This window comes from Pseudomonas maioricensis, from assembly GCF_022790535.1.
Classification (GTDB): Bacteria; Pseudomonadota; Gammaproteobacteria; order Pseudomonadales; family Pseudomonadaceae; genus Aquipseudomonas; species Aquipseudomonas maioricensis.
Genome location: NZ_LOHG01000004.1, coordinates 269,326 through 326,996 on the forward strand (window position 1 = coordinate 269,326; position 57,671 = coordinate 326,996).

At 56.4% G+C, this 57,671-nt stretch carries 46 protein-coding genes and 2 pseudogenes (1 of these 48 running past the window's edge); 28 read left to right on the forward strand and 20 right to left on the reverse strand.

The features are described 5' to 3' along the window. Positions 1-276 precede the first annotated feature (276 nt). Both AUC61_RS08610 and rlmF read left to right on the forward strand, forming a co-directional pair. Positions 277-3,123 carry a valine--tRNA ligase gene (locus tag AUC61_RS08610; protein WP_243245524.1) on the forward strand — a complete coding sequence of 949 codons (2,847 nt, stop codon included), beginning with the start codon at positions 277-279 and terminating at the stop codon, positions 3,121-3,123. A 170-nt stretch (positions 3,124-3,293) separates the two neighbouring features. Then, positions 3,294-4,316, forward strand: a complete 1,023-nt coding sequence (rlmF, locus tag AUC61_RS08615) for a 23S rRNA (adenine(1618)-N(6))-methyltransferase RlmF (protein ID WP_243245525.1) — start codon at positions 3,294-3,296, stop codon at positions 4,314-4,316. Positions 4,317-4,505: 189 nt separating this feature from the next. On the opposite strand, the gene AUC61_RS08620 is transcribed toward rlmF, so the two are convergent. Continuing rightward, complete coding sequence (locus AUC61_RS08620; RefSeq protein ID WP_027900723.1) at positions 4,506-4,787, reverse strand: HU family DNA-binding protein; 282 nt, start codon at positions 4,785-4,787, stop codon at positions 4,506-4,508. A gap of 404 nt (positions 4,788-5,191) precedes the next feature. Between AUC61_RS08620 and yejK the strand changes: the two genes are divergently transcribed. Together yejK and AUC61_RS08630 are read left to right on the forward strand one after the other, a co-directional pair. Further along, on the forward strand, positions 5,192-6,193 hold the full coding sequence (gene yejK / locus AUC61_RS08625) for a nucleoid-associated protein YejK (protein WP_027900722.1): 1,002 nt from the start codon (positions 5,192-5,194) through the stop codon (positions 6,191-6,193). A gap of 12 nt (positions 6,194-6,205) precedes the next feature. After that, positions 6,206-6,556 (forward strand): glutaredoxin family protein, encoded by a 351-nt coding sequence (locus tag AUC61_RS08630; RefSeq protein ID WP_243245526.1) that lies wholly within the window; start codon positions 6,206-6,208, stop codon positions 6,554-6,556. A gap of 93 nt (positions 6,557-6,649) precedes the next feature. Here the strand turns inward: AUC61_RS08630 and AUC61_RS08635 are convergent, their stop codons facing one another. The 4 genes from AUC61_RS08635 to AUC61_RS08650 form a co-directional block, all read right to left on the reverse strand. Further along, on the reverse strand, positions 6,650-7,582 hold the full coding sequence (locus AUC61_RS08635; protein ID WP_243245527.1) for a glutathione S-transferase family protein: 933 nt from the start codon (positions 7,580-7,582) through the stop codon (positions 6,650-6,652). 316 nt (positions 7,583-7,898) lie between these two features. Then, positions 7,899-8,210, reverse strand: a complete 312-nt coding sequence (locus AUC61_RS08640; RefSeq protein WP_243245528.1) for a GIY-YIG nuclease family protein — start codon at positions 8,208-8,210, stop codon at positions 7,899-7,901. 43 nt (positions 8,211-8,253) lie between these two features. Beyond that, on the reverse strand, positions 8,254-8,739 hold the full coding sequence (locus tag AUC61_RS08645) for a nuclear transport factor 2 family protein (RefSeq protein WP_243245529.1): 486 nt from the start codon (positions 8,737-8,739) through the stop codon (positions 8,254-8,256). 86 nt (positions 8,740-8,825) lie between these two features. Then, the gene (locus tag AUC61_RS08650) at positions 8,826-10,055 is read right to left on the reverse strand and encodes a CynX/NimT family MFS transporter (RefSeq protein WP_243245530.1); all 1,230 of its coding nucleotides are present in this window, start codon (positions 10,053-10,055) and stop codon (positions 8,826-8,828) included. Between the two features lie 587 nt (positions 10,056-10,642). Between AUC61_RS08650 and AUC61_RS08655 the strand changes: the two are divergent. The 3 genes and pseudogenes from AUC61_RS08655 to AUC61_RS08665 all read left to right on the forward strand — a co-directional run. Next, a pseudogene (locus AUC61_RS08655) lies at positions 10,643-10,825 on the forward strand (DUF6124 family protein); the annotation flags it as partial. Between the two features lie 176 nt (positions 10,826-11,001). Next, entirely contained in the window at positions 11,002-11,484 is a 483-nt protein-coding gene (locus AUC61_RS08660; RefSeq protein WP_243245531.1) for an Hcp family type VI secretion system effector, read from the forward strand. Continuing rightward, positions 11,484-12,188 (forward strand): DUF4225 domain-containing protein, encoded by a 705-nt coding sequence (locus AUC61_RS08665; RefSeq protein WP_243245532.1) that lies wholly within the window; start codon positions 11,484-11,486, stop codon positions 12,186-12,188. Before AUC61_RS08660 ends, AUC61_RS08665 begins: the two co-directional genes overlap by 1 nt. A gap of 1,118 nt (positions 12,189-13,306) precedes the next feature. On the opposite strand, the gene AUC61_RS08670 is transcribed toward AUC61_RS08665, so the two are convergent. From AUC61_RS08670 to AUC61_RS08685, 4 genes are all read right to left on the reverse strand, one after another. Further along, the gene (locus AUC61_RS08670) at positions 13,307-14,071 is read right to left on the reverse strand and encodes an amino acid ABC transporter ATP-binding protein (RefSeq protein ID WP_027900712.1); all 765 of its coding nucleotides are present in this window, start codon (positions 14,069-14,071) and stop codon (positions 13,307-13,309) included. 10 nt (positions 14,072-14,081) lie between these two features. Continuing rightward, complete coding sequence (locus tag AUC61_RS08675) at positions 14,082-15,179, reverse strand: amino acid ABC transporter permease (protein ID WP_095101374.1); 1,098 nt, start codon at positions 15,177-15,179, stop codon at positions 14,082-14,084. A gap of 10 nt (positions 15,180-15,189) precedes the next feature. Continuing rightward, on the reverse strand, positions 15,190-16,371 hold the full coding sequence (locus AUC61_RS08680) for an amino acid ABC transporter permease (protein ID WP_027900710.1): 1,182 nt from the start codon (positions 16,369-16,371) through the stop codon (positions 15,190-15,192). 70 nt (positions 16,372-16,441) lie between these two features. After that, positions 16,442-17,470, reverse strand: coding sequence for an amino acid ABC transporter substrate-binding protein (locus tag AUC61_RS08685; RefSeq protein WP_027900709.1), 1,029 nt, complete (start codon positions 17,468-17,470; stop codon positions 16,442-16,444). A gap of 480 nt (positions 17,471-17,950) precedes the next feature. Between AUC61_RS08685 and AUC61_RS08690 the strand changes: the two genes are divergently transcribed. Together AUC61_RS08690 and rhlB are read left to right on the forward strand one after the other, a co-directional pair. Further along, positions 17,951-18,607: an alpha/beta hydrolase gene (locus AUC61_RS08690; protein WP_243245533.1), complete on the forward strand. Its 657-nt coding sequence runs from the start codon at positions 17,951-17,953 to the stop codon at positions 18,605-18,607. 490 nt (positions 18,608-19,097) lie between these two features. Beyond that, a pseudogene (gene rhlB, locus AUC61_RS08695) lies at positions 19,098-20,378 on the forward strand (ATP-dependent RNA helicase RhlB); the annotation flags it as partial. Between the two features lie 126 nt (positions 20,379-20,504). Here the strand turns inward: rhlB and moaE are convergent. The 5 genes from moaE to AUC61_RS08720 form a co-directional block, all read right to left on the reverse strand. Continuing rightward, positions 20,505-20,954: a molybdopterin synthase catalytic subunit MoaE gene (gene moaE, locus AUC61_RS08700; protein WP_243245535.1), complete on the reverse strand. Its 450-nt coding sequence runs from the start codon at positions 20,952-20,954 to the stop codon at positions 20,505-20,507. 2 nt (positions 20,955-20,956) lie between these two features. Continuing rightward, positions 20,957-21,202: a MoaD/ThiS family protein gene (locus tag AUC61_RS08705; protein ID WP_243245536.1), complete on the reverse strand. Its 246-nt coding sequence runs from the start codon at positions 21,200-21,202 to the stop codon at positions 20,957-20,959. Continuing rightward, on the reverse strand, positions 21,199-21,687 hold the full coding sequence (moaC, locus tag AUC61_RS08710; protein ID WP_243245537.1) for a cyclic pyranopterin monophosphate synthase MoaC: 489 nt from the start codon (positions 21,685-21,687) through the stop codon (positions 21,199-21,201). The genes AUC61_RS08705 and moaC overlap by 4 nt, the downstream gene beginning before the upstream one ends. Positions 21,688-21,864: 177 nt before the next feature. Further along, positions 21,865-23,259 (reverse strand): PhoH family protein, encoded by a 1,395-nt coding sequence (locus AUC61_RS08715; protein ID WP_122666088.1) that lies wholly within the window; start codon positions 23,257-23,259, stop codon positions 21,865-21,867. Between the two features lie 331 nt (positions 23,260-23,590). Then, positions 23,591-24,727: a polysaccharide deacetylase family protein gene (locus AUC61_RS08720; protein WP_243245538.1), complete on the reverse strand. Its 1,137-nt coding sequence runs from the start codon at positions 24,725-24,727 to the stop codon at positions 23,591-23,593. Positions 24,728-25,048: 321 nt separating this feature from the next. Between AUC61_RS08720 and yaaA the strand changes: the two genes are divergently transcribed. The 15 genes from yaaA (at position 25,049) to AUC61_RS08795 (ending at position 46,869) form a co-directional block, all read left to right on the forward strand. Next, the gene (gene yaaA / locus AUC61_RS08725) at positions 25,049-25,828 is read left to right on the forward strand and encodes a peroxide stress protein YaaA (RefSeq protein ID WP_243245539.1); all 780 of its coding nucleotides are present in this window, start codon (positions 25,049-25,051) and stop codon (positions 25,826-25,828) included. An 814-nt stretch (positions 25,829-26,642) separates the two neighbouring features. Further along, positions 26,643-27,959 (forward strand): nucleotide sugar dehydrogenase, encoded by a 1,317-nt coding sequence (locus AUC61_RS08730; RefSeq protein ID WP_243245540.1) that lies wholly within the window; start codon positions 26,643-26,645, stop codon positions 27,957-27,959. A 106-nt stretch (positions 27,960-28,065) separates the two neighbouring features. Further along, a complete protein-coding gene (gene alg8, locus AUC61_RS08735; protein WP_243245541.1) occupies positions 28,066-29,547 on the forward strand; it encodes a mannuronan synthase in 1,482 nt (493 codons plus the stop codon). A gap of 41 nt (positions 29,548-29,588) precedes the next feature. Beyond that, positions 29,589-30,761, forward strand: a complete 1,173-nt coding sequence (locus AUC61_RS08740) for an alginate biosynthesis protein Alg44 (RefSeq protein ID WP_122666092.1) — start codon at positions 29,589-29,591, stop codon at positions 30,759-30,761. A gap of 1 nt (position 30,762) precedes the next feature. Further along, positions 30,763-32,181, forward strand: a complete 1,419-nt coding sequence (gene algK, locus AUC61_RS08745; protein ID WP_243245542.1) for an alginate biosynthesis TPR repeat lipoprotein AlgK — start codon at positions 30,763-30,765, stop codon at positions 32,179-32,181. Continuing rightward, positions 32,178-33,659: an alginate export family protein gene (locus AUC61_RS08750; RefSeq protein WP_243245543.1), complete on the forward strand. Its 1,482-nt coding sequence runs from the start codon at positions 32,178-32,180 to the stop codon at positions 33,657-33,659. Before algK ends, AUC61_RS08750 begins: the two co-directional genes overlap by 4 nt. Positions 33,660-33,685: 26 nt before the next feature. Then, complete coding sequence (gene algG, locus AUC61_RS08755) at positions 33,686-35,302, forward strand: mannuronan 5-epimerase AlgG (protein ID WP_243245544.1); 1,617 nt, start codon at positions 33,686-33,688, stop codon at positions 35,300-35,302. Positions 35,303-35,315: 13 nt separating this feature from the next. Beyond that, the gene (locus tag AUC61_RS08760; RefSeq protein WP_243245545.1) at positions 35,316-36,755 is read left to right on the forward strand and encodes an alginate O-acetyltransferase AlgX-related protein; all 1,440 of its coding nucleotides are present in this window, start codon (positions 35,316-35,318) and stop codon (positions 36,753-36,755) included. 8 nt (positions 36,756-36,763) lie between these two features. Next, positions 36,764-37,885 carry a mannuronate-specific alginate lyase gene (locus tag AUC61_RS08765; RefSeq protein ID WP_243245546.1) on the forward strand — a complete coding sequence of 374 codons (1,122 nt, stop codon included), beginning with the start codon at positions 36,764-36,766 and terminating at the stop codon, positions 37,883-37,885. A 200-nt stretch (positions 37,886-38,085) separates the two neighbouring features. Next, complete coding sequence (locus tag AUC61_RS08770; RefSeq protein ID WP_243245547.1) at positions 38,086-39,663, forward strand: MBOAT family O-acyltransferase; 1,578 nt, start codon at positions 38,086-38,088, stop codon at positions 39,661-39,663. Positions 39,664-39,672: 9 nt separating this feature from the next. Further along, positions 39,673-40,860, forward strand: a complete 1,188-nt coding sequence (locus AUC61_RS08775; RefSeq protein WP_243245548.1) for an alginate O-acetyltransferase — start codon at positions 39,673-39,675, stop codon at positions 40,858-40,860. A gap of 14 nt (positions 40,861-40,874) precedes the next feature. Further along, on the forward strand, positions 40,875-41,543 hold the full coding sequence (locus tag AUC61_RS08780) for an alginate O-acetyltransferase AlgF (RefSeq protein WP_243245549.1): 669 nt from the start codon (positions 40,875-40,877) through the stop codon (positions 41,541-41,543). A gap of 117 nt (positions 41,544-41,660) precedes the next feature. Further along, positions 41,661-43,112, forward strand: a complete 1,452-nt coding sequence (locus tag AUC61_RS08785) for a mannose-1-phosphate guanylyltransferase/mannose-6-phosphate isomerase (protein WP_122666101.1) — start codon at positions 41,661-41,663, stop codon at positions 43,110-43,112. Between the two features lie 460 nt (positions 43,113-43,572). Continuing rightward, positions 43,573-45,450: a hypothetical protein gene (locus AUC61_RS08790; RefSeq protein WP_243245550.1), complete on the forward strand. Its 1,878-nt coding sequence runs from the start codon at positions 43,573-43,575 to the stop codon at positions 45,448-45,450. Between the two features lie 507 nt (positions 45,451-45,957). Continuing rightward, on the forward strand, positions 45,958-46,869 hold the full coding sequence (locus AUC61_RS08795) for a hypothetical protein (protein WP_243245551.1): 912 nt from the start codon (positions 45,958-45,960) through the stop codon (positions 46,867-46,869). 31 nt (positions 46,870-46,900) lie between these two features. Here AUC61_RS08795 and AUC61_RS08800 read toward each other — a convergent pair whose 3' ends face one another. After that, positions 46,901-47,488: a hypothetical protein gene (locus tag AUC61_RS08800; RefSeq protein WP_243245552.1), complete on the reverse strand. Its 588-nt coding sequence runs from the start codon at positions 47,486-47,488 to the stop codon at positions 46,901-46,903. A gap of 347 nt (positions 47,489-47,835) precedes the next feature. On the opposite strand from AUC61_RS08800, the gene AUC61_RS08805 reads away from it, so the two are divergent. Together AUC61_RS08805 and AUC61_RS08810 are read left to right on the forward strand one after the other, a co-directional pair. Further along, positions 47,836-48,300 carry a multidrug transporter gene (locus AUC61_RS08805; protein ID WP_243245553.1) on the forward strand — a complete coding sequence of 155 codons (465 nt, stop codon included), beginning with the start codon at positions 47,836-47,838 and terminating at the stop codon, positions 48,298-48,300. Between the two features lie 17 nt (positions 48,301-48,317). After that, positions 48,318-49,130 carry an SDR family oxidoreductase gene (locus AUC61_RS08810; protein WP_243245554.1) on the forward strand — a complete coding sequence of 271 codons (813 nt, stop codon included), beginning with the start codon at positions 48,318-48,320 and terminating at the stop codon, positions 49,128-49,130. A gap of 326 nt (positions 49,131-49,456) precedes the next feature. On the opposite strand, the gene AUC61_RS08815 is transcribed toward AUC61_RS08810, so the two are convergent. Further along, the gene (locus AUC61_RS08815; protein WP_243245555.1) at positions 49,457-49,669 is read right to left on the reverse strand and encodes a DUF6124 family protein; all 213 of its coding nucleotides are present in this window, start codon (positions 49,667-49,669) and stop codon (positions 49,457-49,459) included. A 488-nt stretch (positions 49,670-50,157) separates the two neighbouring features. On the opposite strand from AUC61_RS08815, the gene AUC61_RS08820 reads away from it, so the two are divergent. Further along, positions 50,158-52,218 (forward strand): hypothetical protein, encoded by a 2,061-nt coding sequence (locus AUC61_RS08820; protein ID WP_243245556.1) that lies wholly within the window; start codon positions 50,158-50,160, stop codon positions 52,216-52,218. Positions 52,219-52,393: 175 nt separating this feature from the next. Here AUC61_RS08820 and AUC61_RS08825 read toward each other — a convergent pair whose 3' ends face one another. The 4 genes from AUC61_RS08825 to AUC61_RS08840 form a co-directional block, all read right to left on the reverse strand. Further along, a complete protein-coding gene (locus AUC61_RS08825; RefSeq protein WP_243245557.1) occupies positions 52,394-53,266 on the reverse strand; it encodes an efflux RND transporter periplasmic adaptor subunit in 873 nt (290 codons plus the stop codon). A gap of 16 nt (positions 53,267-53,282) precedes the next feature. After that, positions 53,283-53,483: a DUF1656 domain-containing protein gene (locus AUC61_RS08830; protein ID WP_243245558.1), complete on the reverse strand. Its 201-nt coding sequence runs from the start codon at positions 53,481-53,483 to the stop codon at positions 53,283-53,285. Further along, positions 53,473-55,650, reverse strand: a complete 2,178-nt coding sequence (locus AUC61_RS08835) for an FUSC family protein (protein ID WP_243245668.1) — start codon at positions 55,648-55,650, stop codon at positions 53,473-53,475. Before AUC61_RS08835 ends, AUC61_RS08830 begins: the two co-directional genes overlap by 11 nt. Before the next feature lie 244 nt (positions 55,651-55,894). After that, positions 55,895-57,403, reverse strand: coding sequence for an efflux transporter outer membrane subunit (locus tag AUC61_RS08840; protein WP_243245559.1), 1,509 nt, complete (start codon positions 57,401-57,403; stop codon positions 55,895-55,897). A 182-nt stretch (positions 57,404-57,585) separates the two neighbouring features. Between AUC61_RS08840 and AUC61_RS08845 the strand changes: the two genes are divergently transcribed. Beyond that, on the forward strand, positions 57,586-57,671 hold the start of the coding sequence (locus AUC61_RS08845) for a LysR family transcriptional regulator (protein ID WP_122662158.1). It continues 862 nt past the right edge of the window; the window shows 86 of its 948 coding nt (coding positions 1-86); its start codon is at positions 57,586-57,588; its stop codon lies beyond the right edge, outside the window.

Below are 57,671 nucleotides of genomic sequence, written 5' to 3' on the forward strand. Positions count from 1 at the left end.
CCGAGCTTGCTCGCGATGAACGATGACGCGGTGTATCTGAGCCCTCGCTGCGCCTGCATCGCGAGCAAGCTCGGCTCCCACAGGTATCTACACAAGGCTTGCAGGTCAACATCGAATCCCCACAGTTTTTGGCAGTCCGATAGATTTTGCGCGAGCCTGTCCCACAGGGATATGCCTACCTCCTACAGCTAATCATCGCCCCGCTCTACGCCCAGCCGTTCATCCCCGCTATACTTGTCGGCTTTCCTGAATTACAGCAATAGGTTCCCGCCGCGCATGGACAAGACCTACCAGCCGCACGCTATTGAAACTTCCTGGTATCAAACCTGGGAATCCGAGAATTACTTCGCCCCGCAAGGTGCCGGTGACTCGTACACCATCATGATCCCGCCGCCGAACGTCACCGGCAGCCTGCACATGGGCCATGGTTTCAATAACGCGATCATGGACGCCTTGATCCGTTTCCGTCGCATGCAGGGTCGCAACACCCTGTGGCAGCCGGGCACGGACCACGCCGGTATCGCCACGCAAATGCTGGTAGAGCGTCAGATCGAAGCGCAGGGCCTGAACCGTCATGACCTGGGCCGCGATAAATTCCTCGAGAAAATCTGGGAATGGAAAGATCAGTCCGGCGGCAACATCAGCCGTCAGATCCGTCGCCTGGGCTCGTCCGTTGACTGGAGCCGTGAGCGCTTCACCATGGACGATGGTCTTTCTGACGCGGTCAAAGAAGCCTTCGTGCGCCTGCACGAAGACGGCCTGATCTATCGCGGCAAGCGTCTGGTCAACTGGGACACCAAACTGCACACCGCCATTTCCGACCTCGAAGTAGAGAACCACGACGAGAAAGGCTTCCTGTGGAACCTGCGTTATCCACTGGCTGACGGCGCGAAAACCGCTGACGGCCTGGACTACCTGATCGTTGCCACGACGCGCCCGGAAACTATGCTCGGTGATGCCGCCGTTGCCGTTAACCCGGAAGACGAGCGTTACAAGGCACTGATCGGCAAGTTCGTTGAGCTGCCACTGGTTGGCCGCCGCATCCCGATCATCGCGGATGAATACTGCGACCCTGAATTTGGCACCGGCTGCGTGAAAATCACCCCGGCCCACGATTTCAACGACTATGAAGTCGGCAAGCGTCACAACCTGCCGTTGTTGAACATCTTCGACAAGAACGCCAACGTGCTGGCCGCAGCGCAGGTGTTCAACCTCGACGGCACGCTGAACGAAAGCGTAGACGGCACCCTGCCTGCCGAATACGCAGGTCTAGACCGCTTCGAAGCACGCAAGCAAATCGTTGCTGCATTCGACGCCGCCGGCCTGCTGGTCAGCGTTGACGATCACGCCCTGAAAGTCCCGAAAGGCGACCGCTCCGGCACTATCATCGAGCCGTGGCTGACTGACCAGTGGTACGTGTCTACCAAGCCTTTGGCTGAACCGGCTATTGCTGCCGTAGAAGACGGCCGCATCGCCTTCGTGCCCAAGCAGTACGAAAACATGTACTTCTCCTGGATGCGTGACATCCAGGACTGGTGCATCAGCCGTCAGCTCTGGTGGGGCCACCGCATCCCGGCCTGGTACGACGAGTCCGGCAAGGTATACGTCGGTCGCGACGAAGCCGAAGTCCGTGCCAAGAACAACCTGGGCCCCGACGTTGCGCTGCAACAGGACAACGACGTACTCGACACCTGGTTCAGTTCGGGCCTGTGGACGTTCTCCACCCTCGGCTGGCCGGAAAAGACCAAGGCGCTGGAAACCTTCCACTCCACCGACGTACTGGTGACTGGCTTCGACATCATTTTCTTCTGGGTTGCCCGGATGATCATGCTCACCATGCACCTGGTGAAAGACGAAGACGGCACGCCGCAAGTACCGTTCAAGACGGTATATGTTCACGGTCTGGTCCGAGATGGCCAGGGCCAGAAGATGTCCAAGTCCAAGGGCAACGTCCTGGACCCGCTGGACATCATCGACGGCATTGAGCTGGAAGACCTGGTGCAGAAGCGCACCTCCGGCATGATGCAGCCGAAACTGGCGAAGAAGATTGAAAAGCAGACTCGCGACGAGTTTGCCGATGGCATCGCCAGCTACGGTACTGATGCCCTGCGCTTCACCTTCTGCTCGCTGGCGTCCACCGGCCGCGACATCAAGTTCGACATGGGCCGCGTTGAAGGCTATCGCAACTTCTGCAACAAGATCTGGAACGCGGCGCGCTACGTGCTGGATAAAGGCGAAGATTGCGGCCAGAACGGCGAAGAAGTCGAGTTGTCCCTGGCTGATCGCTGGATCATCTCGCAGCTGCAACGCACTGAAGCCGAAGTGACCCGTCAGCTGGATCAGTTCCGTTTCGACCTCGCGGCTCAGGCGCTGTACGAGTTCATCTGGAACCAGTATTGCGACTGGTACCTGGAACTCTCCAAGCCTGTGCTGTGGGACGAGAATGCCCCGGTTGAACGTCAGCGCGGTACTCGTCGTACGCTGGTTCGCGTGCTGGAAGTTGCGCTGCGTCTGGCGCATCCGTTCATGCCGTTCATCACCGAAGAAATCTGGCAGCGCCTTGCGCCGCTGGCGGGTGCAGAAGGCAAGACCATCATGCTGCAACCTTGGCCAGTGGCCAACGAAGCACGCATCGATCAAGCCGCTGAAGACGACATCGAATGGCTCAAGGGCCTGATGCTCGCCACCCGTAACATTCGTGGCGAAATGAACATTGGCCCTGGCAAGCCGCTGCAACTGTTCCTCAAGAACGTCAACGCCGAAGACTTGCGTCGCCTGCAGGAAAACGATTACCTACTGAAGAAACTAGCCAAGCTGGAATCCATCACCGTACTGGAAGCAGGCGCAGAAGCACCGCTGTCGGCCACCGGTCTGGTGGGTGAAATGGAAGTGCTGGTGCCGATGGCTGGCTTGATCGACAAAGATGCCGAACTGGCGCGTCTGGACAAGGAAATCCTGCGTCTGCAAGGCGAAGTGCAACGAGTGGGCGGCAAGCTGTCCAACGCTGCCTTCGTCGACAAGGCCCCGCCTGAAGTCATCGCCAAGGAACGCGCGAAGATGGCCGAAGCTGAACAGGCTCTGGGCAAACTGGCTGAGCAGCGTGCGCGGATTGCGAGTTTGTAAATAAAACAGTCAGCCAGCCTTCCACAAGGCTGGCTGATTTATTCAAACCCTGTAGGAGTGAGCTTGCTCGCGATAGCGGTCTGTCATTCACATGATTAGTGCCTGACAAACCGCTATCGCGAGCAAGCTCACTCCTACAGGGTTTTGCGTTTCAACGAGACCTCATCGGCATGACCATCCCGAATACTCCAAAACCACCCCGCAAAAAGCCCAAATCGGCGCAGCCAGGCAAACCTGCCGAGCCCCGTGAAAAAGCCACTTTGCACCCACGCAATCGCCATCAAGGCCATTACGACTTCCCCAAGCTGATCAAAAGCAGCCCGGAACTGGGTCAGTTTCTGATCACCAACCCGTATGGCAAGGAAAGCATCGACTTCGCCAACCCGGCCGCCGTGCGCGTGTTCAACCGTGCGCTGCTCAAGTCGTTTTATGGCATTGCCCACTGGGATATCCCGGCAGACTATCTATGCCCGCCGATTCCTGGTCGCGCTGACTATCTGCACTTCCTCGCCGACCTGCTGGCTGAGCGCAACGAAGGCGTAATTCCTCGCGGCGCTTTGATCAAGGCGCTGGACGTCGGCACCGGTGCAAACTGCGTGTATCCACTGATCGGGCACAGCGACTATGGTTGGCAGTTCCTCGGCTCTGACATTGACCCGACAGCCATTTCTGCCGCCACTGCAATCATCAAGTCCAACAACCTGAGCAAGGCCATCAGCCTGCGTCAGCAAAGTAATCGCAAACAGATCCTGCTGGACCTGCTCAGCAGCGATGAGCGTTTCGACGTAAGCCTTTGCAACCCGCCCTTCCACTCATCTCTGGAAGAAGCACAGCGCGGCAGTCAGCGTAAATGGCGGGCGTTGGGCAAGGCGGACCCGAAACGCAAACTGCCGGTGCTGAACTTCGGCGGGCAATCTCAGGAGTTGTGGTGTGAAGGCGGCGAAATCGGCTTCGTCACTCAACTGATCAAAGAAAGCACCCAAGCAGCGAAACAGGTGTTGTGGTTCAGCACGCTGGTTTCAAAGGCGTCGAACCTGCCGATGATTCAAAGCACACTGAAGAAAGTCGGCGTGTTTGAAAGCCAGGTGGTCGAGATGGGCCAGGGTCAGAAGCAAAGCCGATTCGTGGCGTGGACCTTCCATGACAAGGCCAGACAAGAGGCTTGGCGTCAGGAGCGTTGGGCGTTGAAATAAACAACCGCCACTCACCTGGGGAGCGAATTTATTCGCGAAGACGGCGTTACTCACGATAGATATGCATTGAATGTATCGACCTCTTCGCGAATAAATTCGCTCCCACAGGCCCCGTATTTTCAATAGACAGACACAAAAAAGCCGTGCCCGGTTAACCGGCGCACGGCTTTTTCAACAGCAAGCGTGTGCTTACTTGTTGATCGAGTCGTTCAGCACTTTAGCTGGTACGAACTTGATGACTTTCTTGGCAGCGATTTCGATGGCAGCGCCAGTCGAAGGGTTACGGCCAGTGCGAGCTGGACGCTCGGCAACTTTCAGCTTGCCGATGCCCGGCAGAGTGATTTCAGCGCCGTTTTCCAGTTGGTCGGCAACAATCTGGCCCAATTGCTCAAGAGCATTACGCGCGGTGGTTTTAGGCGCGTCGATAGCTTCTGCGATATCGGCGATCAATTGGTCTTTAGTCAGAGCCATGGTGGTGTTCCTTCCCTATCAAATTCATTTGGATTGCAGAGTGCAGCATCGGCCTGGGGTCAGATCATGAACCCGACCCTCCAGTAGCAGCCACGATTAATCGCGAAATGTAGATACTGAAACCGGGCATTGGTTCGGCCCGAACGCACACAAACTGCGGTGCTTGGCGCGCTATGCTGCGCAAGACGGGGCAAAACTAGCACAGAGCCGAGCAAATATCCGCACTAACCTACCCGTTTGGACAGGATTCTGCCGAATCAGCCAAAAAAAACCGTTCAAACACCACCATGAGAGCTAAAACCAAGGGGTGCAGCCGCGTTTCGCGTCCGGGTGCGTTACACTGACCGCCGTTAACCGAGCAGCGCCGCTCGTCAGTATCCCGCTCACAACCAGCCGAGAAATCCATGCCGATCCGTCATTGCATCGTCCACCTGATCGACAAGAAACCCGACGGTACGCCCGCAGTTCTCCACGCACGCGACTCCGAACTCGCTGAGTCCCAGGCCATCGAGAACATGCTGGCCGACCTCAACGAAAGCTATAACGCCAAACAAGGCAAGGCGTGGGGTTTTTTCCACGCTGAGTCAGGCGCGCATCCATTCAGCGGCTGGCTGAAGGAATACATGGACGGCGGCAAAGACTTCACGGCGTTCAGCCGGGTCGCAGTCGAACACCTGCAAAAGCTGATGGAAGAATCCAACCTGTCCGTGGGGGGGCACGTGTTGTTTGCCCACTACCAACAAGGCATGACGGATTATCTGGTCATCGCCCTGCTGCACCACAGCGAAGGCGTCGCCGTGAGTGAAACCCTGGACGTTACACCGTCTCGCCATCTGGACCTGGGCCAACTGCACCTGGCAGCGCGGATCAACGTGTCAGAGTGGCAGAACAACAAGATGTCCAAGCAGTACATCTCGTTCATCAAGGGCAAGAACGGCAAGAAAGTCTCGGAGTACTTCCGTGACTTCATTGGCTGCCAGGAAGGCGTTGACGGCCCTGGTGAAACCCGCACCTTGCTCAAAGCGTTCAGCGACTTCGTCGAGAGCGAAGACCTGCCTGAAGACTCTGCCCGCGAGAAAACCAAAACCCTGGTCGACTACGCCAGCAGCCAGAGCAAAATGGGTGAGCCCATGGGCCTGGAAGAACTCTCCGGCCTGATCGATGAAGAGCGCCCGCGTGCCTTCTACGACCACATCCGCAACAAGGATTACGGCCTGTCACCAGAGATCCCGGCCGATAAGCGCACTCTTAACCAGTTCCGTCGCTTCACCGGCCGCGCGGAAGGCCTGTCGATCAGCTTTGAAGCGCACCTGCTGGGCGACAAGATCGAATACGACGAAGCCGCTGGCACCCTGATCATCAAAGGCCTGCCAACGCAGCTCACTGATCAGCTCAAGCGTCGCTGAGGACACTCGATCATGCTGATAGGTATCCTGAAGAAGTTCGCCCTGATCATGCTCGTCGTCGTGGTTTATCAGAACTGGGGCAAGATCGAGCACTTCTTCAACCCCTCGGACGCCGTTACCGCGCAAACCCAGGCGCAAGCCCGGGTGGTGATGTACGCGACCGAGTGGTGCGGCTACTGCAAACAGACCCGACGTTTTCTCGACAGCAAAGGTATCCCGTTCAAGGAATACGACATCGAGAAGTCAGATGAGGGACGCAAGGCCTACGAAGCGCTGGGTGGCCGCGGCATCCCGTTGATTGATGTGAATGGCACGATTATTCGGGGGTTTAGTGAAGAGGCGATATTGGCGGCTTTGAAATAAACTCGACCGGTAGGAGCTGCCGCAGGCTGCGAATCACGGTATGTCAGACAGACCGCTTTCGCAGCCTTCGGCAGCTCCTACAGATAACGAATTTCAGTGCTTCTCGATCCGAAAACCAACCCGCGGGAAATGCACATGCACCACACCCGCCCGCTCGTCCTCACGACGCAGAATCAGCTCTTCGCGGCCACTGAACACCAACTCGCCTTCAACCGGATCAACCCCGTAATCAATCGCTGAAACGGTCACGTGATCTCCCGACTTGAAGCCATTGGGATCAGTGAACTGCTCATCCGGCAATGTGGCAGGCGTCGCGTTCAAGGCAATATCAACCGCATCAGCCGAACTCAACTCGCTCGGTGCGCCATGGCCAAAACCCAACACGCGCCCTAACCACGCCGCCACTTCAGGGTAATCATCGACAAACGGCGCAGTCACCGGGGTTTGCTTGAGGAACCACAGGGTATGGGCAACCGAAAAGTCAGCAATCGACGGCACGCCAAACAGGAAGTCGCCATTGCGCTCCAACTGCAACTCCAGGCGCGTCATCAGCGTTGGCCATTGATGCTTGGCCTGCTCGACGGGCAGGCGGGTTGCATTGCCACCTTGGAACAACGCAGCGCGATCAGCGACGAAGGCTTTCACCCCTTCAGGTGGCACCTTGGCGAAGCGCACAGCGAGCGACTCAGGCTGGAACACCAGGCTCACGGCGTGCATGAACATTACTGAGTCGGCCCACGCTGCAAAGCTGGCGACCGTGAACTCCTGCCCTTCCGGGAAGAACGCAGGTGAGGCTTTTTCCTGTTCCAGACGGCGGGCCATCAGCGCTGTGTCGCAATAGATATCCGCGCCGATCTGCAGCACCGGAGTTTTGCGGTAGCCGCCAGTCAACGCGGTCAGGTCGGGTTTTGGCATGATCGAAGGGATACTGACGGAGCGCCAGGACAGGCCTTTGAACCCCAGCATCAAACGGGCTTTTTCGGCGAAAAGCGAAGTGGGGTAATGGTGCAGGATGATGTCGGTCATGGCTGGCTTTCCAACAGAAGGTAAACCAGCAGCTTAACCGGGTATAAGCAACGAGCCTACCCGGCAGCCCTGATGGCAAATCATCACAGCGAGTGATCGAAGACGCAGGCTCTTGTAAGAGCTGCCGCAGGCTGCGAACAACCATGTGTCAGACAACCGCTGTCGTAACCTCCAACTGAAGTGCCTGAAAAGATATAAATCTGTAGGAGTGAGCTTGCTCGCGATAGCAGTGGGTCAGACACCCATTATTTATCTGATGCACTGCTATCGCGAGCAAGCTCACTCCTACAGATTACGTACGCCCGGAGAATTATGGTCAAGGCGCGGAGCAATACCCCGCCGCCAGACACTCCTTCGCACTCTTCCTCAGCTTCTTGATCAACCGCTCCTGACGCAACGCCTCGCCCTTGCTCACACACTGCTCAACATAAACAAGTGCCACTGCCGGGCTGGAATAGAAGTAGCGCGCGCCTTTGCCACTTTGATGAGCAGCGAAGCGACGTTGCGGATCGTCACTGATGCCGCAGTACAACGAGCCGTTTTCAGCACGCACCAGATACACGAACCAGGGTTTGCTAACCGCTGGTTCGGAGGGTTCGTTGAGAGGGGCGGATAGAGCTTCAGACATGACAGCAGATCAATGGCGCGAAAGACACGATTCTATCAGAGGCTCAACGTCCGGCCTGAAACGCCTTGAGGCCCTTCTGCGCCTGAGCTCGGATGGCGTTTTGCACGAAAGGCGTCCAGCCGAGCAACAGGCCTTTGGCTCCCAGCGCCTGTCGGGACCAGCGCCACAGGTCGAATTGATCATGATGCTCGGCGATCTTGCCGTCGCGAAACACGAAGCGCGCCTGGATATCGTTAACCACGGTGTTGCCCGTCTGACTGAACAGATAAGTAGCAACCCAATGTGCAGCGCCACTGCGCTCGTCAGCGCGCACGCCATCAAACGTCAGGGAGAAATCCTTGGCCCGTGACGTGAGCATGCGCCACATGTCGCTGGCCTGCTGGCCGCGCAGTTCGCCAAAGACAGGATCGCTGAACAGCACGTCATCTGTGTAGCAGGCGGCCATGGCTTCTGCGTCAAGGCGGTTGAAGGCCTCGTAGAAGCGGGTAATCAGCGCGTTATTGATCAGGCGTTTATCTTCGTCGCTCATGCATGCAGGTCCATTGGAGCAAAAGGTGCCTGCACGATAAGCGGCATTTGGCCGCTTTACTACAGACATTCACCGGGCAAATTCTGCTACTCAACTTTTTCGCTGGTCACATCGACAAACAACGCGCGCCCCGCGCCCATTCCCGCGATGACTGCACCCAGGCCCAGCACAGCAAATATCCAGCCGACGGCGTCCCAACTGCCGGTCATGTCATGCACGACACCTACGGCGAACGGCCCCATGGCCGCAATCGTGTAGCCGATGCCCTGAGCCATGCTCGACAGGTTGGAGGCCACATGCGAGTCACGCGAGCGCAGAACAATCAATGCCAACGCAAGGCTGAACGTGCCGCCCTGCCCCACTCCCAGCAGAATGCCCCACGCCCACAAACCTTCCAGCGGCGCATAAAGACAGCCGAAAAGACCGGTCAAGGTCAGGATCATCACCAACAGAATTGGCAAACGCTGATCCTTGCCGCGCGTGGCGAGCCATGGGACGCTCAACGCGCTGATGACCTGCACAATGATCGAACCTGACAGCAGCAGCCCCGCGTGTGTCGGCGACAGCCCGCGACCGATCAGGATCGAGGGCAGCCAGCCAAAAACAATGTACGACAGCGACGACTGCAACCCCATGTACAGCGTGACCTGCCACGCGAGGCGATCACGCAGCAGGCCTTTGACGCGATAGACCGCACGATTGCTGTCGTGCGCTTCGCGAGCCTGGGGAAACCAGACAATGGCGGCGATGACTGCAGGCACCAACCAGATACCAAGACCGATCGCCCAACTGTCATTGAAATACTGGCTGAGCGGCACTGTTGAGCCCGCCGCAATCGCCGCGCCCAGACACAACGCCATGGTGTAGACCCCCATCAGAGCGCCAGCTTGCCGAGGGAAGTCGCGCTTGACGATACCGGGCAACAAGACGCCGATAATGCCGATACTGGCACCGGCCACCAGGCTGCCGATGAACAGGCCGGGTTCGCCAAACAAGCTACGCAACGCCAGCCCGCCCGCGAGCGTCAGCAGAATCACCAGCACCACCCGCTCCGCACCAAAACGGCGCGCAAGCAATGGCGCAAGTGGCGCGAACAGCCCCAGACACAACACTGGCAACGTGGTCAGCAACCCGGCCTCGGCGGCGGACATGCCCAGGCTGTCAGACACATCATTAAGTAACGGCGCGATGCTTGAAAGCGCCGGGCGCAGGTTAAGCGCTACCAGCACCAGACCGAGCAAGAGCAGCCAGCGACTTTTAAGCAGTGAGGGTTGATCTTGCAGGGTCGTGCTCGCCGATGGCGCCTTGGTCGTCATTTCATTCTCGTGGGGGCAGGTGATGAAGCAGCGCAGAGCGCCAAAAAGGTGCATCGTGTTGGAGAACGCAGATGAATACAAGTTTTGCGGGGATTGAATACAGATGACAGGCAAGATGCGATCTGATTGTGGGAGCGGTGCTTGCCCGCGAAAAGGCTAGAAGCAATTCACTTTAGATCGCGTCCAGCCTTATCGCGGGCAAGCCCAGCTCCCACAGGTTTGCGCCACTGCAACATCATCAGCCCTGATCCTGCCCTCAAGGCACTTGCCGCAACACTTTTGCCAGACCCCATCCCTTCCACCTGCCAGACCTTTCCGAGAAACTTGTCCCTCACTTGCGCCTGTAAATCCGGCTCACTAGGCTGCGTCGGTCGCTGCACATCAGCGATCGGGTTTAGTAGCCCGGACCAATAGGCGCACAGGTGCTCACCGTTAAGGTGGCTGTGCGCAGGGCATCTTCGGGTGCGCCGGTTTCTCCTATTGTCCGGTCTACTAACCTGCTGCACAGCCGCCACCCTTCGTTTAGTAGCGAAGCGTGCTGGCTCCGTATCCAATAGGAGTTGTACATGCTTAACACCAACACCGATTCAGCCGCCAAAACCATGGCCCATGCCGCCGACCTGCTGCGTTGCGCAGCCGCCACTGCCTATGAGTCCGCCGATCACCTAACCGGCAGTAAACGCGACCTGGCGTTTTCGGTGGTGCACTTGATTGATATGGCGCGCGGGGCCGTGGAGAAATCCCTGCTCAAAACCGAGAATCCTTTGTAGGAGCTGCCGAAGGCTGCGAAAGCGTTATTTCAGACAAATCGATTTCGCAGCCTTCGGCAGCTCCTACAAGAATCCACAATCGCGCAACGCCCTTCGACAATCACAGAAACGCCCTACATAACCCCTGATCGCCCCTCCATAAAATGATCGTCCATTTATTTCAGGACGATCACGCCATGGCTCATCCCATTTACATGACCATCAAGGGCAAAGAACAGGGCGATATCTCCGCAGGCTGTTCGACCCAAGAGTCCATGGGTAACAAATGCCAGGAAGCACACCTGAACGAAATCATGGTGCTGTCCTACACGCATCAGATGGCCAACGTCGCCAACATCGACCGCGCCACGCACATGCCTGTCGTCATTACCAAGAACATCGACAAATCTTCCCCGCTGCTGGCTCAAGCCTTGGCGCAACGCGAGTCCATAACCTGCAAGATCGATTTCTACCGCACCACGCCCAACGGCAGTCAGGAAAAGTTCTATAGCGTCGAAATCCAGGACGCGGTCATCGAAAACCTGATCGTTCAAACGCCTCACGTCACCCTCGATAACGACGCCGAACCCGCCGAACAACTCGCCATTCGCTACGGCGACATCAGCTGGACCCACCACGCAGCAGGGACCAGTGGTTATAGCTACTGGGGTGAGTCTTGATGGCGGATCCCAAATCAAACACTTCAGAGACCAAGCAGCTTAAACAGGCCGCTGTTGCGCTGACGAATCACGCTTGCACGTTGAGCATGCAGCATATTCAGGACGGTATGTTGCGGCTGCAATTCAATCGGGAAGTGGCGTATTACGCGCAGGGGATTGTTAGGGATGTTGAGGGTGGCAAAAAAAGCATCCTGGAAGGATTAAAGGCATTCAGAGATAAACATACATTACTGACAAGCCACCAATGGACAGTCCTCTCTCAATCTGTAGGCCTTGTCGCCGGTGGGTTTCAATTCGCAGGTGGAGTCGCAATATGTACTGCATCAGGTGGACTTGCATGCGCGGGAGGTGCGTTCATGATTGCGCACGGCATGAATAACATCCACGAGAACACCGTTAACTTATGGGAGGGCAGTTCCGATACAGTGGGCGCAACCAGAATGGTGTACCGCAAGCTGGCTGAGGAACGGGGGTACGGAACAGCGGAAGGCGACATTGCTTATGGAGTAGCGGACATCGCAACGTCGCTATACGGTACTTTTAGGAAAACCCTCAAACCTGGCGCATGGCGACTCTATAGATATATAGAAACTGACTACATAAGGGCTTACAAAAGCACACCGAACTGGATTCTAGGCTTCGATGCTGCAGCCGGCGCTTTCACCACGAAAAGCATACATGACGAATTGAAAAAAAATGATTGAGTTCTCGTTATACCTCAGCTTCTTTGCCGTAAGCATAATGCTATTTTTACCTTCAATGTGGGCAAACCAAGCATCATCTGGCACCGACTTCACCATCACCTCATATCGCATATTTTTCACTTATAATATAGCCCTCATGATTATTAACATAGGAATTTCCAGAACAGGAAACATCCCTCTAACAAACATTGAAGATGCTCCATTTGTAGATTTTTTTTCGTTCATCATGGCGCTTGTTTACGGCTACATGATGGCGACACTGAGTAAGCCCACTCAATATACAGAACCCAAGCTTACGCTTTATGTAGCCCGTAATGGAACTCGGAAATCATTAACACTAAATATAGACCTTATAATGTACTACCTAAGAGTCTCAATTCTTGTTTTCGGCGGCGCATTATTCTACACAACGGTTTTTAATTATATTCTATCAGAGTTTATAACACTGAAGCCCGAGCATTGGAGGCTGATTGGGTACGTCACCTACCCCATTTGCGTCCTACTTGGCATTTGGGGCGTACGTATGCACCATAGAAAGCATGGTCGGACGCTGTAGACATATTTAAAAACTGGAAATGCAAAACTTGGACATGACTGAAGAAGTCAAAGATAATGAGTGACTTTTTATTCAACCTATTTTTCGTGATTGGCTGCCTGCTATTTTACTTACCGGCCTTATGGGCAAAATTTGCATTCAGTGGAGAAAACCACACACGGACAAAATCAGTTGCAGCGACACTATACGGCATATTTTTTTCCTATTTACATTGGCGCTTCCTCGAAACAGGGGCTTTGCCATTCCTGGGAGTATACGAGCGAGAGCCTATGGGATGGCTGTCGCTATTTATGATATTGGCACACGCTTACGCCCTACCTGGTGAAAATAGCGTCAGGTCCTGGATGAGGAAAAAGAAGACATGACTCTATGTCTAAAACAAAGCAACAGACCAATCAGACCGCTGAGAAGATCGGTGAGAACCTCAGAGGTGGGTGTTACCAGACAAACCGCCTCGCGAACAAGTTCGCTCCTACCTGTTGAACGGCAATTCCAGCCTTTCCTGCGCCCATAAAAAAACCCGAACTCAACGTCCGGGTTTTTCAGTCCATCACTCAACCAATCAATGCAGGATCTGGCTCAGGAACAGACGCGTACGGTCACTCTGTGGATTGTCGAAGAAGTCGTTCGGCGCAGCCTGTTCGACGATTTCGCCTTTGTCCATGAAGATCACGCGGTTGGCCACGGTGCGGGCGAAACCCATTTCGTGGGTTACGCAGAGCATGGTCATGCCTTCTTCAGCCAGGCCGACCATGGTGTCCAGCACCTCTTTCACCATTTCCGGGTCGAGTGCCGAGGTCGGCTCGTCGAACAGCATGATTTTCGGCTTCATGCACAGGGCACGGGCAATCGCCACACGCTGTTGCTGACCGCCGGAAAGCTGGCCCGGGAATTTATGCGCCTGCTCTGGAATGCGTACTCGTTCCAAGTAGTGCATGGCGATTTCTTCAGCCTTTTTCTTCGGCATCTTGCGCACCCACATCGGGGCCAGTGTGCAGTTCTGCAGAATGGTCAGATGCGGGAACAGGTTGAAGTGCTGGAACACCATGCCGACTTCACGGCGGATGGTTTCGATCTGCTTGAGGTCCGAAGTCAGCTCGGTGCCATCAACGATGATCTTGCCTTGCTGGTGCTCTTCCAGACGGTTCAGGCAACGAATGGTCGTGGATTTGCCCGAGCCCGACGGGCCGCACAACACGATACGCTCGCCCTGACGCACGTTCAGGTTGATGTCCTTGAGCACGTGGAACTGGCCGTACCATTTATGGACGCCTTCCATCCGGATCATGCCTTCGGCGCCCAGAGGCTTGGTGATAACTTCACTCATGTCAAAACTCCTAACGCTTGTGGCCTGTGTCCAGCTTACGTTCCAAGTGCATGGAATAGCGGGACATACCGAAACAGAAGATCCAGAACACCAGGGCTGCGAAGACATAGCCCTCGGTGGCCATACCCAACCACGACGGGTCGGCGGTGGCTTGCTTGACGCTGTTGAGCAGGTCGAACAGGCCGATAATGATCACCAGACTGGTGTCTTTGAACAGGGCAATGAAGGTGTTGACGATGCCGGGGATAACCATCTTCAACGCCTGCGGCAGAATCACCAGGCCCATGCTGCGCCAGTAACCGAGGCCCATGGCCGCGGCAGCTTCGTACTGACCTTTAGGGATTGCCTGCATGCCACCACGCACCACTTCGGCGATGTACGCCGACTGGAACAGGATCACGCCGATCAAGGCCCGCAGCAGTTTGTCGAAGTTCATCCCTTCCGGCATGAACAGCGGCAACATCACCGAGGACATGAACAGCACGGTGATCAACGGCACGCCGCGCCAGAACTCGATGAACGTCACACACACCACGCGCACTGCGGGCATGTTGGAACGACGACCAAGCGCCAGCAAAATACCTAATGGCAATGCACCGGCGATACCGACGGTGGCAATCACCAGCGTCAGCATCAGACCGCCCCACTGGCTGGTAGCCACGTGGGTCAGACCAAACGCGTCGCCGCTCAGCAGGTAGAAAGCAACAATCGGGTAAATGATCAGGAAGCCAATCGCGTAAATCGCTTTACGTGGGAACTTCGAGATAAACAGCGGTGCCGCACCGACGATGGCCAGAATGGCGGTCAGGTCCACCCTCCAGCGCAGTTCGGTCGGGAAGTAGCCGTACATGAACTGGCCAAAACGCTGTTGGATAAATACCCAGCAGGCGCCTTCCTTGGTGCAGTCAGCCCGTGTGGTACCGATCCAGTTGGCGTCCAGCAATGCCCAACTGAGAATCGGCGGCACCACCAGGTAAATCAGGTACAGCGAGAACAAGGTCAGCAGCGTGTTGATCCAGCTGGAGAACAGGTTCTGCCGCATCCACGCCACGGGCCCGAACACTTTGCCCGGTGGTGGCATATCAGGTTTGAAAGTATGAGTCGTCATGCGCGTTTCCTCACCGCTCGATCAGCGCAATGCGCTTGTTGTACCAGTTCATCAGCAGGGAAATGCTGATACTGATCGCCAGGTACACACTCATGGTGATGGCAATTACTTCGATGGCCTGACCGGTCTGGTTAAGCACGGTACCGGCGAACAGCGAAACCATTTCCGGATAACCAATAGCGGCCGCCAGCGAGGAGTTCTTCGCCAGGTTCAGGTATTGGCTGGTCAACGGCGGAATGATCACGCGCAGTGCTTGCGGGATGATGACCTTGCGCAGCGTCGGCCCGGGGCGCAGGCCCAACGAGCGAGCGGCCTCAGTCTGACCATGGCTGACCGACTTGATACCCGAACGCACGATTTCCGCGATGAACGCGGCGGTGTAGACCGTCAGGGCCAGCGTCAGAGAGATCAGCTCAGGGATCAGTACCCAGCCGCCAACAAAGTTGAAGCCTTTGAGCTCTGGCACTTCCCAATGCACCGGGGCACCGAAAATCAGCATGCTCAGAGCCGGAATACCCAGAAACAGCGCCAGACCAGCCCAGAACTTGTGGAACGGTTCGCCGGTCGCTTCAAAGCGCTTGTTGGCCCAACGGGTCATCGCCACGATAGCGACGATAGCCACAATGATGCTGGTCACGAATGGCCAGGCACCTTCGGCGGCAACAGCGCTCGGCATGTTCAAACCACGGCTGCTGATAAAGAACATGTCGAAGTAACCGTGTGCTTGTCTCGGACCCGGCAGCGTCAGGAACACAGCGGTGTACCAGAACAGGATCTGCAACAACGGCGGGATGTTACGGAAGACTTCCACGTAGACGGTTGCCAGCTTGCTGATCATCCAGTTCGGTGACAAGCGTGCAACGCCGATGATGAAGCCCAGGATCGTGGCCAGGAAAATACCGATGACCGACACCAGCAGCGTATTAAGCAAGCCGATGACAAACACACGGGCATAGCTGTCCGCTTCCGTGTAATCGATCAAATGCTGCGCAATGCCAAACCCGGCACTGCGTTCAAGAAATCCAAAACCCGAGGTAATACCACGGTGCTGGAGGTTGGTCTGGGTGTTGTCGAACATGAACCAGCCCAACGAGACCACTGCCAATACGGTGATGATCTGAAATAACCACGCGCGCACTTTTGGGTCGCTCAAAGAGAGCTTTTGCTTGGGTGCGACGATTTGCTTTTCCATGAAGTGCCCCAGGAAAAATGAAACAAAACGGCGCCCGACAGCCGGTGAAGGCTGGCGGGCGCCGGGTCAATCAACGAATTGGTGGAGCGTACTGGATGCCGCCGGCATTCCACAGAGCGTTCTGGCCGCGCTTGATTTTCAGCGGGGTGGATTCGCCCAGGTTGCGTTCAAACACTTCGCCGTAGTTACCGACTTGTTTAACGATCTGTACTACCCAGTCTTTCGGCAGTTTCAGGTCGGCACCGTAAGCGCCATCAGCACCCAGCATACGGGCAACGTCAGGGTTCTTGGTGGACTTGGCTTCAGCTTCAACGTTTTTCGAAGTCACTTTGGCTTCTTCGGCGTTGAGCATTGCGAACAGGGTCCATTTCACAATGGAGAACCACTCTTCGTCGCCTTTACGCACGACTGGGCCCAGAGGCTCTTTGGAGATAACTTCTGGCAGAACCACGTAGTCAGCCGGGCTGGCCAGTTTGCTGCGCTGTGCGTACAGCTGCGACTGGTCGGAGGTCAGCACGTCGCAACGGCCGCCTTCCAGGGACTTGGCGCTTTCGTCAGAGGTGTCGAAAGTGATCGGGGTGTATTTCAGACCGTTCGAACGGAAGTAGTCGGACACGTTAAGCTCGGTGGTAGTACCAGCCTGGATACAGATGGTCGCGCCATCCAGTTCCTTGGCGGACTTGACGCCCAGCTTGTTGTTTACCAGGAAGCCGATGCCGTCGTAGTAAGTCACACCAGCGAATACCAGACCCATGCCCGAATCGCGGGAGCTGGTCCAGGTGGTGTTACGCGACAGAATGTCGATCTCGCCCGATTGCAGCGCGGTGAAACGCTCTTTGGCGTTCAGTTGGCTGAATTTTACTTTGGTGGCGTCACCGAAAACGGCAGCAGCAACAGCGCGGCAGACGTCGGCGTCGATACCGGTGATCTTACCGGTAGCATCAGGAACGGAGAAACCTGGCAAACCGTCGCTCACACCGCACTGTACGAAGCCTTTCTTCTGAATGGCGTCCAGTGTTGCGCCCGCCTGAGCGAAACTGCTAACACCGAGTGCTGCTGCAGCGGCTACTACGGCCAGGGTGGATTTCAACATCTTCATTCAAACCTCCAGTTTTGCTCTTTGTTGTTTAGGCGCTTCAATCCCGTCGCACCCTTGTGAGGCATTGACGACCCGTGCTGGCTTATTTTTGGGTCATCCGACTTTGAGCCAAATCATCAGCCGTGCGTGAGGTCATCTCATCGCTCGCACTCATGATCTTAGACGGCCCACAGGATTCAAGCCCCATGATGTTCCTGAACCAATCCGGTACAGGATGAACCGTGCCGTGAATCCTGATGCATGGACTCCGTGCTTGACCCCGTTGACTATCGGTAATAGCACAATAGTGTTACCGATAGAGGTAAGCGCTTCACTCCCCGGTTTTTCATAGCAAACGCCGTACCAGCATGGTGGCGATGTCGAATTAGCGACAGGTCAAGAGAAAAACTTGTAACCTTGCGACATCTTCTTTCATTTTTAACAACGCGCGCACCGCATTAACGCACTGCAAAAGAGCGAGCGCACCCGGATAGAGCACTCATGACCAACCCTCTGATTCTCGAACCTGTTAACACTTCAGACGCATGCGTCATCTGGCTGCATGGCCTGGGCGCAGATCGCTATGACTTCATGCCGGTGGCTGAAACGCTTCAGGAATCGCTGCTGAGTACGCGGTTCATCCTGCCCCAGGCGCCGACCCAGGCTGTGACCATCAACGGCGGCTATGAGATGCCGAGCTGGTACGACATCAGGGCTATGAGCCCCGCCCGCGCTATCGATCACGATCAACTGGAGGTTTCGGCGCAGACCGTTCTGGACCTCATCGAAGGGCAGCGCAACAGCGGAATCGACCCGGCGCGAATCTTCCTCGCCGGCTTTTCTCAAGGTGGCGCGGTGGTACTGCATACCGCTTTCAAACGCTGGCAAGGTCCATTGGGTGGAGTACTCGCCCTTTCTACTTATGCACCTACATTCGGCGAGCAACTGCAACTTTCGGACAGTCAGAGACGCATCCCGGTGTATTGCTTGCATGGCACTTTCGACAATGTCGTGCAGAAATCCATGGGACTGGCCGCGTATGAGTGTTTAAAAGCGCAAGGCGTAACCGTGACATGGCAGGAATACCCAATGGAGCACCAAGTGTTACCGGAGGAAATTTCTGACATCCGCGCCTGGCTGATCGACAAGCTCAGCTGATTGGGAGCTTGCAGGACCGGCAAACACAGCCCCGCCAGGAGCGCACGAGCACCGCGACGCCGCGATAACGGTGTATCAGAAGGGACGCCATCGCTGCCTCGCGGTGCTCGTGAGCTCCTACAGAAAAGCATTCCAATCTGCACCAGTAACGCCGCACTAACTTGCTAAAGCCATTCCTACGGAATTTGGGCATATGTAGCCCGTTTGGCATGACACTACGCCGCGCCCGATTCTTGCTTTACACTGCTCGGCGTACATTCCTTAATCAATTGACGAGATGACCGTGCTCAAAGCACTTAAAAAGATGTTCGGAAAAAGCGAGGCTGAGCCGCTCGCCGCTGGCCCTGTTACTCCTTCCCCTGCCCCGCAAAGCAAGACTGAAGGCCACTCAAGGGATCGTAGCGCTGCAGCCACAGCACCTGCCCGCACCCGCGCAGACGTTAAAGAGCCGAGTGCACAGGCTGAAACGGCGGATCAGGCCGTTGCTGCCAAACCCAAGCCTGAGCGTCCACGTCGCGAACGTGCGCCCAAGCCGGTCGTTACTCCCTGGAAACTGGAAGATTTCGTCGTCGAACCTCAGGAAGGCAAAACACGCTTCCACGATTTCGCCCTCGCCCCGGAACTGATGCACGCGATTCAAGACCTTGGCTTCCCTTATTGCACGCCGATTCAGGCGCAGGTACTGGGTTTCACGCTCAAAGGGCAGGACGCCATCGGCCGTGCGCAGACCGGTACCGGAAAGACCGCAGCGTTCCTGATCTCGATCATCTCGCAACTGACCCAGACACCGCCGCCCAAAGAGCGCTACATGGGCGAGCCTCGCGCACTGATCATCGCCCCGACCCGGGAACTGGTCGTGCAAATCGCCAAAGATGCTGCGGACCTGACCAAGTACACCGACCTGAACGTTATGACGTTTGTGGGCGGGATGGACTTCGACAAGCAGCTCAAGCAGCTTGAAGCGCGTCATTGCGACATTCTGGTCGCCACTCCTGGCCGTCTGCTGGACTTCAACCAGCGCGGCGAAGTGCACCTGGACATGGTCGAAGTGATGGTTCTGGACGAAGCCGACCGCATGCTCGACATGGGCTTCATCCCGCAGGTGCGCTCGATCATTCGTCAGACGCCACACAAAGGCGAACGGCAGACCCTGCTGTTTTCCGCGACCTTTACTGACGACGTGATGAACCTCGCCAAGCAATGGACAACCGAACCGGCCATCGTTGAAATCGAAGCCGAGAACGTCGCCAGCGAGAACGTCGAGCAGCACATTTACGCGGTCGCCGGTGCTGACAAATACAAGCTGCTTTACAACCTGGTCACTGATAACGGCTGGGAGCGCGTGATGGTCTTTGCCAACCGCAAGGACGAAGTGCGTCGCATCGAAGAACGCCTGGTACGTGATGGCGTGAACGCCGCGCAACTGTCAGGCGATGTGCCGCAACACAAACGCATCAAGACGCTGGAAGGCTTCCGCGAAGGCAAGATTCGCGTACTGGTCGCCACGGATGTCGCCGGTCGCGGGATTCACATCGACGGTATCAGTCATGTGATCAACTTCACCCTGCCAGAAGTGCCGGATGACTACGTGCATCGCATCGGGCGTACGGGCCGGGCGGGCGCAGCAGGCGTGTCGATCAGCTTCGCCGGTGAAGACGACTCTTATCAATTGCCCGCGATTGAAGAGAAACTGGGTCGCAAGATCAGCTGCGAAACACCGCCGACCGAGTTGTTGCGGGCAGTGGTGCGTAAGCCAGCACAGCCGGTTTAACAGCCTTGGCTGGACCTGTAGGAGTGAGCTTGCTCGCGATAGCGGTACATCTGCCAAGACTTTGTTGACTGATACACCGCTATCGCGAGCAAGCTCACTCCTACAGTTATTATTTCGGCTTCAGACTTACTTCCAACGCCCCGCCGCTGCTTTATCACTCTCCCGCCCCTCGACCCACTTCGGCCCTTCTGACGTGTTTTCCTTCTTCCAGAACGGCGCACGGGTCTTGAGGTAGTCCATGACAAAATCACAGGCTTCGAAAGCGGCCTGACGATGCGCGCTGGCAACGCCGACAAACACGATCGGCTCACCCGGTTCCAGCGCGCCAACCCGATGCAGCACCTCCAGCCTCAGCAATGGCCAGCGCTGCTCAGCTTCAAGCACAATCTTGCCCAAGGCTTTTTCAGTCATACCGGGATAGTGCTCCAGGAACATGCCTGAGACTTCCCGCCCTTCGTTGAAGTCCCGCATGTAGCCCACAAAACTGACCACCGCGCCAATGCCAACGTTAGCTGCATGCAGAGCGTTGACTTCAAAGCCTGGATCGAACCGCTCTGACTGAACCCGAATAGCCATGATCAGCCCCCGGTCACGGTTGGGAAAAAGGCTACTTCATCACCGGCCTGCAGGGGTTCGTCCAACTGACATAACTCCTGATTGCGAGCGCACATCAGGTTCTGCTCGGCCAATACCTGCCAAACCCCATCGCGCTCAAGCAAGTGCAGGCGCAGCGCATCAATACTGGCGAACTCGCCGTCGACCTGCTCGCTGTCGATACCCAGGGTTTCCCGGTAACGGGCGAAATACTGGACGGTGATGCTCATGACACCTCCGATGCCGTGTCGTCGGCAATGAAGTGGCCGCTTTTTCCGCCAAGCTTTTCCAGCAAACGCACATTCTCGATGACCATGCCGCGGTCAACCGCCTTGCACATGTCATAGATGGTCAACGCGGCAACGCTGGCAGCGGTCAGCGCCTCCATTTCCACACCGGTCTGCCCGGCCAGCTTGCAGCGGGCGACGATGCGCACCGCGTCTTCACCTTCGGCGCTGAGTTCCACCTTGATGCTGGTCAGCATCAACGGGTGGCACAGCGGGATCAGATCACTGGTCTTCTTCGCCGCCTGAATACCGGCGATGCGCGCCACGGCGAAGACATCCCCTTTGGGATGCCCACCGCTGACGATCATTTGCAGGGTGTCGGGCAGCATACGGATTAATGCTTCGGCCACCGCCTCACGGGACGTCACGGCTTTATCAGTGACGTCGACCATATTGGCGCGACCTTGGGAATCGAGATGAGTGAGCACAGCGTTACTCCTGAACAGGAGCGGGGATTGTAAACCTAAACAAAGCAACCGACAGGGCATGAAACAATTGTGGGAGCGGATTCATCCGCGAAGAGGCTATCCCAACCGACACATTTATGTGCCTGAAACGGCCTCTTCGCGAATGAATTCGCTCCCACGGGTGGGGATCTTCAATGCTTACAAGTGCGACTCCGCATATTCGGCCAGGATTGAGCGTGGCACGCCTTGCAGGGAGATGTGCACGCCGTTCGGGAAGTCTTTGAAGCGCTCCGTCAGGTAGGTCAGCCCCGAGCTGGTGGCCGACAGGTAAGGAGTATCGATCTGTGCAAGGTTGCCCAGACAGACCACTTTTGAACCAGCGCCCGCACGGGTGATGATGGTTTTCATCTGGTGCGGGGTCAGGTTCTGACATTCATCGATCAAAATCAGGCTTTGCTGGAAGCTGCGACCCCGTATGTAGTTGAGGGATTTGAACTGCAACGGCACTTTGCTGAGGATGTAATCGACGCTGCCATGGGTGTTCTCGTCATCCATATGCAGCGCTTCAAGGTTGTCGGTAATGGCGCCTAGCCAAGGCTCCATTTTTTCCGCTTCAGTGCCCGGCAGGAAGCCGATTTCCTGGTCAAGACCCTGCACACTCCGCGTGGCGATGATGCGCCGATAACGCTTGCTGACCATGGTCTGCTCAATCGCAGCGGCCAGCGCCAGAATGGTTTTACCTGAACCGGCTGCGCCAGACAGGTTGACCAAATGGATATCCGGGTCAAGCAAGGCAAACAATGCCAACCCCTGATAGATATCGCGCGGCTTGAGCCCCCAGGCCTCCTGATGCAGCAATGGCTCCTGATGCATGTCCAGAATCATCAGTTCGTCGGCCTTGACGCCTTTGACCCAGCCGACAAAACCCTGCTCGTCGATGATGAACTCGTTGATATGAACAGCGGGCAGTTGCTCAGCAAGCTGCACGCGGTGCCAGGTACGGCCGTGATCCTGACGGGTGTCGACCTTGCTGACCCGGTCCCAGAATGAGCCAGTCACGTTGTGGTAACCACGGGACAGCATCGACACGTCGTCGACCAGTTGGTCGGTGCTGTAGTCTTCGGCAGCAATACCACAGGCTCGCGCCTTGAGCCGCATGTTGATGTCTTTGGTGACCAGCACAAGACGCAAGTCCTTGTCGCGCGCATGCAGGTCGATCAACTGGTTGATGATGATGTTGTCGTTCAGGTGTTCAGGCAGAAGGCTGTTGGGCTCCTCGCGCTTGCTCATCATGATCGACAGAAAGCCTTTGAACACGCCGGTGCCACGGTCGATCGGTACGCCCTTCTCGACTTCTTCAGGCGTAGCTTCGCCCAGAGTCTTGTCAATAAGGCGGATGGCTTGACGGCATTCGGCAGCAACCGAATGTTTACCGGCTTTGAGCTTGTCCAGCTCTTCCAGCACGGTCATGGGGATGGCGACGCGGTGTTCTTCGAAGTTCAGCAGGGCATTTGGATCGTGAATCAGTACGTTGGTATCGAGCACGTAAAGGATTGGCTGGTTAGAAGAAGGGGTGCGTCCGTGATCATCCATACTCGCTCACCTTTATAAAAGCCAGGCGACGCAGATTACTCAAACTGCGCCACGAAAAGGCCGCCGGGCTCTCTCCTTAAGGCAGGAGAGAATTGCTCAAGGTGGAGTCTTGGAGGACGCCACCTGTGTTGCAGGTTTCGGCGGTCTGATAGTGGTAATACCGCAAAACCCATGACAGAAAAAAGCTCTTTGACACTTTTTTGAAGTTTATTTCACAGTATGACGAATAGCCCTTGGCGACCTGCGCCAGCCCGTTTACAGTCGGAAGTCCGCCCCACCCGAAATCCTCCGAAAATTCGCACACCGCCTGCTCTGAAATCAACGCAATCCCTTATTCTGCGGGCCTTTCAGGGATATTGTGACAATCATCCCAAATCAACTCGCTTTGCGCGGTGCTTGCCATCAACAACGGTACTGCTGACTGCACCCGGGCACTGGCGTCATGAAACACCACTGTCCCGCGCCGCCACAGCAACATCAGGCTCACCACCCGGTCGGTGATTTGCTCGGACGTCAGGCGGCCGTTGCTGTCTTGTGCGTCGATGTTCCACAACGACACCCGCAGATTCTGATCACGGAAGAACTGCCCGCTGTCAGCGCGGCGATGGCCATACGGCGGACGAAACAGCGGGATGAAGTTGTCGGGTAACAACTGCTGAGTCAGCGCCTCGCTGCGCAATACAGAGCTTTGCCATTCCAGCCACTGGCTATGGGAGCGATACTCCCAGCCCTGAATGCCCACACACTGCAGACGGTACAAAGACTGCAAGGCGGTGCCCGCAGTGGCGGCCAGACGGTCTTGCAGGTTTTTGCCCAACACAAAGAACGTCGCGTTCATTTTTTGCTGGCGCATGAAATCAGCCAGCCAGTCGGTGCCGCCGTCAGCGCCGGTGGGACCACTTTCGAAATTAAGCTGGAAAGTACGATCCGGCATGTTATCGCCGCTCAGCTCATCAGAGTTATAAAGGGCGATTTCACTGCTGGTCTGCGGGAAGAGTGCTGCCAGGTACATCAGCTCATTGAGATAGCGCTCATTAAAGGCCGCGCTCGGCGCAGCCCAGTTGGCGTAGAACGAGTCGCCAGCGATAGTGAACTCTTCAGCCCGCTGACGCAGTTGATCCATGTCTTCGACCAGCACGCAGAAAGACGCATCCTGAGCGCAGCTCTGCTGAGCATTCTGGTAGCCCTCCAGCAGGCGATTCCAGAGACGCTGCCGCAGCAGGTTCAATGACGGCACATTGATGTATCTGAGCCCAAGGCGGCGCTTGAGGGTCTCCTCATCCAGCTGCTCGCTGAGCCAAAGCTCATGGGCGAAGCCGAGGATCTGCGCGCGTGAAGCCACATCGAACAGGCCGGGGGATTCCAGCCGTTCCGGCCAGAGGCTACGGTCAATAGTCGCCACCGGCGGCAACGCCGCATTGGCCTGCACCCAGAACAGACACGCGCAAACTGCTAGAAACTTACGCAACACCAATCGCTCCCTGAACATGAACCCGGATTAGCGCCGCACTATAGCTGATATGAGTAGAGTGGCTGATATCCAGGCCGATACAAATGCGTCCGCGTGCCCCTGAAACGGCGCAGCCCGGTAGGCGAACCTGTTCGCGAGGCGGTGTGCCTGAAGAACCGCGCCAGCCCTCTCGCCAACAAATTGCCTCCCACCTGAACCGGGCGACGCGGCGCCCTACAACCTTGCGCCTCATTTCAAATCACACACCTATCACCGTCATAGCTGGAGTCAGGCTCCAACAATCCCTAGAATCCCCCAACGATTAAAGGAGACAACCCTATGCTGATGGTGATTTCCCCGGCAAAAACACTTGATTTCGACACCCCGCCGACGACCGAGCGCTTCACCCAGCCACAGTACCTGGACCATTCCCAGGAACTGATCCAGATACTGCGTGAATTGACGCCTGCGCAGATCGGCGAGCTGATGCACCTCTCGGACAAGCTCTCAGGCCTGAATGCCGCCCGCTTCGGCAGCTGGACACCCGCATTTACTCCCGAGAACGCCAAGCAGGCCTTGCTGGCGTTTAAAGGCGACGTTTATACCGGTCTGCAAGCGGAAACCCTCAGCGACGCCGAACTCAGCTATGCCCAGGACCATCTGCGTATGCTGTCCGGGCTTTACGGCTTGCTGCGCCCGCTGGACTTGATGCAGCCCTATCGGCTGGAAATGGGCACCAAACTGGTGAACGCCCGAGGCAAGGATCTGTATGCGTTCTGGGGCACGCGTATCAGTGAATGGCTGAACGAGGCGCTCGCGGAACAAGGCGACGACCTGCTGCTGAACCTGGCGTCCAACGAGTATTTCTCAGCGGTTAAACGCTCGGCGTTGAACGCACGCATCATCGATACCGATTTCAAGGACCTGAAAAACGGCCAATACAAGATCATCAGCTTCTACGCCAAGAAGGCTCGCGGCATGATGAGCCGCTTTGTGATCTCGGAAAAAATCAACACGCCGGATGCACTTAAACAGTTCGATGTCGGTGGCTACCGCTACAGCAGCGAACAGTCCACGGCGACCAAATTAGTGTTCCTGCGCGATACTCCCGACGCATAAAACGGTCCTGCCAGGCGTGAATCCCCTCCTGATCGCGCCTTTTCTCCCCCTTGCACCATCGTGCAATTTGCGATTTGCCAACTTACTGTCGTCAGGTTTATGACGCATTTTTTTAGTTGGCGATTTTCTCAAAAAATTAACAAATTTTTTGCGTACTAGCCTTTGGCTTTTCACTGGTAGTGGCACTGTCACACCCACTTAACGGGAGCGCTTGAGAACTAAGGGCTTCAGAGCAGGTGACATCAATGTGCAACTACGCGATCAGGACGCGTAAAAAAAGAAATTCTCAAAAAGAGGACGAGTGGCCCGGAACTTATCCCGAAACCAGACGCTCCTACATCCCGTAACAATTCTCGTCATCCTTGTGAGAGATCACTTACAAGCGACGTAGAAAATCCGGAAGTTGCCGTTTAATACACTGACCTTAGGATCAGCGGCGGTAGAGACTCAGGAGATTGAATCACCGCTATACGCCTTAGTCGTTTGGCAAAGCACTGTTCAAGTGCATAGCGCAATAATGAGGCATGGCAGCCGAGGCTCTGGCCCGGGCCTGTCAGCCACAAGCTTGCGATAGCACCAAAGGAGTGGTTTACCACATCCCAGAGCAAGGCCCTGAGGCTGTTACAGCCAGGTTACTTGCCGTTCAAGACTCAGCAGTATTTGAGATTGCCTTAGTTACTTCTGGCACTCACCTTTTTTAAATATGCCTGCGCTTGTTGTGAGACTTCTTCAAGTCACACTTTCGAGTGCGCGATAACTGCTGGCCAAAATTAATATCCAGCCAACTTATGGCGTGTAAATCGAGGAGAGTACGATGCGTATCAGCATCTTTGGTTTGGGTTATGTCGGTGCAGTCTGTGCCGGTTGCCTTTCAGCGCGGGGTCATGACGTTGTTGGTGTGGATATCTCTGCTGCCAAGATCGACCTTATCAATAACGGCAAATCGCCAATCGTAGAACCTGGTCTGGGCGAGCTCCTGGACAAGGGCATTCGTACCGGCAAGCTGCGCGGCACCACGGATTTCTCCGAGGCCATCCGCGCCACTGACGTGTCGATGATTTGCGTCGGTACACCGAGCAAGAAGAACGGCGACCTGGAACTCGATTTCATCGAATCCGTTTGCCGCGAAATCGGCTTCGTACTGCGTGAAAAAGACACTCGCCACACTATCGTTGTGCGCAGCACGGTTCTGCCAGGCACTGTTGCCAACGTAGTGATCCCTATCCTCGAAGACTGCTCCGGCAAGAAAGCCGGTGTCGACTTCGGCGTTGCAGTGAACCCTGAGTTCCTGCGCGAAAGCACTGCGATCAAAGATTACGATCACCCGCCAATGACCGTTATCGGCGAGTTCGATAAAGCCTCCGGCGACGTGCTGCAAGCCCTGTACGAAGAACTCGACGCACCGGTTATCCGCAAGGACATCGCCGTTGCCGAGATGATCAAGTACACCTGCAACGTGTGGCACGCCACCAAGGTCACTTTCGCCAACGAAATCGGCAACATTGCCAAAGCGTGCGGCGTCGATGGTCGTGAAGTGATGGAAGTGGTCTGCCAGGACAAGCAACTGAACCTGTCCCAGTACTACATGCGTCCAGGCTTCGCTTTCGGCGGCTCCTGCCTGCCAAAAGACGTCCGTGCCCTGACCTACCGTGCTGGCAGCCTGGATGTTGAAGCGCCTCTGCTCAACTCGCTGATGCGCAGCAACGTCTCCCAGGTTCAGAACGCTTTCGACATCGTGGCGTCTCACGACACTCGCAAAGTCGCGCTGATGGGTCTGAGCTTCAAGGCCGGTACTGACGACCTGCGTGAAAGCCCGCTGGTAGAGCTGGCTGAAATGCTGATCGGTAAAGGCTTCGAGCTGAGCATCTTCGACAGCAACGTTGAATACGCTCGTGTTCACGGTGCGAACAAAGACTACATCGAATCGAAGATCCCTCACGTTTCGTCCCTGCTCAACTCGGACTTCGATGCAGTCATCGAAAACGCCGACGTGATCATTCTGGGCAACCGTGATGAGCGCTTCCGTGCGCTGGCCGACAAGGCTCCAGCGGGCAAGCAGATTGTGGACCTGGTCGGCTTCATGACCACCACCACTGCCGAGAACGATAGCGCTGAAGGTATCTGCTGGTAAACCAGCTGCAAGCTACAAGCTTCAAGCGGCAAGCCAAAAGTTCAAGCTGCAACCCCCACTTGGGGCTTGCAGCTTGAAGCTTGCAACTGACCTAGGGATACCAGATATGCACAGGCTAAAACATGGCCTTCTACAGGCCGCAGGTTGGTTGTTCTACCTGAGTTTATTAGGGGCACTCGCCACCGCGCTGCCTACCAGTATCTTTGACTCACAGTCGAAGAACTTTATTTTCCTGATTGGCGCCGTTGGCATCTGGCGCTACTCAATGGGCGCTACGCACTTTGTGCGCGGCATGATCTTTCTCTACATCGTGTATCCACACTTGCGTCGCAAAGTGCGCAAGCTGGGCAAATCGGCGGACCCGTCTCACGTGTTCCTGATGGTCACCAGCTTTCGTATTGATGCGCTGACCACCGCTCAGGTGTACAGCTCGGTGATTCGCGAAGCCATTGAGTGCGGCTTCCCGACCACCGTTGTTTGCTCCCTGGTAGAAATGTCAGATGAGCTGCTGGTCAAAGCGATGTGGGAAAAGGCCAATCCGCCTGCGCACGTCAAACTGGACTTCGTACGGATTGCCGGTACCGGTAAACGTGACGGTCTGGCATTCGGCTTCCGGGCTATTTCCCGTCACATGCCGGATGACCGTGCAGTTGTTGCCGTGATCGACGGCGACACCGTGCTGTCTGAAGGTGTCGTGCGCAAAACCGTTCCGTGGTTCCAGCTGTTCGGCAATGTCGGCGGCCTGACCACCAACGAATTCTGCGAAGTCCGTGGCGGCTACATCATGAGCGAGTGGCACAAACTGCGCTTTGCTCAGCGTCACATCAACATGTGCTCGATGGCCCTGTCCAAGCGCGTACTGACCATGACCGGTCGTATGTCGGTGTTTCGCGCGACCGTCGTGACCGACCCGGAATTCATCGCCGACGTTGAGAGCGACTCGTTGCACCACTGGCGTCTGGGTACGTTCAAGTTCCTGACCGGTGATGACAAGTCCAGCTGGTTCAGCCTGATGCGCCTTGGCTACGACACGTTCTACGTGCCGGACGCAGCGATCAATACCGTTGAACACCCGCCTGAGAAAAGCTTCCTCAAGGCCAGCCGCAAACTGATGTATCGCTGGTACGGCAACAACCTGCGTCAGAACTCGCGTGCACTGGGTTTGGGCGTTCGTCGTCTGGGCGTCTTCACCAGCATCGTGCTGTTCGACCAGCGTGTGTCGATGTGGACCTCCATTCTGGGTCTTACCGTCGCGATCATCGCCAGCTTCAAATACGGCGGCATGTTCATCCTCATGTACCTGCTGTGGATCGGCATCACCCGCCTGATCCTGACCCTTCTTTTGTCCTGCTCGGGACACAAGATCGGCCCGGCCTACCCCGTGATTCTTTATTACAACCAGATCGTCGGCGCACTGATGAAAATCTACGTTTTCTTCCGCCTGGACCGCCAGTCCTGGACGCGCCAAGACACCAAACTCAGCCGCGACATGGCCAGTTTCCAGGGTTGGTTCAACACCTGGTCATCCCGAACCATGACTTTCTCGGCTGGCACCATCTTCGTCGCAGTGCTGTTGACGATGGTTTAAACCGGGCCAACGGATTAATCGCTTAAGTAGGAAAAATAGCCATGAATACAGCCGTGAATGCAAACGTCGTACATGAATCCGAAGCCCAGCGCCAACACGCACGGGTCAAAATCCCGGCCAAGCTGCGCTTGCTCAATGGCGCGCCAAACGCGCCCCTGGTTCGCATCGAGGACTTGTCTGCTGGCGGCCTTAGCTTCATCGCCCCGGCCCAACAAAAGCCAACAATCGGTGAAGTTATCAAGGGTCGCCTGCAGTTCCTGATCGACAACCTTGGCCTGGCCATGGACGTCGAGATGCAGGTTCGCTCCATTGATGCTTCCACCGGTCGTGTGGGCTGCCAGTTCCAGAATCTGGAAGTACAGGACATCGCCACCCTGCGTCACCTGATCACCTCTCACCTGAGCGGCGATATCGTGAGCATGGGTGAAGTGCTGGCCACTCTGCAGCGCGACAACTTCACCAAAGCACGCAAGGTCAAAGGCAGCGGCGACGGCATGAGCGGTCTCGGTCGCCTGCGCGCAGTCACCTTCAGCCTGGGCATCTTCATCGTCGGCCTGGCGGCATTCGGTTTCATCTTCAAGACCGTTTACAGCCTGTACTTCGTCAGCCACTCCTCGGCCGGTCTGGTGACCTTGCCAGCCATGGACGTGACCATGCCGCGCGAAGGTACTGTGCAAAGCCTGGTAGCCGTTAACGCTCCGGTCGCCAAAGGCGCGCCAATGGCGTCGTTCAACACCAGCATGCTGGAAATGCTCAAAGGCAGCCTGAACGGCGACGACCTGCAGCCAGCGAAAATCGAAGAGCTGTATGGCAAGCAAATGGCCGGCACCCTGACCAGCCCATGTGATTGCGTCATCGCCAAGCAACTGGTTGCCGATGGTCAGTTCGCTGCCAAAGGCCAGGTGATCTTCCAACTGGTGCCGCGTAACACCGCTGCCAATATCGAAGCTCGCTTTACCTATCGCCAGTTCAACGACGTCAAACCAGGCACCCGCGTGAACTTCCAGGTGGCCGGTGAAGACAACGTGCGCAGCGGCAAAATCATCAGCAGCGCCAACCTGAGCGAAACCGATCTGGCCACTGATATCCGAGTACAAATCAAGCCTGACGAAGTGCTGGACACTTCCCTGGCTGGCCGTCCGGTAGAAGTCACCAGCGATCGTGGTCCATCGATGAACTGGCTGATCGACAAAGCCATGGCCGCGGGTCTCTAACATGCGTAGCCCATTACAAAGATTGTCGAGCCCTACACTGTTGAGCCTGGCCGTTGCCATCGCCTTGACCGGCTGTGCTGGCCTGCCCGATCAACGCCTGGCCAATGAAGCCCTGAAAAACGGCGACACCGCACTGGCAGAGCAGAACTATCGGCAACTGGCGGACCTGGGCTACAGCGATGCACAGGTTGGTCTGGCTGACATTGCTGTGCAGAGCGGTGATCCGCAGCGCATCAAGGAAGCAGAAGCCACTTACCGTGCCGCAGCTGAAACTTCGCCACGTGCCCAGGCTCGTCTGGGTCGCCTGCTGGCCTCCAAGCCTGGCGCGACCGAAGCGGAGCACCATGAAGCCGAAGACCTGCTGAAAAAGGCCTTCGCCAGTGGCGATACCAGCTCGCTGACGCCGTTGGCCATGCTTTACCTGCAATTCCCGCACAGTTTCCCGAACGTGAATGCCCAGCAGAAGATCAGCGAGTGGCGTGCACAGGGTTACCCGGAAGCCGGTCTGGCCCAGGTGCTGCTCTATCGCACCCAAGGCACTTACGACCAGCACCTGGATGATGTGGAGAAAATCTGCAAAGACGCACTGAGCAAAGTCGACATCTGCTACGTCGAGCTGGTCACGGTCTATCAGAAACGCGGCCAGAATGACCAACGTACTGCGGTGGTCGACCAACTGAAAAGTGCTTACTCCGTGGGCCGTGTCGGCGCTCAGCGTGTCGACAGCGTAGCCCGTGTTCTGGGTGACGCGTCCATCGGCACCCCGGATGAAAAAACCGCTCAGCAATTGCTGGAGCAGGTTGCACCGGGTTACCCCGCTTCGTGGGTGACGCTGGCCAAACTGCTTTACGACTTCCCCGAACTGGGCGACGTCAACAAGATGATGGAATACCTGGACAACGGCCGTGCTGCGGATCAACCCCGCGCCGAACTGTTGCTGGGTCGCCTGTACTACGAAGGCAAATGGGTACCGGCTGATTCACAAAAAGCCGAAGCGCACATGAAGAAAGCCGCAAGCGGCGGCGAGATTTCCGCGCACTACTACCTGGGCCAGATCTACCGCCGTGGCTACCTCGGCAGAGTGGAATCGCAAAAGGCACTGGACGAACTGCTGATCGCTGCACGTGGCGGTCAGAACAGCGCTGACTTTGCCATCGCCCAACTGTTCTCCCAAGGTAAAGGCACCCTGCCTAACCCGGTCAATGCCTGGGTCTTCAGCCAATTGGCATTGCAGGCTCCAGAGCCGACGCCAGCTGCCACTGAACTGGCGCAGGAAATCAGCACCGCATTGCCACCTGAAAAACTCGCCACCGCCCAACGGCTGTTGCAGCAAGAGAAAAACGTCCGGGGTATCACCAGCCAGAACGCGCTGGCCATGCAAGCCCTGAAAGAAGAAGACGGCGAGGACGCACCACTATGAAGTTGAATCCCCTGATGGCCGCAGGCCTGGGTCTTGGCTTTACCCTGCTTTGGGCCACGCCGACACTGGCGGCCCTGACTGAAGAAAAGAACTTTGGTCTGGAAGTGAAAATCAGCGGCCAGGCCGAAGACGACCGCGATCTGGGCACACGCTCGGGCGGCGACGTCAACGGTCTCGGTCTTGACCTGCGTCCTTGGGTCTATGGCGAACGTGGCGCCTGGAGCGGCTATGCAATGGGTCAAGTGGTGACTGCCACTGACACCATTCAGACTGACCCTCTTGAGCAAACCGACTCCGACACCCAGGAAACCACTCAGGCTCGCGGCAATGCCAGCGAGCGCGAAGTCGACAAGAGCTACCTGGCCTTGCGCGAATTCTGGATCGGTTACAGCGGCTTCACCCCGTACCCGGGGGAAATACTCAAGGTCGGTCGTCAGCGTCTGCGCAACGACGACGGCCAGTGGCACGACACCAACATCGAAGCGGTGAACTGGGTTTTCGACACCACCCTGCTCAAAGCAGACGTGGGTGTGGCTCAACGCTTCAGCGAATACCGCACAGACCTGACTGAACTGTCCCCGCAAGACGAAGACCGTAAACACATCTTCGGCGACGTCAGCTACCAGTGGATGCCAGGTCAGTGGGCTGGTGTGCGTGCACACCACAGCCAGGACGACGGCAACCTGAAGAAATCCGGAGAAAATCTGGACGACCTGGACAAGACCTCCAATGGCGATCTGACCTGGCTGGGCTTGCAAGCCAACAGCGACGCTTACAACCACCGCAATACCAACACGATCAACTACTGGGGCAGCGTGACCTGGCTCTCCGGTGATCGCAGCCAGATCGCCGCCAACGCACAGCCAGACGGCACTTACCAGGCAGGCGACAAGACCAACAGCAACGTCAATGGCTGGGCCACTGACCTGGGTCTGCGTTTGCGTCTGGACCCGCAATGGCAAGTCGGCGCTGCGTACTCACGCGCCAGCAAGGAATACGAACAGAACGGCCTGGAATCCAACCGCTCGAACTGGACCGGTACGCGCTCGCGCATTCACCGCTTCGGTGAAGCGTTCCAGGGCGAAATGGCCAACGTGGAAAGCGGCTCGCTGTTCGCTTCCTGGCAGATGCAGGATGAATACGACGCGTCGTTGATCTATCACAACTTCCGCCGTACCGATGGCAAAGCGCGCATCGGAACCTCGGGCATCAACGCCGTGGGCGCTGATGAAAGCGGCGTTCTGTCGTCCCTGCCACTGACCACAGACGGCAGCAAGGATCTGGGTCAGGAAATGGACCTGGTCGTTACCAAATACTTTAAAGGCGGTCTGTTGCCTGCGGCTCTCAGCCAGTCGATGGATGAACCTTCAGCGCTCGTCCGTCTGCGTGCCGGTGTTTTCAAACCGGGTGATGCGTATGGCAGCGAAGTCGACAGTTACATGCACCGCGCCATCGTCGACGTCATCTGGCGCTTCTGATGCAACCGCGAAAGGAGTGCGATGAGATGAACAGTCAAGCAAGCAGTCTGCGCAACCGCGCATGGCCACATGCACTGCTCGAAAGCGCAGTGCTGAGCGGCGCGCTGTTGCTCGCCAGCTCCGCCATGGCCGCCACTGTGCCGGTCAACCCGGTCCCGGCGACCAGCCCTGGCATGGTCAAAGAACTGCAAGAAGCCAAGAGCTATACCATCAGCAGCCCTCCGGTTGAGACGCTGGCGATGGACAAACCTGTGTTGCCGGACATCTCCGGCTACACCGCCGAAGCCGCCGCGAAGAAAATCGTGCGCAGCAAGCCTGGCAAGGTTCGCATCACCCGGATCATGGAAGAAGTCGGCCTGAAGGAGTTCGTCGGCGGTGACAACAAGATGGCTGAATGGGTTGCCCGTCAACAAGGCATCCCGCAAGCGATCGTCATCGAAGGCGGCTACGTGAATATTCAGGACCTGGCCAAAAAGGTCCCCAAGCAATACCTGAGCGAAGTATTGCCGGGCGTTTACCTTGCCCGCCTGCCGATCCTGGTCAAGGCTGACGCGACCTTCGACGTCGACAAGAAAGCGCACGAGCTGCGCCTGTCCCAAGAGAAGGGTTCGTTTCTGGTCAACGAAGGCAAGCTGTTCATGAGCGATACCCAGCTCAACGGCTGGCGCGAGAAGACCAACAGCCTGGCGACCTTCCGCAAGCCTGATGAATTCCGTCCGTTCCTGCTGTCGTGGGGTGGTTCCGAGACCTACATCATCAACACCAAGATGGCGAGCCTGGGCTACGACCAGAGCAAGTCCTACGGTGTGAGTATTTCTCAGTACACGCCCAACATGGTCAAGCAGATGAACAAGCCTGATCCGACCGGCTGGATCGTCGGCTCGGAGTTCTCGGACATGTGGTACGGCTTCTACTGCTATGAAACCAAAGACTTCGTTGTCAAAGGCAGCACCTACCGCGACAACATCGTTTACGGCATTGACCCGCATGACCGTTCCCACGGTCTGATCATTGCCGAGAACAACGTCTACGGCACCAAGAAAAAGCACGGGATCATTATTTCCCGTGAGGTGAACGACAGCTTCATCTTCAACAACAAGAGCCACGACAACAAGTTGTCCGGCCTTGTTCTGGACCGTAACAGCGTCAACAACATCGTGGCTTACAACGAGATCTACAAGAACCACACCGACGGCATCACCCTGTACGAAAGCGGCGACAACCTGCTGTGGGGTAACAAGGTCATTGCCAACCGTCGTCACGGTATTCGCGTCCGTAACAGTGTGAACATCAAGCTCTACGAAAACATCGCTATGGCCAACGGCCTGCTGGGTGTCTACGGGCACATCAAGGACCTGAGTGACACCGACCGCGACATCGCCCTTGACCCGTTCGACACCAAGGTCTCGTTGATCGTCGTAGGTGGTGAATTGACCGGCAACAGCTCCGGCCCGCTGTCGATCGATTCGCCTTTGAGTATCGAACTCTACCGTGTGGCGATGCTGGCTCCGAGCAAGACCAGCGGCATCAGCTTCAACGGCATTCTGGGTGATCGTCAGGACGAGATTCTCGACCTGCTCGTGCGCCAGCAGAAAGCCGTGCTGATTGACCCGGTCGAAAGCCAGAAAGAACTTCAGGACTGAGAAGGTATTTTATATGCACGCACACTTGATCAAGTCACTCAGCCTGTCCGGCCTGACCGCAGCCCTGATCGCAATCAGCAGCGGCGCGCGAGCAGACGAAGTGCAGGCGCCTAACTTCACGGCCGAGCCATGCTGCCAGCTGTGCCCGGCTGCGCATGACGCCAGAAACTACACCACGCGCTACCAGCAGAACTTTACAACGCTGGTACAGGCTGAGGGTGACTGGCTGTTCCGTACCCAGGAAGACCTGCGTACCGAGTTCAACACCACGCCTGAAGGCTATCGTCGTATGCAGCAATTGCACGATGCGTTCAAGAGCAAAGGCGTTGAACTGGTTGTGGTTTACCAGCCAACCCGTGGCCTGGTAGATCGCAACAAACTGTTCCCGGCTGAGCGCGACAAGTTCGACTACGAAAAAGCGCTGACCAATTACAAAGCCATGCTCGGTCGCTTCGACAAAATGGGCTACTGGGTTCCAGACCTGTCGCCACTGACCAACGAGCAACAGGCGCACGATTTCTACTTCCGCGGCGACCAGCACTGGACGCCATATGGCGCACAGCGCACGGCAAAAATCGTGGCTGAAACCGTGAAAAAGGTTCCGGGTTACGCCGACATTCCGAAGCGTGAGTTTGAAAGCCACGTTTCGGGACGCATGGGCAAAACCGGTACGCTGCACAACATGGCAGCGCAATTGTGTGGCAACACCTACGCCATCCAGTACATGGACCAGTTCACCACCGAGCCTAAAGGCGAGGCTGGTGACGGCGACCTGTTCGGTGATTCCGGCAACCCGGAAATCACCCTGGTCGGTACTAGTCACAGTGGCAAGAACTACAACTTCGCCGGCTTCCTGCAGGAGTACATCGGTGCCGACATCCTGAACGTCGCCTTCCCCGGCGGTGGTCTGGAAGGTTCGATGTTGCAGTACCTGGGCAGTGAAGATTTCCAGAAACGTCCACCAAAAATCCTGATCTGGGAATTCTCGCCGCTGTACCGCCTGGACCAGGAGACCATCTACCGCCAAATGATGTCGCTGCTCGATAACGGCTGCGAAGGCAAACCTGCAGTGATGAGTGCCAGCACCACGCTGAAGACCGGCACCAACGAAGTACTGGTCAACGGCAAAAACGGCATCAAAAACATCCGCAACGGCAGCAACCAGATCGACATCCGTTACGCCGATACTTCGGTGAAGGTCCTGCAAGCCAGGCTCTGGTACATGAACGGTCGTCACGAAGATCTGAAAATCGAAAAACCGGAAACATCCGATACAGACGGGCGCTTCTCCTTCGAACTGCGAACAGATGAAGACTGGGCTGACCAGCAACTGCTCGCACTGGAAATCCAGGGCCCGGAAGCGGGCACTGCACCCCAGAAAGTCGAAGCGAAAGTATGCAAACGCAACGTGTTCCCAGCCACTGCGCAGCAAACCGCGCAAGCCGGGTTATGAGGCTACCTATGCACACTCCGAAACTGATGTTACCTACCCTTCTGTCGCTGGCCATCATGGCCGGCACAGCGGGGGCCGCAAGCGCCGCGAACCTCGTGCCGCCCAAGGGCTACGACGCTCCTATCGAAAAAATGAAAACCGGCGACCACAACTTCAGTTGCGAAGCCATTCCCAAGCCTTACACCGACAAGCTGGTGTTTCGCAGCAAATACGAAGGTTCAGACAAGGCGCGTGCGACCTTGAATGAACAATCCGAAGAAGCCTTTCGCAGCGCGACCAAAGACATCACCACCCTTGAGCGTGGCGTCAGCAAAGTCGTGATGCAGTACATGCGTGATGGTCGTCCGGAACAGCTCGACTGCGCGCTGAACATGCTGACTACATGGGCCAAGGCCGATGCGCTGGAGTCCAAGGACTTCAACCACACCGGCAAATCGATGCGCAAATGGGCGCTGGGCAGCATGTCCTCCGCTTACCTGCGCTTGAAGTTCTCCGATTCGCATCCATTGGCCAACCGTCAGGGTGAAGCGCAAATCATTGAGGCCTGGTTCAGCAAACTGGCTGACCAGGTGATCAGCGACTGGAGCAACCTGCCGCTGGAAAAAATCAACAACCACTCGTACTGGGCTGCATGGTCGGTGATGGCAACTGCCGTCGCCACTAACCGTCAGGACCTCTTCGACTGGGCGATCAAAGAATTCAAAGTCGCCGCCAACCAGGTCGACTCGGAAGGTTATCTGCCTAACGAGATGAAGCGTCGTCAGCGTGCCCTCTCCTACCACAACTACGCGTTGCCGCCACTGGCGATGATCGCCAGCTTTGCGCAGGCCAACGGTGTAGATCTGCGTCCGGAAAACAATGGTGCCCTGAAACGTCTGGCCGATCGCGTGCTCTCTGGCGTGAAAGACCCGGAAGCCTTCGCTGCTAAAAACGGCGAAAAACAGGACATGACGGACCTCAAGAAAGATCCGAAATTTGCCTGGCTCGAACCGTACTGCGCGCTCTACACCTGCAGCCCGGAAGTGCTCGAAGACAAGCATGAAAAACAACCTTTCAAAACCTTCCGCCTGGGCGGTGACCTGACCAAGGTCTACGACCCTGAGCATGAGAAGGGTGACAAAGGCGGCTGATACACCAACGAAACTGTAGGAGCTGCCGCAGGCTGCGATCGGCTGCGAAGCAGCCGCTGACCTGGCAATTGCATGAAGGTCGTTCCGACCTTATCGCAGCCTTCGGCAGCTCCTACAGGTAACGCGTCAACCTCCATATTTTTATGGGGGGTTTGGGGGGGCTTTGGGCCCTTGACTGATGGATAAACGGAGATATCAGGATGGTGTTCTCATCCAACGTGTTCCTGTTCCTGTTTTTGCCGATCTTCCTCGGCTTGTATTACTTGAGCGGGCAACGCTATCGCAATCTGCTGCTGCTGATTGCCAGTTATGTGTTCTATGCCTGGTGGCGTGTGGACTTCCTCGCGCTGTTCATCGGCGTAACGGTGTGGAACTACTGGATCGGCCTGCAAGTAGGTGCGGCAGGCGTTCGCACCAAACCGGCACAACGCTGGCTGTTGCTGGGCGTGGTGGTTGACCTCGGTATCCTGGGCTACTTCAAGTACGCCAACTTCGGCGTCGACAGCATCAACGCAATGATGACGTCGGTCGGTCTGGAACCCTTCATCCTGACCCACGTGTTGCTGCCGATCGGTATCTCGTTCTACGTCTTCGAGTCCATCAGCTACATCATCGACGTGTACCGCGGAGATACACCCGCCACACGCAACCTGATCGACTTTGCAGCGTTTGTAGCCATCTTCCCGCACTTGATTGCAGGCCCCGTGCTGCGTTTCCGTGACCTGGCCGACCAGTTCAACAACCGCACCCACACCCTGGACAAGTTCTCTGAAGGCTGCACCCGCTTCATGCAGGGCTTCATCAAGAAAGTGTTCATCGCCGACACCCTCGCCGTTGTCGCCGACCACTGCTTTGCCCTGCAAAACCCGACTACCGGCGATGCCTGGCTGGGTGCGCTGGCCTATACCGCGCAGCTGTACTTCGACTTCTCCGGTTACAGCGACATGGCGATTGGTCTGGGCTTGATGATGGGTTTCCGCTTCATGGAGAACTTCAAACAGCCGTACATCAGCCAGTCGATCACCGAGTTCTGGCGTCGCTGGCACATCAGCCTTTCCACCTGGCTGCGTGACTACCTGTACATCACTCTGGGCGGTAACCGTGGCGGCAAGTTCGCGACCTATCGCAACCTGTTCCTGACCATGCTGCTGGGTGGTCTGTGGCACGGCGCCAACATCACTTACGTGATCTGGGGTGCATGGCACGGTATCTGGCTGGCGATCGAAAAAGCCATCGGCCTCAACACCGCACCACGTACTTTCAACGTAATGCGCTGGGCCCTGACTTTCCTGATCGTGGTAACCGGCTGGGTGATCTTCCGCGCTGAAAACCTGCACGTTGCCGGCCGTATGTATGGCGCGATGTTCAGCTTCGGTGACTTCAAACTTTCCGAGCTAAACCAGGCCAGCCTCACCGGTCTGCAAGTGGCGACGATGGTCGTGGCTTACGCAACTCTGGCCTTCTTCGGTCTGCGTGATTTCTACACCAACCGTCCTGCTGAAAAAGCGACCAGCAAAAACACACCTGATCTTGGCGTACAGGCCGACGGCCCTGCCACTGCACAGCCAGGCATGATCAAAGCGGTGCCGGGTGACAAACCAGAAAGCATTCATCTGCCGGGCTACACCGTCGGCACTGAAGCTCAAGTGCAGCCTGCTTACTGGGTTGCCGACTGGCCACGTTACGCAATGCGCGCACTGATCCTGCTGCTGTTCATTGCTTCGATTCTCAAACTGTCGGCGCAAAGCTTCTCGCCGTTCCTTTACTTCCAATTCTGAGGACCCGCCATGACCCGCTCATTACGCATCCTCTACATCGCCGTGTTCCTGGCCATCCTGCTGATCCTCGGCATCTGGTCGCTGCGCAGCTTTGCCAGCTTCTCGACGACGCCGGAAACCACCGTGCTTAACGGTAAGTGGACCAAGGCTGCCGAAACGCACTACGACGAAGAGTTTCCGATCAAGCGCCTGGGCACCAACCTCTGGGCAGCGCTGGATTACAAACTGTTCAACGAAGGTCGTCCCGGCGTAGTGCTCGGCAAAGACCAGTGGCTGTTCACTGACGAAGAGTTCGATGCCATTGCCAACGGTGACAAGAACGAAGCGGAAAACCTGGCAATCATCCAGGGCGTACGTGACGAACTGAAAGCCAAAGGCACACAGCTGGTGCTGGCGATTGTCCCTGCCAAAACCCGCTTGTATCCGGAGCACATTGGCGACAACAAACCCGCCACGTTGCACACCGATCTGTATCAACAGTTCCACGCACAAGCTGCGCAAGCCGGTCTGGTCGCGCCTGATTTGCTGGCACCGCTGCAAGGCGCCAAGCAACACGGCCAGGTCTTCCTGCGTACCGATACTCACTGGACGCCAATGGGTGCCGAAGTTGTCGCGCAGCAGTTGGGCGCAGTCATCGCACAGCAGACGCCCTTGAGCGGCGAACCTGAAAAGTTCGTCACCCAGGCCAAGGAAACCGCGCCATATAAAGGCGACCTGACCAACTTCCTGCCCCTGGACCCGTTGTTCAGCAACCTGTTGCCGCAACCGGATCAACTGCAACAACGCAGCACTGATCCGGTAGCAGCCGAGACTGAAGGCGACGATGCGCTGTTCGCGGACAGTGATGTAGCCGTCGGGCTGGTGGGGACCAGCTACAGCGCGAACCCGAACTGGAACTTCGTCGGTGCGCTTAAAGAGGCACTGCACAGTGATGTTGTGAACTACGCGGAAGACGGCCATGGCCCGATCCTGCCGATGCTCAAATATCTGCAAACCGACGCTTTCAAAAACAGCCCGCCACAAGTATTGATCTGGGAATTCCCGGAGCGTTATCTGCCCGTTCACAACGACCTTGCGGACTTTGATCAGCAGTGGATTGCACAGCTAAAAAAAGCTGCTCCTGACGCGATTAAAACGCAACAAAACGTCGTTCAGAACGTCAAATCTTCCGACTTGCCAAACCAGGCTCAAAACTGAGAGGACTACCCAAAATGACCTTACAGAATTCGAACATTCGTACTGCCAAAAAAAGCCTGCTGAAGACCTGCGCACTGGCTGCCGGTATCAGCCTCTTCACACTGCAAGCCTTCGCCGGTGACTCCGCGCTGTACGGCCCCACCGCACCAAAAGGCTCGACCTTCGTGCGTGTCTATAACGCCAGCAGTTCCGAGATCAGCGCTTCGGTTGGCAACACCAACATGAACGAAGTTGCGCCACAAGGCAGCACCGCTTTCAGCTTCATGCCACAAGGCGATTACACCGCAAAACTGGGCAGCCAGAGCGTGCCGGTGAAGCTGGCCAGCGACAAGTATTACACCCTGGTCAACAACGCCAGCGGCAAGCCACAACTGGTTGATGAACCACCGTTCAAAAACAAGCAGAAGTCGCTGGTCCGCGTACAGAACCTCAGCGACAAGGCACTGACCTTGAAGACCGCTGACGGCAAGACCGAAGTGGTCAAAACCGTTGCCGCCAAAGGCACCGGCGAGCGTGAAATCAACCCGGTCAAAGTCAGCCTGGCGCTGTACGACGGCGACAAGAAAATCACTGACCTGAAACCGGTTGCCCTGGAGCGTGGCGAAGCCGCCGTGCTGTACATCACCGGTAGCGGCAGTGGCCTGTCCCCGGTGTGGGTAAAACCACCGGTAGCTACTCGCTAATTACGGATTAGTTGGTCGGCCCGATGTATCACCGGGCCGACCGACGCGGAACAAAAACAAGACTGAAACGACAGACCGACGTACAGCCCTATTTCGAAATGCTCTTGGAGAAACAAAATGATTCCAGTGATCTTGTCAGGCGGTAGCGGTTCACGACTCTGGCCGCTTTCGCGTAAGCAATTCCCAAAACAGTTTCTGGCTCTGACCGGGAACCACACCCTCTTCCAGCAAACCCTCGAGCGCTTGAAGTTCGAAGGCATGCAAGACCCGATTGTGGTCTGCAACAAAGAGCACCGTTTCATCGTAAACGAGCAGCTCAACGCACTGGGTCTCGAAACCCAGGCAGTCATCATGGAACCCTTCGGCCGCAACACTGCACCGGCAGTGGCGATCACCGCCATGCTGTTGCTCAGCGAAGGCAACGACGAGCTGATGCTGGTCATGCCTGCTGACCACGTGATCGAAGATCAGAAAGCCCTGCAACGCGCGCTGGCCCTGGCTACAGTGGCGGCCGAGCGTGGCGAGATGGTGCTGTTCGGCGTACCGGCCACCAAGCCGGAAACCGGTTATGGCTACATCAAATCCACTGCCGATGCCCTGCTGCCGGAAGGCGTAAGCCGCGTATCGCACTTCGTAGAAAAGCCTGACGAACAGCGCGCGACCGAGTTCGTTGAAGCCGGTGGTTACTACTGGAACAGCGGCATGTTCCTGTTCCGCGCCAGCCGCTTCCTGGAAGAACTGAAAAAGCACGATCCGGACATCTACGACACTTGCATGATGACCCTGGAGCGCAGCAAGCACGAAGGCGACACCATCGACATCGATGAAGCCACTTTCGCCTGCTGCCCGGACAACTCCATCGACTACGCCGTGATGGAAAAAACCCAACGCGCTTGCGTCGTGCCATTGAGCGCTGGCTGGAACGATGTTGGCTGCTGGTCGTCGCTGTGGGCTGTGCAGGAAAAAGACAGCAACGGCAACGTCACCAAAGGCGACGTGGTTATCCAGGACAGCCGCAACTGCATGATCCACGGCAACGGCAAACTGGTGTCGGTGATCGGTCTGGACAACATCGTAGTGGTCGAAACCAAAGACGCCATGATGATTGCTCACAAGGACAAGGTTCAGGGCGTCAAGCAGATGGTCAACACGCTCAATGAGCAAGGCCGCAGCGAGACTCAGAACCACCTTGAAGTCTATCGTCCATGGGGTTCCTACGACTCCGTCGACATGGGCGGCCGCTTCCAGGTCAAGCGCATTTCGGTAAAACCGGGTGCCAGCCTGTCCCTGCAGATGCACCACCACCGCGCCGAACACTGGATCGTGGTATCGGGCACCGCACAGGTCACCTGCGACGAGAACGTGTTCCTGCTCACCGAAAACCAGTCGACCTACATCCCGATTGCCTCGGTTCACCGCCTGAAAAACCCAGGCAAGATCCCGTTGGAAATCATCGAAGTTCAATCCGGCAGCTACCTGGGTGAAGACGACATCGAACGTTACGAAGACGTTTACGGTCGCTCTGCTCAACTGGAAGCCGGCGTCAAGACACAAACCATTGCACGTTAATCTGCTGTTTTAACTGCAATCGGCAACGAGCAGTACACCTCAACAACCTTTTGCGTATCCCCATCCGCAGTAGGTTGTTGAGGTTTTTTTTGGCCTGCGTTTTTGGGTCGAGATAGCGCCTGACTCTGTGGAGGACTCTATGCTCGTCTGCAAGATGAAGTTCACGACGTGGAACCGGCTTCAGCCGGGAAGAGACCTGTACGGTCACTGCATTCTCATCGCCAGAAATAACCTGTTCCCGGCTAAAGCCGGTTCCAAGCCCAGCAAGCCTCTTGGACCATTTCGCAACTACGCCTATCAGCGTTGGCGATAAGCAATGCGCAGAAGCCCGACTTAGAGCGGGCGGCAACTTTCGTTAGGATGCTCCGCAGATTGTCACTGTCAATTATGACAGTGACAATGCTCGGTGACTTGGCGCTTGATATCCACGAAACCCTTTTATGGATAAGAGGTACTGGAAATGAGCACCGATGATCGCCCTGCTTCGCCTGAACAAGCGTCGTTATCCTCGACTACAGATGACGGCGATTCAACGCCAGGCTTTACCACTAAAGAGCAGTATCCTCCCGTCCCTGGCGACAGTGATGACGAAGGCTCAATTGATTCAGGCTGCCCGGGCGGCGGTACTTCAGGAGGCGTCTGCACCCCATTCAATAACCAGTATCGCAGCAGTTGGATGTCTTCCTACAATGGGGCCAGGTATTTGCGAATTGCGGACGCGATATTGCCTGGGACTCATAACTCAGGCTTTGATAAGGAAGCGCCCTACAGCAACAGTTTTGAAACATGCCAGGATGTATCGCCCTACAAACAAATCATGACCGGAATCAGGGTGCTTGACCTGCGAGTGCAATTCTTCTCAGGCGTCCCGGCAGGCAGCCCCGACCGATTTCAGATTTTTCACAGTCTGGTTTCGCAACGCACTGTAGACGGGGATATTCTGGGGGAGGTTTTGCGGTTTCGGACGCATACACCGGGTGCAGGCAACCCCAAACAGGAAATCATTGTCCTGAACTTCCACCGGTTCAACAACTTCACTGTCGCCGCACACCTTGAGTTGCACCAACTCATCAAGTCACGGCTAAACGATATTCTGATTCCTCCGTGGATGAGTGAGCTGACCATCCACGAGATCTGGGAATATAACAATCCGGCCATCGTTATCGCCTATGGCGACGGCCAGAGAGACCCCCTTTTCTGGCCCGGTGTGAATCAGCGCTGGATGGGCCAGAACACGCCTTCCACCGATGAGCTCAAAGCGTTTATGGATCGCGTCGCTCAAGAGGAGAAGCCTCACGACGAACTTCGAGCCATTCAATGCGCAAAATATAACAAGGTAGTTTTTACCCCGGATGACTTCTCCGACAAAGTGAGGCAGTGGTTCTACTCAGACAATCGAACCTCCTACATTCAGAACTTTTTCATTATCAATACCGACTGGTCATTGAGGCAGAGGCTGATCGATAACTGCATTCATGCCAATGTTCAGAAGGCGCTAAGACTGAGGCCAATCATAACGATTCATATAACACAGAGCGAAAGTTTCACGTTACCCGGTGGTAACCGTGCGATGATTGCACTCTCCTATAACGGCCACTGGACAAAAGTAATTCATCTACCTCCCTATATATCCAGCCACGCGACCATACTGATCAAAAATACGGCCACTTACTCCACCGAAGTAGATACCACGCGAACTGACTTTCCGTTCGATTCAATGCCACTTCACACAGGAGATATCCTTTCATTAACAGCGATCAACGGAACCTTGAGGCACCGCATTCTTGCACCCACCTACATGGCAGAACAGAACAACCCCGCCATCCCGGCGCCGCGTGCTCACGAAAAGCTCATTCATTATCAACTCGCCGATGGATACTGGTCAGAGCGCATCCAGCTCGCGGCCATGGCTCCAGACTCGAGCATCGTCGAAATATCATCCAGCGCAACCTTAGTCGCGATACTGGTGGGCTCAAATATGGTCAATGGGCAAGATATCCGCATCGCTAGCGGCTTTTCGGAGTATTTCGTATTTCATGCACAGTCCGGAGTCTGGGAAAAAATCACCAGGGAGACTGATCCGCCGCCTGAACTCATCCCGCCAAGGCAGTTACGGATAGCACTTAACAACTCCCAGCCGATAGTTTTGGACTGGGACTGGGTGCCTGCTGCGGTGAAGTACAAAGTTTACCGCTGGTGGACGGAGATCGAGGAAACACCCGACCTTCGCTTTAGGCGCACGATGGATGGCTACGGGCGTTTCCACGTACGGGCTGTTGACGCCGCGGGTAATCTCTCGGAAAAAACCAATTACGTGTACAACTATCCTCCTTCGTGAACCCGGCCCACACCTTCAACTGGGCTGCCTCCTACAGAGACAGCTCTTTCCAGGCTTGCGCGCGCAGCGGAACGCTCAGGCTTTTTCACGGACCTTGGTACCGTGTCTGTCGGCGCGGCCTCTGTGTCCGTGGCGGCGCGCTTTCTTGCGGCACAATAGTGAAACTGTACATCGCAGGTAAGAGTGCTCATGCGCACGGTCTGCGGACGAATGCAGGTCTTCATTCATGCGCACCATCAGCAAATCCAACCCTGTGTTCGCTCGCTGCAGGATAAAGAAACGCAACAAGTAAGAATTTATGTTGTTTGCTTGTCCGTGCTTTACGCACGTTATCAAAGAGTGCGACAAATTCACTTCTGCTTACATCTTCAGGATTGACCTCGAACCGCGATCAGTGATTACGTCATTTCATTAGTTAACCAAACCAACTCACAGCGCGAATGTATGCCTGGCGTATCGCCAGGCACTTAAAGCCGTGCAAAAAAAATACATATAAAAGGGATTTCAATGAACAACTGCACCTTTAAAAAAATACTGCTTGCCACATCACTTTTCCTGGCATTGAGTGGATTATATGGTTCAACAGCTTTAGCGATACCGGCCTGTGACCCAGACACCAGCCAGCAAGCTAACACACCGGAAATGAACAGCAGTCAAGATCAGACAGAAACACCTCCCGAGAACACCGATGTTCAAATCATCGACCTGCCGGACAAGATCAATAATGTCTTTGGTAAATTGGAGAGCGCTGGTGATGTTAAATATTACAACTTTACTGCGGTGCGTGGACAGAAAGTAATGATCAACGATGTCCTGCAAGGAAAAAACGGGGCTTACTTTACAATCGAATATAACCTTGCAGACAGTTGGCAACCTTTACCTACGTTAAAACCAATCATCACTCCCCCACTCACCCTCGGTCAGAAGGTTCAGCTCAGAATTTCCCATCCGGCCGGGGTGACCTTTCAATCAGATAAGTACTTCAACATTGATTTCGGCTCAGCCCCCTACGCCCACAATATCAGGATTGAAACAGAAGGCCCGAAGACTGGAACCTATTTCATGACTTCAACGTTCAGAGAGAAAATTATGTGGGCGACGAATATCAGGGACTCAACGGGTCAGCTTCTAGAAGGGGCTACAGTCGATTTTGTCATAAGAGCCGATGACCAAAATCTTTCTAACGAGGTTAACTCTCGACGCGTCACCGTCACGGGAGGCATCGTGGAATACGTGAGCTTTCCGGCCTGCAGTGGGCGCCACGTGACAACCCCTTTTACCGGGGTCTATGACTTCAAAACAAAATGGCGCGCCACTTATAATACCGGCCACTGGCAGGTTTCTGTCCGGGGCAACCCATTTACTGGCATCAGCCCCGTATCCATCACACAAATTTGCTCGATGAACATCAGCGGTTAATGCGTTAAGGCTAACTGCATTTCTCATGTAGTTAGCCTTCTCGCAAACAAGAGTGGGTAAAATGCCGAGCATAATCGCCTGACAATCCCTCTATCGTACGCCCTACTAAACCCGCCAACATCCAGACATAGTCTTCTGCCGCTTTCTTGAATTCTGAATGCTCATTAAGCAATTCAAAAAGCTGTTTTTCAGCCTTCGCATCGATTGGGCGTAATATGCTGACTGGCCTAATGGTGCCCGTTTCATCAATTGAGAAACTTAGTTCGTTTAGTAATTCAGGATCGACCCCAACAGCCGTTTTTTTGACGTCTAACCAAATACTATCCATTTGAGTTGCAACGCACTCGACGGCGCGCCTGCGGGCATCTATTTTTGAGTGCTCATAAGCATCCCAAGGGTTCAGTGCTGCGCAGGGGCATACACAACCCTCATGCAAGCGCAGCGTATTAGCAAATCTTACTTCGTCATAAACATAATCGGGCTCTGGCTGACTGAGCACAAACTCGCACTCCCGCGCGGTTATCTCATCCACCCCCCCATTGCTCTTAGCTTTCTCATAGGCAATTTCAATTGCGCGTCTATACGAATGATTTTGATCGATGATGAAAGTCAGATTCATGGCGGTCTCTCCTGCCGGGTTACATGAGAGTTGTAACGGCAGCCCCATGAATTAGCTGACCTGAGTACCTTGACTGAGAAATCCCGTAAGCTTGTAAGACTCAGACTACAAGTTACCTCTCTAATCGTCCCCCGGAAGTTAGCGGCACTTATCTACGCCCCCATAACGTTAACCATTATTTTTGCCAAAAAGCCCCGAGGGATCACCTTCGACGCCGTATACGCTCACAGATGGGCATATCTAGTGTTGATCTTTAACCTCAATGGGAGTGCATCCCTCACCAGCATTAGCACACCCCACCCCGCTTTCGGTACGATGCGTACTCATCTGTTCACGAGGCGCGACTCATGCTGTTCGGCGCATTGCTTATCATCACCTGGCTGATTTTGCTGCTGCGGTATCCGGCCAAGGCCTTGCCTGTCTCCCTCGCGGCTGCCGCTGGCCTGGGCGTTGTGGCGATGGTGGTCATCTGGCAAGACAGTCAGGAGACCCGCCGTCTGGAGCATCTGGGCCTGCGTATGAATTACGCGCCGGACCAATGCCCTGTCGGCAAGCCGCTGCTGGTGCTGATAGACAACACCAACGACGTTCCGCTGCGAGAACTGCGTTGGCGTGTGGCCGCGTATGCGCCTGGCGATACCGTCAACCTGACTGACGACGCCTATGCAGGCCCGCGCTATCAAGGCCCCGGCGATTTACAGGCGGGCAGCCAATGGCAGGATTGCTTGCCGCTCCCTCCCCTGCGCCAAGGCTATCGCCCGCAGACGCTGGAGTTTCGGGCCGAGCATTTACAAGGCAGTTTTTCGGATTAACCCAAAGGAACACAACAATGCCCAACGTCTTGATCACCGGCTGCTCCAGCGGCATTGGCCGCGCACTGGCTGATGCGTTCAAAGGTGCGGGTTATGAAGTCTGGGCCACGGCACGCAAGCCTGAAGACGTGTCTGCGCTTAATGCAGCGGGTTTCACGGGTGTGCAGCTGGACGTCAATGACGGTGCTGCGCTGGAGCAATTGGCGGCACGGTTCGAAGGGCTGGATGTGTTGATCAACAACGCCGGATACGGTGCCATGGGGCCGCTGCTCGATGGCGGCGTCGATGCAATGCAGCGCCAGTTTGAAACCAACGTGTTTTCGATCGTGGGCGTGACCCGTGCGTTCTTTCCGGCGCTTCGGTCCAGCAAGGGTCTGGTGGTGAACATAGGCAGCGTGTCCGGCATATTGGTCACGCCATTTGCCGGAGCGTATTGCGCGTCCAAGGCGGCAGTGCATGCCCTGAGTGAAGCGTTGCGTCTGGAGCTGGCGCCCTTCTCGATTCAGGTGCTGGAAGTTCAGCCAGGCGCCATCGACACCCGTTTTGCGAAGAACGCCAGCCATGAAGCTGAATTGCTGATCAACGAGCAATCGCCGTGGTGGCCGCTGCGTGAAGGGATTCGAGCGCGAGCCAAGGCGTCACAAGACAACCCGACTCCCGCCACCGATTTTGCTCGTGATGTGCTGCGCGCCGTGCAACAGGCCGAAGCGCCACGCTTGTTGCGCTCGGGCAATGGCTCAAGGGTGTTGCCGTTGATGAATTGGCTGCTGCCCAAAGGGTTGCTGGATAAGAAACTGCGCCAGCGGTTTGGGCTGGATAAGAAGCTCTAATCGCATTTCCGGATTGAAATGCGATCCCGAATATTGGCGCGACGTGGGACCGGCTTTAACCGGGAAGAGGCCAGTACAGCCACCAAAATTATGCTGTCATAACGACAGTCTTCCCGGCTAACGCCGGTCCTACGTCATCGCGCATTGCGCAGGACCAGTGGGAGCGAGTCGGCGGCATTCCGACTTGCCCGCGATTAAGGCGCTGCGGTAGTTCTGACAGTCCGTGTCATCGTTCATCGCGAGCAAGCTCCGCTCCCACAGAAAACCCGCCGTCAGGCAGAACAAGTCGCGGGCAAACCTGGAATCTGCCAACAGATTCCGTTGCGTTACCTGGACTCAACCCGCGCCAGTGAGCGTTCGAGTTCAGTCTTGGCCATGCCGATCAGGTGCACCACCGAAAAGGCTAGATCGCGTTTCGGGCCGTTGAGGCTGTCGCCGGTTTCGTAGGCTGTGGCGGCTGCGCAACGCAGCAGGTCGCTGACGTGCAGCAGGGATTCTTCCAGCGTGGGTTGGGGTGGATCTGGCGTTACTTTGATCATCTGATTAGGCCTCTGCTAGGCCACCGAATGATCGCTGCTAAACAAGCAAAGGTGGCGACTTTGATACGGGTTAGCAGACCGGCGACCCAATCCAATAAACCGGCGCACCCGAAGGTGCCCCGCACAAAGCCGCCATAGACGGTAATTGCACTGGAATTCAAGTCAGACAGGCTGCTAAACCCGATCGCTGATACTCAACGACGGACGCAGCCTAGTGCCCGAAATCACCCTGCGCAAGGGCTCGGGATTTTCTCGGAAACTTCACTCAGAAGAAAGGGAAAACGCCGCAGGAATGGGGTGTAGGACGGAGTTATTTGGTTAGCTGAAGTTACAAAAACGGCGCGATTTCATGTGGGATCCGGATTTGCCCGTTTACCTCGCAACAACGCAGAAAGGTCCTACAAACAAGTATTCACCAGCATTCTATATTTGGCTGACGCGAAGCAGAGCAATGGATGCACTGCGCACGGCCTGTCAAGGAATGACAAATGAGCACTACAGTCACAGTCCCCGCCGACATCGACTATCTGGCCAATGATCTCGCCGAGTTGATCGACGCGGTCTCACAACCCCGATTGCTTTCACCCTTTGCTTTTATCGATGATTTCATTCGGACAGCAGTAAAGCGCTCCACGATGCACGAGCCGCACAAGGCGCTGATCACCAGCAACATGAAGATCAATGTCGAATACACAGACGATCGCCACAGCGGACTCATCGGTGTCAGCCCTCCCCGTCCCAAGATCGCCACGTTTGAGCTTCACCAGATAGTCACCGACTTTTTTCGCCACGATCTAAAAGATGCCACCAGACTGCGCATCCGCTGGCCCCCTTCGTTCGCGCCCGAATTGCGCGAGCTGTTCGATACGGTGAACCTGCAGGAGCGCTATATCAGTGAGGTCGAGGCGCACTTCAATCGCCCTAACGTCAAAGAACTTTCCCTGCTACTCACCCGACACGAACTGGATAACATCATCCGTCGTTATCTGGAGCACAGAGCCTCAACCACGACCCTGATTGCACTCGCCAATGATTACTTGAGCGGCTGGATCGAACCCTGGCTTGTGCAGTTTGAGGGGACGTCGCGAGTGAAGCTGGAACGGGCTGTGTTTCTGCCAACGCCTGAATACTTTGAAGACCAGACAATAGAAGGTTTACTGGTATTTCTTGGCAATGAACCGCAGCAACGATCGGTCTACGAGATACCACGTGATTTTGATCAATTTCGAACGCTGATCGAAAAACACGCCGCATTGCGCAACAAGGTATTAGCGCGCATCCCCCTGTATCAGAGACTCAAGCCCGGCAATGACCAGGTCAAATATGTCCGCAGGTTCGAGACCAAGTATTACTGGGTTGCTCCCATCACCTTCCATGCAAGCCCCGACATCGCCAACGCCCTGTTTGACCTGAGTTATCAACGCTTGCTGTCCGATATCGATACGCTGGTTTCAACGGATGCAGAGCGTCTCACTGACTCGGCCCTCGAGTTCAGCGGCTATCTTCTGGCGGGCCTGTCGCTGGGTATCACGCTGCCGGTCAGTGTCAGCCTGGTGCCGCTCAGGCTGATCGCGGCTTTCCTGCTGGGGGTCGCTTCTGCAGCCACCGATGCAGTGAGGGCTGAACTGGAAGACCTACCCGAAGTGGCGGCTGATTTGTACCGCGCGGCCATCATTGGGGCACTCGCGGAGGTCATCGCCCCTCTGGTGCTGAAAGTTGTCGGCAAAGGGCTTTCAGCGCTGGCCAGAACCCAGCTTGCGCACAAGCTCAGCGTCGTTCTCAACGCAAAAAAACTGTCACCTTCGGCGACGTCCTCTTTGATCGATGCCCTGGAGCGCTCGAAACATTCGGCAAGAATGCGCACGCTGGAATTGAAACTGAACGCTGACTTTAAAAAAGGCCCACAAACCACGCAGCTATGGGTGGAAAATCACGGACACTTTTCGCAGCAACTCATTGAGCAGTACGACATCACGGTGTATCGCGGTTTTGTTTTTCGCGGCGACTCCCGCGCCCCCGAGGTTATCTTCAAGAAGGGTTTCAAGTTACGAACACCGGCCGCCGATCTACAAAAAGACATCCATCAGGCGACCGGCGTACGCGGTGGATTTGGTGGCGGCCACGACGCTCTGGACCCGGATGGCAGAGGCATTTCAACATCGGTGTTCTATGACAAGGATCACGTGGGAGCCTTCACCTATGGCGGTGCCAAAGGGGGTCACACTTACCTGATCGACGCGCGCAAGCTCGACGGTTATCACCTTTATGCCAATGACTTTGCTGCACGCTACCCGCAATCCCCACGCTTGAATCTGGCTCCGGTTGAGATTAACTACGCAACCGACATACCGCCCTCCGCGATTGTCGGTGCCTACGACAAGGATGGTGTTTTCATTGCCAACCTCGACGGGCTGCGCAGGACAGCGGGGATCAACCAGGCGCGACTTGAGCGAGAGCTGACCAAACGCACCTTCAGCCGTGCGATTCAGAAAACAGCGGCTGACGAGGCAAGGCTGGGGATTGAGGCGACTCTGCGATTGTTCTCCTGAAGCTCATCGCAGACAAGGTCGAGCACCGTCAGGGTTAGATGATCTGCCAGATAGATCGGGGTTACCTATCGCGAGCAAGCTCTGCTCCCACAGAACCTAAGCGGTCCAGATCTGTGGGAGCTGAGCTTGCTCGCGATGCAGACGACTCGGTGTGCAGCCTTGAACCGAGTCATCGTTAACCGTCGGAACGCCCAGCCTCTGGATTCACAATCACCGTACACGTCGTCCCCGCCGACAGCAGCACGTCGCTGGGCACTTCATCCAGATGGATACGGACCGGCACGCGTTGCGCCAGGCGCACCCAGTTGAAGGTCGGGTTGACGTCGGCGATCAGTTCACGACTCTCCGGATTGTCACGGTCGTAGATGCCGCGAGCGATGCTTTCCACGTGACCTTTGAGCAACTGACCGCTCATGAGCTGCATGTCCGCAGGGTCACCGACGCGGATATGCGGCAACTTGGTTTCTTCAAAGAAGCCATAAACCCAGAACGAGTTCATGTCGACAACGGCCATCTTCGCTTCGCCAATGCGCGCGTAGTCGCCGCGATGCACATTCAGGTTGGTGACATAGCCGTCCACCGCTGCCAGCACCCGCGTGCGGCGCAGGTTCAGTTCGGCAGCTTCAAGCCCGGCCAATGCCAGCTGATAATCGGCCTGAGCGGACACCGCGATGTTGCTCGCGTCGTCACGGCTTTCGGTGGAGATCACCAGGTTGTCCATGTCGGCACGGCGCTTGGCGTTGACCTTGCGCATCTCCCAGGTGGCCTTGCGTGACGCTACCAGTGCCTGCGCCTGCTTGACGGCCACCTCGTAATGCTCGGGATCAATCTGCATCAGCAGATCGCCTTTTTTCACCTGCTGATTATCACGCACCGGCACATCAACCACCGTGCCGCTGACATCGGCGGCGACGTTGATGATATCGGCGCGCACCCGGCCATCGCGGGTCCAGGGCGTATCCATGTAGTTGACCCACAAGGTGCGGCCAATCCAGATGGCAAGAGCCAGGACCAGCAACGTGGCGATAAGACTGAAGAGTTTTTTCATCAGGGCTACTCAAGAATCAACGGTAAACAGTCAGCGCCATGGCGCCGAAAATGCAGGTAAACAGGCTCAGACGCAGCAACGCCGGGTGCCAGAAAAACCGATACAGATCAAAGCCCGCCAGCAGCCGGTCCAGCGCCCAGGCGAGCACCACTGCAATCAAAAACAAAACCGTGACGCTTGGCATGTACAAGCCATGAAAAGCAATTTCACGCGGCATGGAGCAGTCCTCGCCGCTGCCCTTCAAGGGAATGCGCGGCCAACGGAGATTGGGGGTCCAGTAGTGACGAGCGAATGAAGTGCAAGTAACTCTTCACCCGGCGCAGCACTGAGGTATCGAAGTGCGGAGCGAAGGGTTCGTCGCTGCTCTGCACACGATTGATCGCGTGATCGACGGCTGCCAGTGCGCGCTGCCAGTTGCTGTGATCCGGCTGGATAAACAAACGGATCAATGCGCGCCCCATCACCCGGATCGCCACCCGCCAGGATTGCCATGACGCGTAAGCCGGATGGACCGGGAGGGTGTCCTGCTCGCGACGCAGCTCGATAATCGCGTGACCGATTTCCAGCACCACGAACATCCAGTGCAACAACTCACGCTGCACCAGCGGTTTGCCCGCTGCCAGCCCGTAAGCTTGATGCATCAGGTCGCGGGTCTGGCTCTCGAAACTGGAACCCAGACGATTCAGCGGCGCGCTGATGGCGAACACCACCTGGCGACGCAAATCGCCTTCCAGCTGTCGCCACATCCAGCGGGCGTTAGGCGGCAGGATGATCGCGCCCGCGGCGGCACACAGCAGCATGCCGATGACCATGGCGATGTAGTCGTTGATGAAGGTGTAGGGGTTGTAGATCGTCAGATTATCCGGCACCGAGCCAATGCCGAAGAAGATCAACAATCCCAATCCGTAACCTGACCACTGCGGCCGCGAACCCAAGAATGCGCCGAGCATGAACACCGGAGCCAGGAACAGGCAGAGCAACGGGAAACCGTCGATATTCGGGAAGATGAAAAAGGTTTCGATGAAGCCCAGCACGGCCCCGAGCAAAGTGCCGCAGGCCATCTGGAACGACATGCGGCGCGGGTTGTTGGTAGTGGACGATAACGCGACTGTGGCGGCCGACACGAGGATCATGGTCGCGCCGCTGGGCCACGCGGTCGCCACCCAATACACACTCATGATCGCCAGAATGAACGTTGCGCGAATACCTGCCGCAGCTGCCGTCATCCAGCTGGTTTTGGGCAGGAACTCTTCTTCCCACTTTTCCCGGATGTGTTTGTGATCGGCCAGTGAGGCGTGGGTCTGTGCATAGTCGTGCATGTCGCTGACCAGGCGGTACAGCAACTCATAAGCGGTGTGAAAATCCAGCAGTTCGGCGTCGCTGGGCTGTATGTCCTCAAGGGCCGTACGCTGGGCGCGCACCCGCTCCGGCAAACCAGCCTTGAAGGCTTCCAGTTGCTGAACCAGTTGCGCGGCATCCTCTGGGGTCAGAAAACGATTGGCGAAACCGTCGAGCAATTCGGCCAAGGCTGCGAGGCCCGGTTGTGCAGTAATGAGCACCCTGCTGACGCCATCACCCCGCACGCGTTCGAGTAGCTGATGCAAGGCGTTGAAGCGCGTGGTGATAGCCATGAACTCGCTGTTCAGGCGGTTAAGCCGTCCGTTGCGACGGCGCATGTGCGGGTCTTCAAAGATAGTCACGCTGCGCAGCCCTTCCAGGCCAATCGCCTCGGCGACGAAACGCACGTTGCCGGTTTCAAATGCATCCCGAGGGTTAACACCACGCAGGCCATCGGCGACGAAACGCGCGAATATGCCGAAGCGGGAATACAGAGCGTTACGCATCGCTGCGCCAGAGCTTTGCGGCAGGATCGCGGCGGTGACGGCAGTGGAGCAAACGATGCCGAGGCTGATTTCCAGCACGCGCCACACCGCCGCCATGAACGAGCCTTCCGGGTGCGCCAAGGCAGGCAGGCCGACCATCGCAGCGGTGTAGCCAGCCAACACAAAACCGTAGGCGCGAAAGTTGCGATAACGTGCAGCGCCTGCCGAACAGAAGCCCACCCACAGCGCGAGGCTGCCGAGGAACAGTTCGGAGTTTTGTGCGAACAGCGCCATCAGCACGACCATTACCGTTGAGCCAGCCAGGGTGCCGAGCAGGCGATAAAAACTCTTGGCAAACACATGGCCGCTCTGCGGCTGCATGACGATGAACACCGTAATCATTGCCGTGCGCGGCTGCGGCAACTCCAGACGCAGGGCCAGCCAGTAAGTGAGGAAGGCTGCGATCAGGACCTTGAAGATGTAGATCCAGGTCACCCCGTCGCTACGCGCCCAACTATTGAATTCCCGGCGCCATGGGAGTTGGGTGATTCGGTTCAAGATGTCACGTACCTTGTAGGAGCTGCCGAAGGCTGCGATTGCGGTATGCCTGAAAAAACGCTTCGCAGCCTTCGGCAGCTCCTACAGAGAGCATATCGGCTGCACGTCATATGAGCCGGACGTAGCACTTGTGGGACCGGATTTATCCGGGAAGGCGGTATTTCAGGCGATAGATCTCTGCTGGATGTACTGGACCCATCGCGAATGAATTCGCTCCCACGGGGGACCGCGTTCCGACAGGAGATATTCAACGGTCAAACACCGCCAGCGTGGCCGGAGTTTTCGGCGCCTGGGTTTTGTCTTCGGCCGGGGTATCGCTGCCCGCACCCAGACCACCGCCCAACGCCACGAGCAGTTCCGCATGAGCCGTGAGACGGGCGGCCTGGACTTGCTGTTGAATCTGCTGCTGATGAAACAACAAGGTTTGAGCGTTGAGCACGTTGAGGTAATCCGTCAGGCCACGCTGATAAGCGATCATCGCGATGTCGTAAGTCTTCTGCGCCGAGGCCACTGACTCACTGACAAACACCTGTTGCTTGTCCATGGATTCACGGCGAATCAACTGATCGGAAATGCTCTTGAGGGCGGTTATCAGCGTCTGGTTGTACTGTGCGACCGCCATGTCATAACCCGCCGATGCGTCCCCCAGTTGCGAACGCAAACGCCCGCCATCGAAGATCGGCAAACTCACCGCAGGACCTGCGCTGTAGTTGAATTTCTTACCCGCCAGAAATTCCAGCATGCCGCCGCCAGTGGCCATATAACCCAGATTGCCGACCAGATCGAAGTTCGGATAAAAATCCGCATGCGCCACATCAATGCCTCGCGCTTGAGCCGCGACCGCCCAGCGGCTGGCCACTACGTCCGGACGCTGACCGAGCAATTGCGCAGGTAAAGCCGAAGGTAATTTCAGGGCCATTGTGAGGGACAGCGTCGGGCGATGGAGGTTAGCGCCCTCCCCCGGGCCTTTGCCCGCAAGCGCGGCCAGTTGATTGCGACTCAGGGCAATGGCTTCATCCAGCGCGTCGATTTGCCGATGGGTTTCCGGCAACGGCGTTTCAGCCTGACTGACTTCAAAGTGGGTACCAATACCGCCCTTCAAACGACGCTGCGCCAGATCGAGAATCTGTTGCTGCTGCGCAAGCGTGGCTTCAACGATGTCGCGCTGGGCGTAATCGAGCGACAGCTGAATGTAGGCGCGCACGATGTTGTCCTGCAATTCGAGCTGCGCCTGACGGGCCTGAGCAGCGCTCATGTGAGCCATGTCAAGGGCCTGTTCGGTCGCGTTGCTTTCACGCCCCCAGAAATCCAGTGAGTAGCTCAACCCGAGGGACGCATTGTTGTCCCAGGTGGTGGTATTGGCGAGTGCGCCGGGGCCGTAAAACTGATCCGTCGCCCAATCGTGACGTTTGAGCGACGCTTCGCCATTGATGTGCAACGACTCAGCAGATTCAGCCAGGCCCGCCATGGCTTTGGCCTGCCGCACCCTGGCCGCAGCCATGGCCAGGCTCGGCGCACCGGCGGCGGCCAGATCAATCCAGCGATTGAGCTGCGGATCGTTATAGGCACGCCACCACTGAGCGGCTGGCCAGTGCGCATCCCGGTCAGCGCTGCGGATTGCAGCGTCGGTGGCCAGGCTGTCGACAGGCAAAGCCTTGCCTTGTGGTGCGATCCCGCCGGTTCCGATGCAGCCGCTGATGACTAACGTTAAAGCCCAGACACTGAAGGGCGCGGCCCTTCTGATGATGCGACGCACAACGGTACTTCCCGACGTAAGGTGAAAATGACCCAGGTGCCGCGATTCTAGGGTCCGCCACGAACGCCGATAAGCCGGGAGAAGTGCGATTCTTTGTTACAGAAACGGAGATAATCCTTAGGTATGCTGACACGGGTCAGTTACTTCGTGTCACAATTTGCCATCTCTCCAGAGAACTGCCCATGGATACCCTGCAAAACATGCGTGCGTTCAGTTGTGTGGCGCAAGCGGGAAGTTTCACGGCTGCTGCCGTTCAGCTCGACACGAC

Excerpts from the sequence above, each read along its gene's own strand:
- moaE (WP_243245535.1), bottom strand. The coding sequence starts at position 20,954 with ATGGCTATTCGGGTTCAGTCAGAGCGGTTCGATCCAGGCTTTGAAGTC.
- AUC61_RS08770 (WP_243245547.1), top strand. The coding sequence starts at position 38,086 with ATGGTGTTCTCATCCAACGTGTTCCTGTTCCTGTTTTTGCCGATCTTC.
- AUC61_RS08760 (WP_243245545.1), top strand. The coding sequence starts at position 35,316 with ATGCACGCACACTTGATCAAGTCACTCAGCCTGTCCGGCCTGACCGCA.
- AUC61_RS08650 (WP_243245530.1), bottom strand. The coding sequence starts at position 10,055 with ATGACGACCAAGGCGCCATCGGCGAGCACGACCCTGCAAGATCAACCC.
- yejK (WP_027900722.1), top strand. The coding sequence starts at position 5,192 with ATGCCGATCCGTCATTGCATCGTCCACCTGATCGACAAGAAACCCGAC.
- AUC61_RS08750 (WP_243245543.1), top strand. The coding sequence starts at position 32,178 with ATGAAGTTGAATCCCCTGATGGCCGCAGGCCTGGGTCTTGGCTTTACC.
- AUC61_RS08640 (WP_243245528.1), bottom strand. The coding sequence starts at position 8,210 with ATGTCTGAAGCTCTATCCGCCCCTCTCAACGAACCCTCCGAACCAGCG.
- AUC61_RS08820 (WP_243245556.1), top strand. The coding sequence starts at position 50,158 with ATGAGCACTACAGTCACAGTCCCCGCCGACATCGACTATCTGGCCAAT.
- AUC61_RS08610 (WP_243245524.1), top strand. The coding sequence starts at position 277 with ATGGACAAGACCTACCAGCCGCACGCTATTGAAACTTCCTGGTATCAA.
- AUC61_RS08790 (WP_243245550.1), top strand. The coding sequence starts at position 43,573 with ATGAGCACCGATGATCGCCCTGCTTCGCCTGAACAAGCGTCGTTATCC.
- AUC61_RS08805 (WP_243245553.1), top strand. The coding sequence starts at position 47,836 with ATGCTGTTCGGCGCATTGCTTATCATCACCTGGCTGATTTTGCTGCTG.
- alg8 (WP_243245541.1), top strand. The coding sequence starts at position 28,066 with ATGCACAGGCTAAAACATGGCCTTCTACAGGCCGCAGGTTGGTTGTTC.
- AUC61_RS08740 (WP_122666092.1), top strand. The coding sequence starts at position 29,589 with ATGAATACAGCCGTGAATGCAAACGTCGTACATGAATCCGAAGCCCAG.
- AUC61_RS08675 (WP_095101374.1), bottom strand. The coding sequence starts at position 15,179 with ATGACGACTCATACTTTCAAACCTGATATGCCACCACCGGGCAAAGTG.
- AUC61_RS08795 (WP_243245551.1), top strand. The coding sequence starts at position 45,958 with ATGAACAACTGCACCTTTAAAAAAATACTGCTTGCCACATCACTTTTC.
- AUC61_RS08680 (WP_027900710.1), bottom strand. The coding sequence starts at position 16,371 with ATGGAAAAGCAAATCGTCGCACCCAAGCAAAAGCTCTCTTTGAGCGAC.
- AUC61_RS08810 (WP_243245554.1), top strand. The coding sequence starts at position 48,318 with ATGCCCAACGTCTTGATCACCGGCTGCTCCAGCGGCATTGGCCGCGCA.
- AUC61_RS08660 (WP_243245531.1), top strand. The coding sequence starts at position 11,002 with ATGGCTCATCCCATTTACATGACCATCAAGGGCAAAGAACAGGGCGAT.
- AUC61_RS08830 (WP_243245558.1), bottom strand. The coding sequence starts at position 53,483 with ATGCCGCGTGAAATTGCTTTTCATGGCTTGTACATGCCAAGCGTCACG.
- AUC61_RS08785 (WP_122666101.1), top strand. The coding sequence starts at position 41,661 with ATGATTCCAGTGATCTTGTCAGGCGGTAGCGGTTCACGACTCTGGCCG.
- algG (WP_243245544.1), top strand. The coding sequence starts at position 33,686 with ATGAACAGTCAAGCAAGCAGTCTGCGCAACCGCGCATGGCCACATGCA.
- AUC61_RS08825 (WP_243245557.1), bottom strand. The coding sequence starts at position 53,266 with ATGAAAAAACTCTTCAGTCTTATCGCCACGTTGCTGGTCCTGGCTCTT.
- rlmF (WP_243245525.1), top strand. The coding sequence starts at position 3,294 with ATGACCATCCCGAATACTCCAAAACCACCCCGCAAAAAGCCCAAATCG.
- AUC61_RS08665 (WP_243245532.1), top strand. The coding sequence starts at position 11,484 with ATGGCGGATCCCAAATCAAACACTTCAGAGACCAAGCAGCTTAAACAG.
- AUC61_RS08775 (WP_243245548.1), top strand. The coding sequence starts at position 39,673 with ATGACCCGCTCATTACGCATCCTCTACATCGCCGTGTTCCTGGCCATC.
- AUC61_RS08670 (WP_027900712.1), bottom strand. The coding sequence starts at position 14,071 with ATGAGTGAAGTTATCACCAAGCCTCTGGGCGCCGAAGGCATGATCCGG.
- algK (WP_243245542.1), top strand. The coding sequence starts at position 30,763 with ATGCGTAGCCCATTACAAAGATTGTCGAGCCCTACACTGTTGAGCCTG.
- AUC61_RS08690 (WP_243245533.1), top strand. The coding sequence starts at position 17,951 with ATGACCAACCCTCTGATTCTCGAACCTGTTAACACTTCAGACGCATGC.
- AUC61_RS08815 (WP_243245555.1), bottom strand. The coding sequence starts at position 49,669 with ATGATCAAAGTAACGCCAGATCCACCCCAACCCACGCTGGAAGAATCC.
- AUC61_RS08780 (WP_243245549.1), top strand. The coding sequence starts at position 40,875 with ATGACCTTACAGAATTCGAACATTCGTACTGCCAAAAAAAGCCTGCTG.
- AUC61_RS08730 (WP_243245540.1), top strand. The coding sequence starts at position 26,643 with ATGCGTATCAGCATCTTTGGTTTGGGTTATGTCGGTGCAGTCTGTGCC.
- AUC61_RS08645 (WP_243245529.1), bottom strand. The coding sequence starts at position 8,739 with ATGAGCGACGAAGATAAACGCCTGATCAATAACGCGCTGATTACCCGC.
- AUC61_RS08765 (WP_243245546.1), top strand. The coding sequence starts at position 36,764 with ATGCACACTCCGAAACTGATGTTACCTACCCTTCTGTCGCTGGCCATC.
- AUC61_RS08715 (WP_122666088.1), bottom strand. The coding sequence starts at position 23,259 with ATGGATGATCACGGACGCACCCCTTCTTCTAACCAGCCAATCCTTTAC.
- yaaA (WP_243245539.1), top strand. The coding sequence starts at position 25,049 with ATGCTGATGGTGATTTCCCCGGCAAAAACACTTGATTTCGACACCCCG.
- AUC61_RS08685 (WP_027900709.1), bottom strand. The coding sequence starts at position 17,470 with ATGAAGATGTTGAAATCCACCCTGGCCGTAGTAGCCGCTGCAGCAGCA.
- AUC61_RS08635 (WP_243245527.1), bottom strand. The coding sequence starts at position 7,582 with ATGACCGACATCATCCTGCACCATTACCCCACTTCGCTTTTCGCCGAA.
- AUC61_RS08630 (WP_243245526.1), top strand. The coding sequence starts at position 6,206 with ATGCTGATAGGTATCCTGAAGAAGTTCGCCCTGATCATGCTCGTCGTC.
- AUC61_RS08620 (WP_027900723.1), bottom strand. The coding sequence starts at position 4,787 with ATGGCTCTGACTAAAGACCAATTGATCGCCGATATCGCAGAAGCTATC.
- AUC61_RS08800 (WP_243245552.1), bottom strand. The coding sequence starts at position 47,488 with ATGAATCTGACTTTCATCATCGATCAAAATCATTCGTATAGACGCGCA.
- AUC61_RS08705 (WP_243245536.1), bottom strand. The coding sequence starts at position 21,202 with ATGAGCATCACCGTCCAGTATTTCGCCCGTTACCGGGAAACCCTGGGT.